We start from the raw sequence: 55,974 nt of genomic DNA on the forward strand, positions 1-55,974 counted from the left end.
GCCATGAACACCCACGGCAGTGTCATCCTGGTCACGGGCGCCACCGGCTACATCGGTGGACGGCTCGTCTCGCGCCTCCTGAACGAAGGCCACACCGTCCGGGTGGTGGTGCGCACGCCCGAGAAGCTTAAGGACGTCCCCTGGGCCGAGCGCGTCGAGATCGTCCAGGGCGACCTGCAGGACCCGGAGACCATGAAGGCCGCCTGCGGAGGCGTCGACGCCCTCTACTACCTGGTTCACTCAATGGGCTCGGGCCGCGGTTTTGAGCGCCGCGAATCGTCGATCGCCGCCACGGTGGCGTCCGCTGCGACGGCCGCCGGGGTGGGGCGCATGATTTACCTCGGGGGGCTCCACCCCGACGGTGTCGCACTGTCGACGCACATGCGCTCACGCACCGAGGTGGGGCGCATCCTGCTCGAGTCCGGCACCCCGACCATCGCCTTCCAGGCCGGCGTCGTCATCGGTTCCGGATCCGCGTCCTTCGAGATGATCCGCCACCTCGCCGACGTCCTGCCCGTGATGCCCGCACCCAAGTGGGTGCTGAACCGGATCGAACCCATCGCTGTCCGTGACGTCATCCGGTACCTCATCGGGGCCCTGGGCCTCCCCGCGGGCCTGAACCGGACGTTCGATATCGGCTCACGGGAGGTGTTGACGTACGCCGAGATGATGAACCAGTACGCCGAGGCGGCGGGCCTGCCACGCCGGACGATCCTGGCCCTGCCCGTGCTGACCCCGCGGCTGGCCGGGCACTGGGTAAACCTCGTCACTCCTATTCCGCGGGTCATGGCCATGCCGCTCATCGAGTCCCTCCAGCACGATGCCATCACCGCCGAACATGACATCGACGAGTTCATCCCCGTGCCCGAGAGCGGGCTGACGGGCTACCGGACGGCGGTTGACCTGGCGCTCGGCAAGATGCGCGGCGGCGAGGTCGAAACCAGCTGGGCGGGAGCCTCGAGTTCCGATGCCGTGGCGGACCCGCTGCCGTCGGACCCGCAGTGGGCCGGCCACACCGTCTTCACCGACCTGCAGACCTACCGCTCCTCGGCCCCGGCCTCAGCGCTGTGGAACGTGGTCGAAGGCATTGGCGGCGAGAACGGCTGGTACTCCTGGCCCGTCGCCTGGGCCGCGCGCGGGTGGATGGACAAGCTGGTCGGCGGCGTCGGCCTGCGCCGCGGCCGACGGGACGCCGACGAGCTCCTCACCGGCGAAGCGCTCGACTTCTGGCGCGTCGAGGAACTGGTCAGGGGGGAGCGGCTCCGCCTGCGGGCGGAGATGAAGGTTCCCGGCCGGGCCTGGCTCGAACTGAGCGTCGAACCGGATGGCACCGGGAGCACCTACCGCCAGCGCGCCGTGTTCTTCCCCCGTGGCCTTTCAGGACGCCTCTACTGGCTCGCGGTGCTGCCCTTCCACAACTTCATCTTCAAGCCGATGGCGCGCAATATCGCCCGGGCCGCCGAGGCCCAGGCCGCCCAAACGGCGGGCTGAGGATACCCGGACGGATCCCCCGGGTCCGCCGGCCGCCGTCGTATCGGGGAATCCGGCCCGGGCGGCTAGGCCAGCGCTGGCACGCTCCGCGGCCGCACGACCGTCCAGAGGGCCACGATGGCCAGGGCGATGCAGGCGGCCATCACCACCGCCATGGGAGTGGCGCTGTCGATGCCCAGCACGCCCACGACCGGCGAAACGGCGCCGGCCAGGCCGAAGGTCACGGCCCCTAGGATCGAGGCGGCGGTGCCGGCCTGCGCGCCGTGGTTGAACAGGGCAAGCACCTGCACGCAGGGGAAGACGAAGCCGGCGGCCATGATGTAGAACCACAGGGGGACGGCGGTGCCCCACAGGCCCAGCCCCAGCTGGTCAAACGCCAGGATCAGCAGCGACATCACCAGCATGACGACGGTGGCGGCGGCAATCACCCACTGCGGCCCGTATCTCCGCAGCACCCGGGAGCTGATCTGCACGCCGGCGACGATGCCGAGGGAGTTGATCCCGAACAGCAGGCCGTACTGCTGCTCACTGAGCCCGTAGAGGTTCTGGAAGAGGAACGGCGATGCCGACAGGTAGGAGAACAGGCCCGAGAAGTTCATCCCGCCGACCAGAAGCACCCCGAGGAAGATCCGGTCCGTGAGCACGGCGCGGTAGCGCTGGAGCGCGGTCGAGCCCGAGCTCTTCCGGCGTTCCCGCGGAAGCGTCTCGATGATGAAGACCGAAACGGCGATGATGACCAGGATGCCGTACGCGGCGAGGAACCAGAAGATTCCGGGCCAGTCCACCACCACCAGCAGCTGCGACCCGATCACCGGGGCAAAGATCGGGGCCATGCCGTTGACGAGCGCCAGGTAGGAGAACATCCGCACCAGCGCATAACCGCTGAACAGGTCGCGCACCGTGGCCAGGGCCACGACGCCGCCGCCCGCGGCACCCACGCCCTGCAGGACGCGGAAAAACATGAGCATGCTGATGTCCATGGAAAGGGCTACGCCGATCGAGGCTCCGACATGGAGCGAGGTGGCAAGGATCAGCGGCACCCGCCGGCCGACCTTGTCGCTGAGCGGGCCCACGATGAGCTGGCCCACGGCGAGGCCGATAATCGTGCCGGTGAGGGTCAGCTGGACCGCGGCTTCCGTGACGTTGAAGTCACGCTGCAGCGCGGGGAAGGCCGGGAGGTAAAGGTCGATCGTGAAGGGGCCCAGCGCCGTCAGGGCACCGAGAATGCCAACGTAAATCAGTTTCTCCCTGCGGGAGAGGCTGTCGCCGGGGGAGATCGGGGAGGTCAAGGGCTACCTATCGGGACGTGGTGGTTCGGGGTGGCTCGGGCGGCCCCGGTCGTCAGCAACGCTATTCCACCGGGGGATTGAAACGGTAGGGAGGCGCCGCGCTGCGCCGTTTCATGACGTGGGCCGAAGGGTCGAGGCCGGGCCAGGCCCGCCTATTAGTTGCTATGGCGAACCAGTGTCTTGGACATCTTAGAACGTCTCCCGGGGAAATGGGTGCTAAGCAGGCTTCCCGCTGACGTAGTGTGTTGGGAATGCGGGCCGCGGGCAGGTCCAGCAGAGCTGGACCCGTCCGCAAGTACGCAGAGGAAACAATTTACGGCTGCCCGTCCTCCGACCGGTGGTAATTTTAGGGTCAGTATCTCTCAGGCAGCAGGATCACGAATGGAGGCAGGGCGTATGAGCAGCTCGGCTAGTACACGCGGCAAGCGGTCAACCGGCTCGCTTTCCCTCTTTGGCATACTTCGGCTCTTCGCGCGGCTCACCCCGCGCCAGCTCAGCGACGAATACTCGCTGGCCCTGGAGCAGATGAAGCAAAAGGGAATCAAGGCCGGGGTCGCGGCTGCGTTCCTCGCCGTCGCTGTTGTCTTCCTCGTCGCCTTCGCGATCTCCCTGCTCGTCGCGGGCATCATGGGCCTCGCCACGATCATGCCGGCCTGGCTCGCCGCCCTGCTGGTTGCCGCCCTGTTCCTCGTCCTCGCGGCAATCATCGGCCTGATCGGTGTCTCGCGCTTCAAGAAGGCCCTGCCGCTGCTGCCGGAGGATGCGATCCGCGGCGTGCGGTACGACATCGGCGTCCTGCGCGAGGGCCGGAGCTTCGACCCGGCGACCCTCGACGTCAAGAAGCCGAAGGACGAGCAGGAGGAGGCCGAGAAGGCCAAGGAGCGCAAGCCCAAGGAGCCCACGCCCTCGTACGAGGAACTGCGCGGTCGCTCCGGGGAGCGCCGGATCCACATCGCCGAGGCCCGCGATTCGCTGGGGAGCCGCCTCGACGTCAAGAGCCGCTTCGCCGAGAACCGCGAGAAGGCCAAGGCGCGCGCCGCGCGGACCCGTGCGGAGCGGGCCGGACGGCAGGGTGTCCCCGCAGCCGCAAGCTCTGCGACCGCCGTCGAGAAGCCCGTCCCGCACACGATCGAGCTCAAGGACCGCTGGCAGCCGCTGAGCGTTCTTGGTGCATCCCTCGTGGCCCTGGCCGTGATGGTCCGCCGTCTGGCCGCCAAATAGCGGATCGCCCCGGATCTGCCTGCATAATGGCAGTGGAGGCACTCAGTGATTCGACTTATCGGCGCCGGCACGCGTCCCGGCGGAGAAGGCCCTGTGCTGGCGACCGCATGGACCCTGCCCAATGCCGTCACCCTGGTCCGCTTCCTTGGGGTGCCGTTGTTCGTCTGGTTCATCGTCACCAACCAGTACGGCCCGGCTGTGGTCACCCTGGTGCTCGTCGGGTCAACCGACTGGATTGACGGCTACCTCGCCCGGCGCTTCAACCAGGTTTCCTCGGTGGGCCAGTGGCTCGACCCGGTCGCAGACCGCACGGCCCTGATCATCGTTGCCATCACCTTCGTCGTCGACGGGGTGGCACCGGCCTGGCTGGTGTGGTCGATCGTCATCCCCGACGCCATCCTCATCACCAACGCCCTGATCCTCTTCGGCAGCCGGCTGCGCCTGCGCGTCAGCGTCGTGGGGAAGATCCGCACGGCCCTGCTGCTGCTCGGTTCGCCGCTGCTGCTCCTTCACCGGGTGCCCGGGTATGACTCTCCATGGCTCCTGGCGGTCGCCCACGCGCTCCTGATCGCCGGTTGCGTGGGTCACCTGATCGCCTTCTACGGGTACTTCACCGCGGCCCACCGCCTCCACCGTGCCGAGCGCGCGGCGGGCCGACCGCTGACCCAGCCGGCGGCAGAGACGGCACGTGAGGGCTGAGCCGCCGCGGCGGACCTCACGGGGACGGGGGCCAGGCGGAGGGTATGGACAGCGGCGGCAGCCGGTGCGCCCATGACGCTTCTCGCGATCCTCCTCGCGCTGCTGGGCGCTGCCTGCCTTGCCCTGGGCGCCCAGCGGCAGGGCAGCGCCGTGCGCGCGAACACCGGAGGCCTGGCACTCGGCTCCACCGCCGTCCTGCGCCTGCTGCGCAACCCCCGCTGGGTCCTCGGGCTCGCCCTGCTGGTGGCCGGGATGGGGATGAACGTCGTCGCCCTGGCCATGGCGACCCTCACCGTCGTCCAGCCCATCGGCGCCATCGCCCTGGTGATCACCACCGTCATCAACTCCAAGGACCAGGGGATCCGGCTCAACCGACCCACCGTGGCCGCCATCACCGCCTGCGTCACCGGCAGCGCCCTGTTCGTCCTGCTCGCGGTGAACGTCACCCGGGCGGAGCACCGCGTGGGCGTGAACCAGGAACTGTCGGCGGTGCTGCTGCTCACCCTCGCCGTCGTCGTCTTTGGCTTCCTTGGCCTGACGGCGCGCCGGCGGCTCAACGCCTTCGCTTACATCCTGGGCGCCGGAGTGCTCTTCGGGTTCGTGGCGGTGCTGACGAAGATCGTCGCGACGCACCTGCTCGACCCCAACGGGCGGTTCCTGCTGAACGTCCCCTGGTACAGCGTCGTCGCGCTGGTTGGGGCCGCCCTGCTCGGGTCGTGGTTCGTGCAGAGCGCCTACGCCACGGGTCCGCCGGACCTTGTGATCGCCGGGCTGACGGTGATCGATCCGATCGTGGGAATCGCCGTCGGGATTACCATTCTGGGGGAACTGAAGCCAGAGGTTCCCACCGTCACGGCGATAGGAATGGCCGGGGCCGCATTGATTGCTATCGTTGGAGTGGTTGCGTTGTCGCGCCATCATCCTGATGTCGTAAGGCGGCGGCGCTGACGACGACGGCGCTCTGCCGCTTCCGATACACCTACGTGGGGGATCCAAAGTGAGTTATCCGGCTGCTACCAAGCCACTGACCGTCCTGATCGCCGCAGATACCTATCCGCCCAATATCAACGGCGCCGCCCAGTTCGGGTACCGCCTGGCCAAGGGGATGGCCGCGCGCGGCCACAACGTGCACGTGCTGGCGCCGAACCCGGCCAACGGCCGGAGCTACACCGAGGAGCCGGCCGGGGCGTGGACCGTCCACCGGCTCCGTTCGCACAGCGTGCCCACCCACGATTACTGGCGCATCTGCCTGCCGTGGGAGATCAGGCGCGATATCAGCATGCTCTTCGACCGCGTCCAGCCCGACGTCGTGCACATCCAGTGCCACTACATGGTGGGGGAGTACACCCTCTACGAAGCGGTGAAGCGCGGCATCCGGGTGATCGCCACGAACCACTTCATGCCGGAGAACCTCAACCCGTTCCTGCCTTTCCCCGAGTGGTTCAAGCGCATTGTCGCCAAGAACTCCTGGCGCGACATGGGCCGGGTCATGGGCAAGGCCGACGCCGTCACCACGCCCACCCCGCTGGCGGCCAAGGCGATGCACGACCATGCATTCCTGCGGCAGGTGCTGCCGATTTCCAACGGCATCGACGCCGCGGCGTACGAGCCGCGCCCCGGTGAGCAGTTGCCCCAGCGCGAGCACCCGACGGTGCTCTTCGTGGGGCGCCTGGCCGAAGAGAAGCACGTCGACGTGCTGATCGACGCCGTGGCGAAGACCTCCGCCGAGCTGGACGTCCACCTCGAGGTGATTGGCGGCGGTGAGGTCAAGCGGGCCCTGCAGGCGCAGGCCGAACGCCTCGGAATCGGGGACCGCGTGAAGTTCCTCGGGTTGGTCAGCGACGAGGAACTCCGCCTCGCCTACCTCCGGGCCGACATCTTCTGCCAGCCCGGGACCGCTGAACTGCAGTCGTTGGTGACGCTCGAGGCGATGTCGGCGTCGACCCCGGTGCTGCTGGCCAATGCGATGGCCCTGCCGCACCTTGTGGCCGACGGCGAGAACGGCTACCTCTTCACGCCTCACGACAGCGACGAGCTGGGCCGCCGCATCACCGAACTTGTCACCCTGCCCGACGCCGACCGGGAACGGATGGGCAAGGCGAGCCGGTCGATGGTCGAACGGCACAGTATCGAAGCGACACTTGCAACCTTCGAACGGCTCTACCACGGCCTGCCCGTCGATCAGGTGGCCATCTAGCCAGGCCGCAGATGCTGCCCGTCCGGTAGATCCTGCGCAGCGTGCGGGTGCCGGGTGGCGCTGGCGGGGCGCTGCCCGGCACCCGGATCTGTTCTTAAGTGCCCCGGTGCCACTTCGCTGCGGTACTACTGCCCTGAGGTACCGGTCGGCGCAGTAGTACCGGTCGGCGCATGTGTACCGGTTGCCGAGCCGGATTGTTGACGGCCCAGCCGTTCTCCCGGCCGCGTCGGTCATGCCCGGCCGTCCGGAGAACGGGAGCTGTGAGTCCGCGCGTGGCGGGCCCTGACTCCGGTCCGCCCGTACACCTGCAGCCGGACTCAGGGATGGGGAATCAGGAATCCGCCTGTTCCCGGCGCCGCAGCACCGCGGCCCGGCCGGCCAGTGCGCCGCCTGCCAGCATCAGGGCGCCGAGGGCAGCCACAGAAACCGCGCTGTTCTCCGGTGACAGAGATCCTGCGATCTCTGCCCCCGTGTCCGCCGCTCCGTTCGGAACGCTGCCCACCTGGGCGGCGACGAGCTGACCGCAGGCTGCGGGAAGGTCCGTCGCCAGGGGGAGCGAAGGCACCATCGGGTTCACCTTTGCCTGGGCGGCGGCTGGAACGAGGGCAGGATCCACGCCGTGCACCTCCATGACGGCGTTGCCCGCTTGCAGCGCGCTGACGGTTGCGGCATCGAGCGTGAGGGTGCGGGAGTACTGGTAGGAACTCCCTGCGGGGAAGCGGTCCAATGCCGCCGCCGAAGCGGCGCTTGCATCCCCGGAAACCGTCAGCGAGGTACTGATGAATCCCTCGATGGGCTGGCCCTCCATCGAGTTGACGACGCCGTCGGCGTCGGCGTCCGCCGCCGGACCTGCACAGGCACCCTGGCCGCCGATGTGGATATGCTGGCCGTGCGCATAGGGTGCGCCCATCAGTGTGGGCGCTGCCCCGGCGACATTCAAGGTGACTGTCGCCTCGTTTCCGTGGAGCTGGATCAGGGCCTGACCTGTGGTGCCGCTGTTGTTCTGCGAATTGAGGGTGGCTTGGTAGGATGCGTGCTCGCCCTGAGCGGCGGCGGGGCCGCCCGTCAGTGTGAGGGCGGTCAGCGCCAGGACCGGCGCTGCGAGAAGAGCTGATGTGCGCATGACGTGAGCCTTTCGAGAACTAAGGAACCTTGCGTGCTCGTCAAGCCTAGGGTGGCCCGCACAGATGGTCAGCGGAAGAGGTGAAGTGGCCGCTGAAGGGGCACCCGCGTAAAATACCTGCTCTGTCCGCCAGGGCATGCGGGCCCCGCTGCTTTCGGGGCGGAGACGTCCGGGCGCCCGTGCCTGCCCGGCCCCGCTGCTCAAGGCGGGTCGGTGGATGGAGGCCCGCCGACGCTTGATGGATCGTCTGTGGTGACAGTTGTAGGGCTGCTCGGACTTGAACCGAGGACCTTAGGATTATGAGTCCCGCGCTCTAACCAGCTGAGCTACAGCCCCGTGATGCAGAACCAGCCTAGAGCAGGCGCGTCCGCCCACCAAAACGTACGGCGGCGTCAACAGGTGCTCGAAGTGACGATGCTCCAGCCGTTTTCCGCCGGACGCTGGTCAACGATGTTACCCGCGGGTAACATTAGATTCCGCAGCCTGTCACATGTGCTGCTGGAAGTGGTCAATGAGGATCTGGGTAAGGGAGCAACAATGGGCAAGCCGGGTATCGACGTCAACAACCTCCCCTATGCCGACGGCGATTTCCTCGCGTTCGAATCCCTGCTGAGCGACAAGGAGCGCTCGCGCCTGGCCGAGATCCGGACGTGGCTGGACGCCGAAGTCCGCCCGAACGCCATCGGCTGGTGGAACGAGGGGGTGTTCCCCAAGGGCATCATTCCGAAGCTTGCCGAACTCGACGTCGTCAGCCCCATCCGCCGCCAAGGGTACTCAAACCTCTTCGCAGGCATCGTTCACTCGGAGTTCACCCGCGCCGACACCTCTATCGCGACGTTCATGGGCGTTCACGACGGGCTGTTCACCGGCTCCATCGAAGCACTGGCCTCCAAGGAGCAGCAGGAGGAGTGGCTGCCGGACATCTACTCCTTCCGCAGGATCGGGGCGTTCGGGCTGACCGAACCCCTGGGCGGCTCCGACGTCGCCGGAGGGACCCGGACCACGGCCCGGCGGGACGGTGGAAACTGGATCCTCAACGGCGCCAAGCGCTGGATCGGCAACGCGACCTTCTCCGACTGGGTCGTCATCTACGCCCGCGACGTCGAGGACAACCAGGTCAAGGGCTTTATGGTCGACACGACCCTCCCGGGTTACTCCGCCACGAGGATTGAGAACAAGATCGCGCTGCGGTCGGTGGAGAACGCCGACATCGTCCTGGACAACGTTGTGGTTTCGGATGACTTCCACCTCAAGGGGGCCAACAGCTTCCGCGACACGAACAAGGTGCTCAAGGTGACGCGGCTGTCGGTCGGCTGGCAGGCCGTGGGCCAGCAGATGGCCGCATTCGACGTGGCTCGCCGGTACGCGGTGGAACGCCAGCAGTTCGGCCGTCCACTCGCGTCCTTCCAGCTGGTGCAGCAGCAGCTGGTGCAGATCCTGGGCAACGCCATGAGCTCGATGGGCATGATGGTCCGGCTCTCCCAGCTCGAGGACCTCGGCCAGGCCAAGGACGAGCACTCCGCGCTGGCCAAGGCGTTCACGACGGCGCGCATGCGCGAGAGCGTCGCGGCAGGGCGGAACATCCTCGGCGGCAACGGCATCGTTACCGACTACGAAATGGCGAAGATCTTCTCGGACGCCGAGGCGATCTACTCCTACGAAGGAACGCAGGAAATCAACACCCTGGTGGCGGGCCGCGCCATCACCGGGATTGCCGCGTTCGTGTAGCAGCCGGCAGTCCGCGCAAGACCCCTGGGACCAGATGGGGTCCGGGGGTCTTCCGCGTTTCCGGGTCAGCGCAGTCCCCCCGGGAGGGGAAGCAGGACCGACGGGCGGCGGTCGGTGACGTAGTCGAGTGGGTTCACATACTTTCCGTTCCGGCGGACGCCCCAGTGGATGCAGGCGAAGGGACAGTGCGGCGGCCCCGCCGGAGTGCCGATGCGTTGGCCCCGCTCCACCCTGGCACCCTTGGCGAGCGGGCTCTTCACCGGCTCGAAGCTGCTCACGAGGCCGCCGTCGTGGCCGATGCTGAGCACCGGCCGCCCGGCGACCATCCCGACGAAGGTCACAACACCATCGGCCGGGCTGAGCACGTCGTTCCCCGGGCCGACCATAAGATCCACCCCCCGGTGGCCCGCGTGCCACGGCTCGGGCGGCGGGATGAAGTGGCGGGTGACGGCCGGCACGGCCGGCAGGGGCCAGGACCACGGAGGCAGGTGGTCACCGGTCGGTACGCCCCGCAGGGAGTCCGTGCGGGAAGAGCCGCTCGGGCTGGACGCCTGCACCAGTCCGGCAGAACCTCCCGGCCCGGACGATCTCGTCGGTCCGGTCGGTCCGGTCGGTCCAGTCGGTGCTCCCGGCGCCACCGTCGTCGTCATCTCCGGTCCTGCCGGCCCGGCCGACACCGCCAGCACCACTGCGATCAGCGCATTCGTGAATCGCCGCTGCAGCCACCGCTCTGCGATTCCGCAGGTGCCCCGCCGGAGGTCCTTCCGGGATAACCCTGCAGTTCCGCCCGGGGGCCGGTGCGTCGGCCGGACCGGGGGAGCGGGGTCCTCCTGTCGCATGGCATCCGTCCGGTGAGAGTGACGCCACGGCCAGCGGACCGTAGATGCAGGGGTCATGCCCTCACAATGCACGCCGTCACCGCGCGTGCGGCCGTGTCGGGTCCCTATGTGGAAAGCCGGGTGCACACTGTCCAGGAATGCCGCCGCGGTTCCGGCCCGGTCGGGGCACCCGAAAGCGACCGGCGCCCCCGAAAACGACGAAAGGGGCCGATATTGCCGGTCCGCCTGTCGCTTTCGGGCCCGCTCGCCGCTTGAGGGTTCGTCCGGTACGGGAGGCGCCAGGGCCGTCCGGAGGCATAACACCGCTGTAGTACACTTGACGGAGCAGTCTGCCGTTTTCCCTGCGTCCTGGAACACCACCAAACCGCGCAGGAAATGTGCCGGCTGACTACGCGTGCCTGCGACCCGCCTTCGTCTCGACGACGTGCGGGGCACTGTCCCAGCGGTCCGGAGCGATCCGGTTGGGGGAGTGGGTTGTCCAACGGACAGGCGCCAGGAGTGCCGCCCATCCCGGGCGGAACGCTAACAACCGTCAACAAAGCAGCGGAAGCGCCGTCTTGCGCGCACGCCCTGCTGAAACGAAAGGCATCCCATGCCAGTAGTAACCATGCGCCAGCTGCTCGACAGCGGCGTCCACTTCGGCCACCAGACCCGTCGCTGGAACCCGAAGATGAAGCGCTTCATCTTCACCGAGCGCAACGGCATCTACATCATCGACCTGCAGCAGTCGCTGTCCTACATCGACCGCGCCTACGAGTTCGTCAAGGCCACTGTGGCCCACGGCGGAACCGTCCTGTTCGTCGGTACCAAGAAGCAGGCACAGGAAGCGATCGCCGACCAGGCCACCCGCGTCGGCCAGCCCTACGTCAACCAGCGCTGGCTCGGCGGCATGCTGACCAACTTCCAGACGGTTTCCAAGCGCATCGAGCGCATGAAGGAACTCGAAGAGATCGACTTCGACGACGTCGCCGGCTCGGGCCACACCAAGAAGGAACTCCTCCTTCTGAAGCGTGAGCTCACCAAGCTGCAGAGCAACCTCGGCGGTATCCGCAACCTGACCAAGGCCCCCTCGGTCATCTGGGTTGTCGACACCAAGAAGGAGCACCTCGCCATCGACGAGGCCAAGAAGCTCAACATCCCCGTCGTCGCGATCCTCGACACGAACTGCGACCCGGACGAGGTCGACTTCCCGATTCCGGGCAACGACGACGCCATCCGCGCCGTGAACCTGCTGACCCGTGTTGTCGCCGACGCCGTTGCCGAGGGGCTCATCGCCCGCAACAACCGCGCCAACGGCACGGACGCCGCCGCAGCCGAAGAGCCCCTCGCCGAGTGGGAGCGTGAACTGCTGGGCGCCGCCGAGGCCAACGCCGAGGCTCCCGCCGCCGAAGCAGCTCCTGTTGCCGAAGCAGCTCCTGTTGCCGAGGCCCCCGCCGCCGAAGCTCCTGCCGCTGAGGAAGCTCCCGCCGAGGACGCCGCAGCCGATACCAAGTAGTTCTCTTGCGTAAGGGGTGTGGGTGATTCCGCGCCCCTTACGCATGTTCCACCGGCTGAGCGCCGGCAGGGATCCTCTTCGTAGATCAACCAGAATTTAGGAGTTTTCCATGGCGAATTACACCGTCGCTGATATCAAGGCCCTCCGTGAGCGCACCGGCGCAGGCATGATGGACGTCAAGAAGGCCCTCGACGAGGCCAACGGCGATCCGGACAAGGCCCTCGAGGTCATCCGCATCAAGGGCCTCAAGGGCGCCACCAAGCGTGAAGGCCGCTCGACCGCCGAGGGCCTCGTCGCCGCCCGCGTCGACGGCAGCGTCGGCGTCATGGTCGAGGTCAACTGCGAGACCGACTTCGTCGCCAAGGCCGGACCCTTCATCGACTTCTCCAACAAGGTCCTCGACGCCGCCATCGCTTCGGGCGCCACCGACGTCGACGCCCTGCTGGCCTTCGAGGTCGACGGCCGTCCCATGTCGGAGCACGTCATCGAGGCCGGCGCCCTGCTGGGCGAGAAGGTCGACATCCGCCGTGTGGCCCGCGTTGAGGGTGCCGTCGTCGACGCGTACCTGCACCGCACCTCGAAGGACCTCCCGGCCCAGGTCGGCGTGCTGTTCGCCGTCGAGGGCGAGGGTGCCGCTGCCGTCGAGGCCGCCCACGACGTCGCGCTCCACATCGCCGCGTACACCCCGACCTACCTGACCCGCGACGAGGTCCCCGCGGACCTCGTGGAGTCGGAGCGCCGCATCGCCGAGGAGACCGCCCGCGCCGAGGGCAAGCCCGAGGCAGCGCTCACCAAGATCGTAGAAGGCCGCCTGACCGGCTTCTTCAAGGACGCCGTCCTGGTCGACCAGCCCTTCTCGAAGGACACCAAGAAGTCGATCGCCCAGGTCCTGGGCGACGCCGGCGTGAAGGCCACCGCCTTCGCCCGCTTCCGCGTCGGCGCGTAGGTCAACACGCCGGATCGGTTGTAACAATGGAAAGGGTGGCCGCCCCTGGTGGCCACCCTTTTTCGCGCCCGCACGGCGCACCGTATTCTTTTATCGATTGTGCAGAACGCACCGCTTTACGCCCTGGGAGGCATCATGGACAACCTTGAACCGGCAATCACGGGTGGCAAGAACGGACGACGGCGGGTACTCCTTAAGCTTTCCGGCGAAGTGTTCGGTGGCGGCAAGCTCGGGGTCGATCCGGAAACGGTGAGGGCCGTAGCCAAGCAGATCGCGGCCACGGTGGGCGAGGTTGAGGTGGCGATCGTCGTCGGCGGTGGAAACTTCTTCCGCGGTGCCGAACTCTCCCAGAGCGGGATGGACCGCTCCCGCGCCGACTACATGGGCATGCTCGGCACGGTGATGAACTGCCTCGCGCTCCAGGACTTTCTGGAGCAGGCGGGCGTCGAGACCCGCGTCCAGAGCGCGATCACGATGGGCCAGGTCGCCGAGGCCTACATTCCGCGGCGCGCCATCCGCCACCTCGAGAAGGGCCGCGTGGTCATCTTCGGTGCCGGCGCGGGACTTCCGTACTTCTCCACCGACACCGTGGCGGCCCAGCGCGCGCTCGAGGTGCACGCCGACGAGGTGCTGATGGCCAAGAGCGGGGTTGACGGCGTCTACACGGCCGACCCGCACAAGGATCCCTCGGCCGAGAAGCTCATCACCCTGTCCTACGATGAGGCCCTGCGCCGGGATATCCGGGTGATGGACCAGACCGCCATGACCATGTGCAAGGACAACGACCTGGAGATGGTGGTGTTCGGGATGGAGGGCGAGGGCAACGTCACCCGTGCCATCCGCGGCGAGAAGCTCGGGACCCGGGTCACCAACTAGCCCGCGGGCTCCGAATCCGGGCCCCGGGGTCCGGTCGGTGAACTAGGATTGAACACTGGACCGGTTGCCGGGCAACTGAACGCAGAGCTAAGGAGACATCGTGATCGAAGAGATCTTGCTAGAGGCCACCGAGAAGATGGACAAGGCCGTCGAAGCGGCGAAGGTCGATTTCGCGACGGTGCGGACCGGGCGGGCCAACCCTGCGATGTTCTCCAAGGTCATGGTCAGCTACTACGGCGCGCCGACGCCGCTGCAGCAGCTCGCCTCCTTCCAGAACCCCGAGGCGCGCACCCTGCTGATCACCCCGTTCGACCGGGCCGCCCTCAATGACATCGAGCGCGCCCTCCGCGACTCCGACCTGGGCGCCAACCCCTCCAACGACGGCAACGTCATCCGGGTGGTGCTTCCGGAGCTCACCCAGGAACGCCGCAAGGAATACGTCAAGCTCGTGCGCACCAAGGCCGAGGACGCGAAGATCTCAATGCGGAACATCCGCCGCAAGGCCAAGGACGGTCTCGACAAGGCCGTCAAGGACGGCGACGCCGGCGAGGACGAGGGTTCGCGCGGCGAAAAGGAACTGGACGCCCTGACGAAGTCACACACCGACACTATCGACGACATGCTCAAGCGTAAGGAAGCCGAGCTCCTCGAAGTCTGATGCATGTTCCTCAGCCTTCAGCGGGCGGCAACGTCCACCCGGGTGACGGCGCCGCCCGGGACATACCCGGTGGAAGCGCATCCCGTCCGTCCAGTGCCCGAAGCGCACTCCCGCAGGTGACCGGCTCCGTGCCGACCGTGACCGGTTCCGTGCCGGCGGCCGGTACGGGCGCCGGCACCGCCGGCGGGGTCGAGGTGGGAGCCACCGCCTCCGTCCCCGCGGATCCGGCACCGGGCGTCCCGCCGACCCCCGGGCCCGTACCTGCCGCCGCGGCGCTTCCCGCCACGTCCGCGGCGCCGGCTCCCGCGGCCGCTGTGCCGGCCGGACCGGTGACCCGGCGCGAACTGCGTGAGGCACGCAAGCGCCGTCCGCGCCTGTTCCGCCGGTCACGCCGGCCGCCGCGCGAGCCGGGAGCTCCCTCACGGGCCGGCCGGAACCTGCCGGCGGCCATCGGGGTCGGTGTGGGCCTGATGATCCTGGTCCTTGGCGGCCTCCTCTTCTTCCCGCTTGCCTTCGTCGCCCTGGTGACCGTCCTCGGCGTCCTCGGCGTCCTCGAGGTCTCGCGCGCCCTGGCTGTGCGCCGTATCGGCATGCCCCTGGTTCCGGCGGTGGCCGCAAGCGTGGCGCTGCCCTTCGCCGCCTACTACGGCGGCGCGGAGAGCCTCGCCTTTGCCTCGGTCTTCTCGTTCCTGGCCCTGCTGCTGTGGCGGTCGCTCGACCCCGCACCGGGGGCACCGCGGGCCGTGATGGCCGGTGCCTTCACCCTCCTGTGGGTGCCCTTCATGCTCAGTTTTGCGATGCTCCTGCTTCAGCTTCCCGGCGGGTACCTGCTGATCGCGACGCTCCTGCTGCTGGTTGTCGCCAACGACACGTTCGGCTACCTGATCGGCGTGCTGTTCGGGAAACATCCCATGGCCCCGAAAATCAGCCCCAAAAAGTCCTGGGAGGGCTTCGCCGGTTCGGTGGGCGGCGCCATGGTGATCGGCGTGCTGTGCGCGGTCTTCCTGCTCAACCAGCCGTTCTGGGTGGGCCTGGTCCTTGCCGTGGCCATCGTCGCGGCGGCGACCGCCGGCGACCTGGCCGAATCGATGATCAAGCGTGAACTCGGCGTCAAGGACATGGGCACCATGCTGCCCGGCCACGGGGGAGTCATGGACCGGCTCGACTCGGTGGTCTTCGCCTCGCCGATGGCGTTCCTGCTGTCCGCTACATTGGTACCAGGGCTGATCTAGCGGACGGGGATTCCGCCAGCCTTTTTGGTCTCAGCAGAAAGACACAGGCACCATGGACGATGCTCGCCAGGGCAGCTCACCGTTTGCGCGCGTCGGCCGGCGCAGCTATGGCTACAACACCCGGCAGGTGGACCGTTTCCTGGTCCGGGCCCGCAACTTCTACAACGATGGGGAGTCCGGCGACGGGCCGATCACCAGCGCCCAGGTCCGCGCCATCGTGTTCGAACCGGCGAAGGGCGGCTACGAGCCGCAGGACGTCGACGCCGCACTCGACCGGCTCGAGGACGCCTTTGCCCAGCGGGAGCGCGACCAGCTGATCGAGGCCAAGGGTGAAGACGCCTGGCTGATGCAGATCGGCCGCGCCTCGGCCGTCCTGCGGGGCCGGCTCCACCGGGCCCCCGGCGAGCGTTTCCGCAGGCCGACCAAGAAGAAGGCATTGAGCTACAACACCGAGGACGTCGATGCCCTGTGCGACCAGCTCCTGCGGTACTTCGAGAACGATCTGCCGCTCAGCGTCGACGTGGTGCGCCGGGCCGTCTTCCGGGAGGCCGTGGGTGCCGCCGGCTACGAGGAGAACCAGGTCGACGCGTTCCTTGACCGGGTCGTCGAGCTGATGGCCTCAATCGACTGACGGCTCGGTCCTCGGGCCGGCAAGCCGGGGCCCGGGAGCCTCTGGTGTGTGAAGCCGCGCCAGCACGCGGGAGGTGCCCGCCGGCCGCCTGCCCCGGGTCGCCCGGGACACGACGATCATCACGAGGAACGCGGCCGGTACCGTCCAGAGCGCGGGCTGCCGGAGCCAGTCAGGGGACGCCGACGCCTCCGGGCCGAGGAGCGCGGCCGTGAGGATCGACCCCCCGCAGAGGACCGCCCCGGCGAGCATGCCCGCCACCGCCCCGGCGTCGGTGAGCCCCCGCCACCAGATGCCCAGCAGCAGCAGCGGGCACAGCGTTGAAGCGGTGAAGGCGAAGACCGAACCCACGCTGCCGGCCAGCGCCAGCGAGTCGGTCAGCAGCGCCAGGACCAGGGGCACCAGGGTCGAGAGGACCGCGGCCCGGCGGAACCCCCGGACGCTGCCGTTGAAGAACTCCTGGCTGACGACGCCGGCCAGTGAGACCACGAGGCCGCTCGAGGTGGAGAGGAAGGCGGCGAACGCTCCTGCCGTGACGAACGCCGTCAGTGCGTCCCCGGCGGCGCCGTCGAAGATCCTTCCGGGCAGCATCAGCACCGTGGCGTCGGACGCCCCAGGCACCGCGAGGTCGGGGGTGTAGATCCTCCCGAGGATGCCGAAGAGGGTGGGGAAGAGGTAGAACACCGAGAGCAGGGCCAGCACGATCAGGGTGGTGCGCCGTGCCGAGGCGCCGTCGGGGTTGGTGTAGAAGCGCACCAGCACGTGGGGCAGCCCGAGGGTGCCGAAGAGCAGGGCGATCACCAGGGAACTGGTGCTGTACAGGGAGGCGCCGGCGGTGGTGTTCAGCCCCGCGGTGAAGGCGGCGCCGCCGCCGGTCACGGGCAGACCCTCGACGCCGAGGCGCAGCAGGATGAACACGGCGGGCACGGCCAGCGCCGTGAGCTTGAGCCAGTACTGGAAGGCCTGGACGAAGGTGATCGACCGCATTCCGCCGCCCATCACGCCGGCGCACACGACGACGACGACGGCGAGCGGGCCCACCCAGGCCGGCAGCCCCGTCGTGATGCTCACAGTGAGTGCGGCCCCGTGGAGCTGCGGCACGATGTACAGCCAGCCCACGACGATCACGAGGAGGCTGGTGATGCGCCGGGCCGGAAGGGATTCGAGCCGTGCCTGCGCGAAGTCGGGGATCGTGTAGGCCCCCGAGCGGCGCAGCGGCGCGGCCACGAACAGCAGCAGCATGAGGTACCCGGCGGTGTAGCCGATGGGGAACCACAGGGCGTCGGCCCCGGAGATGAGGATCAGCCCGGCGACGCCGAGGAAACTGGCGGCCGAGAGGTACTCCCCGCCGATGGCCGAGGCGTTCCACCAGGGCCGCACGGTGCGGGAGGCCACGTAGAAGTCGCCGGTGGTCCGCGAGATGCGCAGCCCGTAGATCCCGATCAGGAGCGTTGTCAGGGCCACGAGCAGCAGCGCGGCATACCCGACCGCGGGGTTGAGCCCGAAGGCGTCACCCACCTCGTCAGCCCTCATCGATAAGCTCCTGGAACCGCTTTTCGTTGCGGGAGGCACTGCGGACGTACAGGGCCGCGCAGGCGATGGACAGCGGATAGACCCCGAGCCCGAGCAGCAGCCAGGGCACGGGCACGGTGAGGACGGTGACCTCCCGGATCGAGGGAAACAGCCCGAGCAGCACCGGTATGCCGGTCAGGATGATGAGGAACCCGCCGGCCACGACGAGCGCCAGGCGCAGCTGGGACCGGATGAGGGAGCCGACGAAGACCTCGCCGACCGCCGAGTGTTCGGCCATCTCGCGGGTCACCGGGAAGGCCCCGGCACTGGGCCGGGCGCTGGTGCGCGGCGCGGTGACCCTCACCCGGACGGGCGGCCCGGCGGAGTCCGGGGCAGGGTGCAGCCGGTGCGGCTCGGGCACGGTCATGGCGGGCGGTCTACTGGCCGGGCCGCAGGCGCGTCGCCTCGAGCTGTTCGCGGACCCCGGGCAGGTGCCTGCGGCTCACCGGCAGCTCCGCGTCGCCGACGGTGACGCTGGGGCGTCCGGCGCCAAGGCGCACCAGGCGCACCTGGTCCATGGCCACGAGGTAGGACCTGTGGATGCGCAGGAATCCGGCATCGGCCCACTGCCGTTCGAGGTCGTTCAGCGGAATGCGGATGAGGTAGCTCGCCCCGGCGGTGTGGAGCCGGGCATAGTCGCCCTGAGCCTGGACATACCGGACCTCGTCGCGGCGGATCCGCCGGCTGATCCCGCCCTGGTCGACGGTGATGACCTCCGGCGCCGCGGCGCTTCCCTCGGCCAGTTCGCAGATCCGCCGGACCGATTCGGACAGCCGCTCCCGCCGCACCGGCTTCAGCAGGTAGTCGACGGCCCGGAGGTCGAACGCCTCAAGCGCCCGGTCCTCGTCGGCGGTGACGAAGACGACGGCGGGCGGCCGCTCCCGGGCGGCAATGGAGCGTGCGATGTCGAGTCCGGACACGGCCGGCATGTGGATATCGAGGAACAGCGCGTCGACGTCGGCCTGCTCGAGGGTGGCCAGCACCTCGGCACCGCTTGAGGCCCGGTGGATGGTCCGGATCCTGCTGTCCTGGGACAGCAGGTAGGCGAGCTCCTCCACTGCCGGAAGCTCATCGTCGGCGATGACCACGTTGACCATGGTCCCTAGCGTACGCTCAGGTGCGGTTCCCGGGCTGGAATTTGGGGACCCGCAGCGTGATCAGGGTCCCGGCGCCGGGGGCGGTGTCGATGATCAGGCCGTGGTCGTCGCCGTACACCTGGCGCAGGCGCGAGTCGACGTTGCGCAGGCCCACGTGGACCCCGTCGGCATGGCCGGCGAGGACGGAGCGCAGGTGATCCGGTTCGATGCCGACGCCGTCGTCCTCGACGGTGACCTCCGCGAAGGTCCCGGCATCGCGGGCGGTGATGGTGATGTGTCCGGTGCCTTCCTTCGACTCGAGGCCGTGCCGCACCGCGTTCTCCACGAGCGGCTGAAGGCTCAGGAACGGGATGACGGTGCCCAGCACCTCCGGACCGATCTCAAGGCGAACCTTCAGCCGGTCACCGAAGCGGGCGCGCTCAAGGAGCAGGTAGCGGTCGATGCTCCGGAGTTCCTCGGCCACGGTGGTGAAGTCGCCGTGACGCCGGAAGGAGTAGCGGGTGAAGTCGGCGAACTCGACGACGAGGTCGCGGGCGCGCTGCGGGTCGGTGTTGATGAACGAGGCGATGGCGTTGAGCGAGTTGTAGATGAAGTGGGGGCTGATCTGGGCGCGCAGCGCCCGGACCTCGGCCTCGATCAGGAGCCGGCGGGAGGAGTCGAGTTCGGCGAGTTCGACCTGCGTCGAGACCCAGCCCGCCAGTTCGTTCGTTGCGCGCACCAGGCCGGCGTTGGCCTCGGCGGCGAAGGCGCCGACGGTCCCCACCACCCGCTGGTCCACCCGGATGGGTGCGACGACCAGCTCGCCCAGGCCGGTGATGCCGGCCTGCTCCAGTTGGGGCCGGCGCACGATCTGCGTGCGTCCGTTCGCCAGCGACCCGCCGATCGCGTCCATCACCCCGGCCGGAAGGGTGCGCGCCCCGTCCCAGCCGAGCACGGCCGCCTCATCGGTGATCATCAGGGTGTCGCACCGCAGCAGGCCGCGGAGGTGGCGGCTGGCCTTGGAGGCCCCCGCCGGGGTGAGCCCCTCCCGCAGGTGCTCGGAGGCGAGCGCCGCTGTGTGGAGGGTGGTGTAGGTGGCCCGGTCGGCATCGGAACCGAGGTCCCGGAAGGAGCGGGACAACCGGAACCCGACCGAACCGACGACCGCCAGGGTGATGGCGGCGACGGCGAACACCAGGGCGGTGTCGACGGCGGGGCTGACCATGGCTCTACAGTAATGGCTCGGTCCCCGGCAGCGACGTCAGGGCCCGGAGGGCGGGCCCGCAGCCGAGGGACGGGCACTTGACCGTTCGGCGCAGGGCGCCGCCCGTTGGGCGCGGGGCGGTTGCGCAATGCTGGAAATGCGCGCCGGCAGGAGTGAGAGTGAGTGAAGTCACACCGCAGGTCGACCCTGCCCGGCACTGCCGCCGGCACCGCAGGGAAAAGTCCAAGCAGAGGAGGAACAATGGGTTCGCACCCAATCGAACCGGACGGGGGATCGCCGGGCCCCGACGGCGGAGCCCCGGGAACCGGCCGGACCGACGGCGTCCCGGCGGACCACGCAGCCCCGGCGGCCGGTGCGCACACCGCCGGCGCGGCCAATCAGCCGGCGGTCGACTTCACCGAGGTCCAGGCGGCCGAGCAGTTCCGCGAACTGCGCAAGCGGCACCGCAGCTTTGTCTTCCCCATGGCAGTTGCGTTCCTGCTGTGGTACTTCGCCTACGTGCTGCTGGCCGACTATGCCCACGACTTCATGGCCACCCCGGTGTTCGGCAACGTCAATATCGGCATCCTCCTCGGGCTGGCGCAGTTCGTCAGCACGTTCGCCATCACCATGTGGTATGTGAGCTACGCCAACCGGCGGCTCGACCCCATCGCGGCCAACCTTCGGCACGAGCTTGAAAGCGCTGCCCCCGAAGCATTCAGCGATCCGACAGGCGGGAAGAAATGATCAGTCCCCTCACCGCAGGTCCGTTCCTGCCCCTGCAGACCACCGAGTCGACCCGCGTCGGCGAGCCGTGGCTTAACATCACGATTTTCGGCCTCTTCGTCGCGATCACGCTGGTGATCGTGCTGCGGGCCAGCCGCAACAACAAGACAGCGGCCGACTACTACGCCGCAGGCCGCTCCTTCACCGGCCCGCAGAACGGGACGGCGATCGCGGGGGACTACCTCTCCGCAGCCTCCTTCCTGGGCATCGTCGGCGCCATCGCCATCAACGGCTATGACGGGTTCCTCTACTCCATCGGCTTCCTCGTCGCCTGGCTCGTGGCCCTGCTGCTCGTTGCGGAACTGCTGCGCAACACCGGCAAGTTCACCATGGCCGACGTCCTCTCGTTCCGCCTCCAGCAGCGTCCGGTCCGCATTGCGGCGGCCATCACCACGCTGGCTGTGTGCTTCTTCTACCTGCTGGCCCAGATGGCGGGCGCCGGCGGCCTCGTCTCCCTGCTGCTGGGCATCGACGACCGCGTCGGCCAGTCCCTTGTGATCGCCGTCGTCGGCATCCTCATGATCATCTACGTCCTGATCGGTGGCATGAAGGGCACCACCTGGGTGCAGATCATCAAGGCCTTCCTCCTGATCACGGGCGCGTTCATCATGACCGTGTGGGTCCTGGCGATCCACGACTTCAACTTCTCCACCCTGCTCGGTGCCGCAATCGAAACCTCGGGCAACGCGGCGATCACCAGCCCGGGCCTGCAGTACGGCCTGACCGGCACCACTCGACTCGACTTCATCTCCCTGGCGCTCGCCCTCGTCTTCGGCACGGCGGCACTGCCTCACGTCCTGATGCGTTTCTACACGGTGCCTACCGCCAAGGAGGCCCGCCGCTCGGTGGTGTGGGCCATCTGGCTCATCGGAGCGTTCTACCTGTTCACCCTCGTGCTGGGCTACGGCGCCAGCGCCCTCATCGGGGCCGAGCGCATTCTTGCGGCGCCGGGTGCGGTCAACTCGGCGGCACCGCTGCTCGCCTTCGAGCTCGGCGGCCCGCTGCTGCTCGGCCTGATTTCAGCCGTCGCCTTCGCCACGATCCTCGCCGTGGTGGCAGGCCTGACCATCACGGCGGCGGCGTCGTTCGCCCACGACATCTATGCGAACGTCATCCGCCGGGGCAAGGTCGATCCGGACGGCGAGGTCAAGGTCGCACGGCGCACCGTCGTCGTCATCGGCCTGCTCTCCATCCTCGGCGGCATCGGTGCCTCGGGCCAGAACGTCGCCTTCCTGGTCGCACTCGCCTTCGCGGTGGCCGCGAGTGCGAACCTGCCGACCATCCTCTATTCGCTGTTCTGGCGGAAGTTCAACACCCAGGGCGCCATGTGGAGCATGTACGGCGGCCTCGGCTCGGCGATCCTGCTGATCGCGCTGTCGCCGGTCGTCTCCGGTGGCGAGACGTCGATGATCAAGGGAGCGGATTTCTCGATCTTCCCGCTCAACAACCCCGGCATCGTGTCGATCCCGCTGGCCTTCTTCCTCGGCTGGCTGGGGACCACACTGTCCAAGCGGACCGAGGATCCCCTCGTCCAGGCCGAAATGGAGGTCCGCTCGCTGACCGGAGTGGGCGCCGAGAAGGCGGTCGACCACTAGGACGGGAAGCCCGCTACCCGGCACGCACAGGCGAAGGGCCGCAGCACCGTTGTCGGTGCTGCGGCCCTTCGGCATCCGGGCGGGAAAGCCTTGCCGTGCCGTGCTGTGCCCGGCCTAGTCGCTGGGACTGATATCGGTGGTCAGTTCCCGCTCGTCGGTTTCCTCGCGGTCCTCCTCCTCTGCGGGGCCGGCCGCGACGTTGAGCCCGGGAGCCTCCTCGGGTTGCTCCGACTCGTCGGCGCCGCTGAAGTCGAAGTCAAGGTTGGCGGAGCCATCAGCGTCGTCGGCAGGGGCCGTCTGCTCGGTCCGTTCGCGGGGCAGGGGAGTGGTCGGTTGAGTGAGTCCGTCACGGACCGGACTTGAGGGCTCTTCTGATTCGGGGGCCATGGTCTACTCCTTCGCAGGCGTGGTTGAACCTGTGCAGTGCGCGGGGCCGCCGGGGCACCCGGCGGTGTTTCGACCCTAGTCCCGGCCGGGAGCAACCAGAAGGGAAAAGAGAAGCGTGCCCATCGGTGCCGGCAGCGGTAGGGGCCCGCCGCAGCGTTTGGGTGCCGCTCCCTCTGTCGGGGGCGTCGGTCAGGACGGCGGGCGCGGTCCGCGGTGCAGCAGGGGTTCGACTCGGAAAGGCACGAGTTCGCCCATCGCCAGGGACGTGTCGCAGCGTTCGACGCCGTCGCAGGCGAGGATCTTCCCGTTCACCCGGAACAGGTCCTCGGCGTCCGCCGAGACGACGCGCACGAGGATGTCGGCCTGGCCGCTGAGACCGTATGCCTCGATCACCTCGGGGATTTCGCTGATCCGCGCCGTGATTTCCGCGAGCTTCTGCTGCTGGACGTGCACATGGATGAACGCCATCAGGGGATAGCCCAGCGCGGCGGGATTGATGCGCCGCTCGAAGGAGAGGAAAACGGATTTCTGCTCAAGCCGGGTCATGCGCGCCTGCACCGTATTGCGCGAAAGTCCAAGTTTTTCCGCGAGGGCGACAACGGTCCGCCGGGGGTCCTTGGCCATGGCGAGGAGGAGGCGGAGATCGGTGCCATCAAGAGGTTGCATACTGCGCAACGCTAACACGCCCGGACCGCCCGGAATAGAGCATTATGCTCAGTAAATAACATTCCGGTTGTGCCATCTGTGGTGTGTGAGTAGTGTCACAGGTACTTCGGGTAATGGCGCCCGAGGTGTCCCGGAGGCGCTGCTGCGCCGCGGACGGACCGGCGTGACAGTGAAGGCGAAGTGCAATTGTGGCCCTGAAAAACATCGAATCCGTTCCCGGCGGCCCGGACGGGCCACCTCCCGGACTCATCCAGCTGATCACCGCCGACGGCATCCGCGTTCCGGACCCGGCCTACGACCCCCTGGTGGCCGACGTCGACGGCGCCGCACTGCAGGGCCTCTACGAGGACATGGTCGTCGTCCGCCGGATCGACGCCGAAGCCACGGCCCTCCAGCGCCAGGGCGAACTGGCCCTGTGGCCGCCGCTGCTCGGCCAGGAGGCGGCGCAGATCGGCTCGGGCCGCGCGCTGCGCCGTGACGACTTCGTCTTCTCCAGCTACCGCGAAAACGCCGTTGCCTACTGCCGCGGGGTTGACCTCACCGACATCCTGCGCGTCTGGCGCGGCAATGCCTCCTCCGGCTGGGACCCCTACGCCATCAATATGGCCACCCCCCAGGTCATCATCGGAGCGCAGACCCTCCATGCCACCGGCTACGCGATGGGTATCCTCAACGACGGCGACGACGCCGTGGCGGTCACCTACTTCGGCGACGGCGCCACCAGCCAGGGCGACGTCAACGAGGCGATGGTCTTCGCCGCCAGCTTCCAGGCCCCGGTCATCTTCTTCTGCCAGAACAACCACTGGGCCATCTCGGAGCCGGTGGGCCTCCAGGCCCACGTGCCGATCGCGAACCGCGCCCCCGGCTTCGGCATCCCCTCGGTGCGGGTCGACGGGAACGACGTGCTCGCCTGCCTCGCCGTCACCCGCCAGGCCCTCGCCCGGGCACGCTCCGGTGGCGGCCCGACCTTCATCGAGGCGGTCACCTACCGGATGGGACCGCACACGACGGCGGACGACCCCACCCGCTACCGCGACGCCAATGAACTCGAGGACTGGGCGGCGAAGGACCCGCTGAAGCGACTCGAGGCGCACCTCGACTCCCGAGGCCTGTTCGACGAGGCCTTCACGGCCGCAGTGAAGGCCAAGGCCGACGCCGTCGCCGCCGAGCTGCGCGCCGGCTGCCTGGACATGCCCGAACCGGCACCGTCGGACGTGTTCAAGCACGTCTACAGCACGCCGAATTCCTGGCTTGACCGCCAGCAGGACCACTACGAGCGGTACCTTTCATCCTTTGCCGACAGCGCATCCTCCGACGGGAGCTCCTGATGTCCACTCTTACCTTCGGCCGCGCGATCAACGCTGGCCTGCGCCGGGCCATGGACAACGATCCCAAGGTGATCCTCATGGGCGAGGATATCGGCAAACTGGGCGGCGTCTTCCGCATCACCGACGGGCTGCAGAAGGATTTCGGCGCCCACCGGGTCCTTGACACTCCGCTCGCCGAGGCCGGCATCATGGGCACCGCTGTCGGGATGGCCTACCGGGGCTACCGGCCCGTCGTGGAAATCCAGTTCGACGGCTTCATCTACCCGGCGTTCGACCAGATCGTGTGCCAGGTAGCGAAGATCCACTACCGCACCCAGGGTGCGGTGAAGATGCCGATCACCATCCGGGTTCCCTTCGGCGGCGGCATCGGGTCGCCGGAGCACCATTCGGAATCGCCCGAGGCGTACTTCACCCACACCTCCGGCCTGCGCGTGATCAGCCCGTCGAACCCGCAGGACGCCTACACGATGATCCAGCAGGCCATCAGCTCCGATGACCCCGTGCTGTATTTCGAGCCCAAGCGCCGCTACCACGTCAAGGGCGAAGTGGACGAGGGCTCCGACCCGGCGGCCTCGAGCATGGAGAAGGCGTGCGTCGTCACCGAGGGCTCCGACGTCACCCTGGTGACCTACGGCCCGCTGGTTCCCACGGCGCGCGACGCCGCGGTGGCCGCCGGTGACGACGGCGTCTCCGTGGAGGTCATCGACCTGCGCTCGCTGGCGCCCATCGACTTCGAGACCGTCGAAGCCTCCGTGCGGAAGACCGGGCGCCTCGTCATCACCCACGAGGCCGCGCAGTCCGGCGGGCTCGGGGCGGAGATCGCCGCGAGCATCACCGAGAGGTGCTTCTACCACCTTGAGCACGCGCCGGTCCGGGTCACGGGGTTCGACATCCCGTATCCCTACTCCAAGCTCGAATTCCACCATCTGCCGGACCTCGACCGCATCCTCGACGGCGTCGACCGCGTGCTCGGCCGGCCCAATTCACTGAGCGGACTCGAAAGGTAGTGGCGGGCGTGATCAAGGAGTTCCGGCTTCCGGACCTGGGCGAAGGCCTCACGGAATCTGAAATCGTCAACTGGCATGTGGCGGTGGGGGACACCGTCGAGCTGAACCAGATCATCGCCGATGTGGAGACCGCGAAGGCCGTCGTCGAACTGCCCTCGCCCTACGCCGGCGTCATCGCCGAGCTTCACGAACAGCCCGGCACCGTCGTCGAGGTCGGCGCGCCGCTGGTGTCCTTCGAGGTGGCCGGGCCCGCTGGAGCGCCCCCGACCACCGGCGGCGCCGCGTCCGCCGGGGACACCGGTGCCCCCGCCAAGCGGGAGCCGAACCTTGTGGGATACGGTGCCGCTGTCGAGAAGGGTGGGCGACCGGAACGGCGCGCCAGGCGCTTCGCATCCCAGCTTTTGGGTGGGGCGAATCCGGCCGGAGGATCCGCCCTTCCTGGGTTGGCCGGAATTCCCGGGTCCGTGCCGATGATCGCTGCCGTTCCTGCCGTTCCGGCCCGCCCTGCCGTCGAGGCCGCTCCCGTCGCTCCCGCCCTCGAATCCGCCGGCCCGCGTCCGGCCGCCCCGGGCCTTCCGACAGTCAGCGGCGAGCGTCCGCGCTCGACTCCTCCGGTGCGGAAGCTGGCACGTGATCTCGGAATCCGTCTCGAGGAGGTTCCCGGAACCGGACCAGGCGGGCTGATTACCCGCGACGACGTCCTGGCGGCTTCGTCGGCCGGGGCGGGCGGCAGCATCGCGCCTGCACCGGCCACCTCCTCACCGGCCACCTCCTCACCGGCCGGAGTGCAGGACACGGGCCGGGAGACGCGCGCACCGATCAAGGGGATGCGCAAGCACACGGCGGCGGCCATGGTGGCCAGCGCCTTCACCGCGCCGCATGTGACCGAGTTCCTGACCGTGGACGTCACGCCTACGATGGAACTCATCGGCCGGGTCAAGGAATCGAAGGCGTTCGCGGGCGTGCGGATCACGCCGCTGACGATCGTCGCGAAGGCCCTGTGCATCGCCCTTCGGCGCAACCCGACTCTGAACTCCCGCTGGGACGAAGCAGCCGGGGACATCGTGCAGTTCAACTATGTGAACCTCGGCATAGCCGCTGCAACGCCGCGGGGACTCCTCGTGCCCAATATCAAGGACGCCCAGGAGCTCAGCCTGATGGATTTGGCCGGAGAGCTGACGGGCCTCACCGAGCGGGCCCGCGCAGGCAAGACGGGCCCCGCGGACCTCTCGGGCGGCACCATCTCCATTACGAACATCGGAGTCTTCGGGATCGACGCCGGAACGCCCATCCTCAACCCCGGGGAAGCGGCGATCCTCGCCATGGGTGCCGTCCGCCGCATGCCCTGGGAATACGAGGGTCAGGTTGCGCTGCGGTCCGTAATGACCCTCAGCCTCTCCTTCGACCACCGGCTGGTCGACGGCGAGCAGGGTTCGCGGTTCCTCGCCGACATCGGCGCCATCCTGGCCGATCCCGGGATGGTCCTCGCGATGGTGTGACGGCTGTCGCCGCACCCGGCCTGGCCGCCCCGACGCCGGAACGGTTCTGCTGAAGCGGCCCCTGCAGGGTTTAGCGTGGGACCAGCGGGCGCAGGCTCCTGCTGATGCCTGAAATACACGGAAAAACAGTGGCGTTCGAGGCGGCTGGCTTGACGGCGGGGAGTAGAGTCGGAGAACCACCCCAAGGGCATCGGTTGGACACCGGCCCCTCCTGCGCGGAGGTGTGGTGTCCACTCGGAACGGGGCAGGGGCGGCGCACCGGGTGGCAACAGTCCACCCCGATCCCAAGTCCACCGTCGCAGCAACCATTGCGCAGCGGATCGTCCTACAATCGACTGCGCAACGGGTGGGGGACGTGGGGACCGGTCGGCGACAGCGGATCACCAGAACGGGAGCAGTGACGTGAGGGCGGACGGTGATTGAGAGGAATTCCCAGGCGGGGGACCAGCCGCGCGGCATGGCGGATCTCGCTGATCAGCTGGGCCTGCTTGCGCGTGAGCTGCAGAAGGAGCAGGACACAGAAGCGGTCCTCGAAGACATTGTGCGGGCGGCAATCCGGTTGATCCCGCAGGTGGCGCACGCGTCGATCAGTCTGGTGAGGGCGCGTCGGACGGTAGAGTCCCGGGCCGCGTCCGGCGACCTGCCGCGCAGGGTCGACGCAGTCCAAAGTGAAACAGGTCAGGGCCCGTGTCTTGATGCCGCCTATGAAGAGCAGCTGGTCCGGGTTTCCGACCTGAGTAGCGAAACCCGCTGGCCCAGGTTCGCCAGGCGGGCGTGGGACCTGGGTGCCCGGAGCATGCTGTCGTTCCAGTTGTTCGTTGAGGGCGACAGCCTCGGGGCACTCAATCTCTACGGTGCCGAGGTGGGCGCTTTCGATGAGGAGAGCGAGCAGGTCGGCCAGCTGGTCGCAGCCCATGCCGCGGTCGCGTTCGCCGATGCCCAGGAGATCAGCCAACTCAATCAGGCTCTGGTGAACCGGGATGTGATCGGCCAGGCCAAGGGAATCCTGATGGAACGCTTCAAGATCAGTGCACCGCAGGCCTTTGTGCTGCTCTCGGCGGTGAGTTCCACTACGAATACGAAGCTTCAGGTGGTCGCCGAGCAGCTGGCCAGCACCGGCGATATTCGGCTGAACGGCAACGGCAGGGGTCACGCGCAGGCTGCAGCCGGAGGATAAGCGACCGGCGGAGCGCCGGTGGTGAGCTGCCTGTGGTCGGTTGTCGGCGGTCGGTTGTCGGCGGTCAGCTGTCGACGCGGGTGGCCCGCGCCCGCAGCCGGGACCTCAACCTGGCAGGTGGGGCCGGCGGTGACTGCCGGCTCAGGTTGGAACGGTGTTCGGGACTGTAGGGGGCGCGGCAGCAGTGGTAGCTCCCGCCGGAGAACATGTCGTCGATGAGTTCGTTGACGGCCTGCGAGATGCAGTCGCGCTCCTGTGCGGGCAGCGGGATCAGGCCATGCAGGTAGGCATCGACCTCAAGCTCGTCCATTGACCCGCCCATGTTGAGGTAATGCTGGACGACTTCACCGAGGGACAGGCCGGAACATTCGAGGGCCTCGAAGGTGCGCTGGTGCTGCATGGGTCTGTCCCTTGGGTGAGTCGGCGGCGAAAGCGGCCGGCGCCCCTGTTTCAGACTCCCCCGACCCGTTGATTGGGACTCCTGCTTTCCGTACTCTCCCATTGTCATCCCCGCACCTCAAGGAGCCCCGGTGGAAACCTAGAATTTCCCTCAAGAATGCTTGCCCGGCGCCCTGCTCAGCCGCCGGCAGCGGCGAGGAACCGGTCGCGCTGATGGGGGAGGAGCAGGCGCAGGAACTGCGGGTTCTCCCTCAGGAATTCCCGGGATTCGGCGCAGTATGGTGCGATATCGAGGCGCCGGCGGTGTGCGTTCATCAGGACCGACTGCATCAGCACGGGCTCAAGTCCCATGGAGCGGAACCGGCGGTCAATGACTGCCTGGATCAGCAGGACTTCCCCGCCGCGCAGCTCGTATTTGACGTACCCGGCCATCAGGCCGTCCCGGTACAGCTCGAACCGCGAGTACAACACGTTGTCCCGGAATGTCCCCCGCTGGCCCGTCGACTCCACCGGTACTGGAGCCTGCGCCGTCTGCTCCCGGTGTTCCAGCTCCTCGACCAGCGCCTCGTAACGCTCCCACACCTCAAGCGGTGGGTACGCGGTGTCCATGAGCTGGTAGGTCTGGTTGCACATGGTGCGAAGCTGCCGGGTGGACAGCGCGGAAAGGTCAGTGGGGAATGGAGCCTCGCCCGCCGACGGGCCGGACACGGTCGCCGACCGGGGGGAGTGCCCCCACAGTGCAGCAGGGGCGTCTAGGTCGGACGTCGGGAAATGAACATGCAGAGCGTTGTTCATGAGAACTCCATGGTCGAGGGGCCACAGGCCTCCTGCTCGACCGGTCTCCTCAGTGTAGGTCGGAAGTCCGGAAAGGGAAAGGTCAGGAGGCTTATTAGTTGGCCCAGTGCGCCAAAGCCGCCCCGCTAGGGCCCCTGCCGGGCCCTGAACCGCTCCTCGTAAATGCGCTCGGCCTCCTCCAGGAGGGCTGGGTCGAGCCGCCCTAAGGGGCGGATGTCGGTCAGGAGCGGCTCGCAGTCGGGTCCGCGGCCGGCGCAGGTTCCCGTCAGGACCCAGGCATGGCGGTCCCGGCGCTCGCTGAGATGCTTGTACTGGCAGATCTGGCGGGCCAGCCAGTCCTTCAGCGGCCGGGTCCACCATGCTTCCGGTGTCAGGGGATTCACCGAGAGGCCGGGGAGTGCCAGTCCGCTTTCGGTGTCGGTGCTCTGTGAACCGGCGTCGGCCTCGAACCCTTTCGAGTAGCGCAGGCAAACGCCGTCCACCGCCGTGACCAGCCGCTCGAGTTCGGCCAGATCCCTCACGAGGCTGCCTTCCGTTGTGGTTGTCATTGCCGCCTTTCGCGTCCGCCCATTGAAAGGAACTCCGGTCGGTCTGCGTCAGACCCCCGGACCGAGCCCTGGCGCCGGGATGGCCCACTGCCTTGCATCGGGTGCCGACGCCCGTCACGACGCTGTTCCCGGCTCCTCGGATGGATTCCTAAGCATGCTTAGCAGATTTAAGAATGCTCGACGGCGCCAGCCCGGTCAAGAATTATCCCCACGGCCGGATTCGAGTTGCGCGGGACCTTGTCAGGTGGCGGACGGCTCCGGTTCCTGTCCGCATGCTCCGCGCAGTTCGGACAGGGCGTCGTCGGGCACTGCGTCGCCGGACTCGGCCAGCCGATCCGCCGGCGCCAGAATTGCCTCGGGTACCCCGGCGGTCCTGGCGGGTGCGATCAGGCCGCCGAGGAGTTCCTTGTCCTGCGCGCTGACCAGGCCATCCTCGGTCACTTTGCAGATCTGCTCCTTCACCTCACCCGCCGCGGCGGTCGCGGCCGAGGAGACGGCGTCCCGGGCGGTGTCCTCGACCTGGGCGCATGCTCCCAGCAGCGCGGCGATGGGAAGGGCGAGCAGGGCCAGGCGCCACTGGTGCGGGCCGCGGGTGGTCTTGGTCATCATTGGTGATTCTCCTTGATTCTGCGGGAGGCCGGCGTGGCAGTCAGGGCGACGCGCAACGGATTCAGGTCGGAGTTCTCGATGTCGGTCCTCGGTGCAATTCTCCTCCGGCTGGAGAGGCTTAAGTGGCCGGAACTGCTGTGATTTTTCCCTCCCGGAAGGCATCGACGAACAATGAATGGTCCCGGCGGACCTCCGCCGCGTAGGCCGTGGCGAAGTCGATGATGTCTTCGATGAACCCCTCTTCGCGGCCCTCAAGCAATTCAATAATCGCAGTTTCGATGCGGAATGGAACAAGGTCATGGTCGCTGTCCTCGTCGCTTGAACAGTGGATCTTGGCGGTGGCCTGACCCAGGCTGGCCAGGACCGGTTCCATCTGGGACGGCTCGGTCAGGTCTTCCCAGTCAAGGTCCCGTTTGTAGGGTGAGAGTTCGGCGACGACGAAGGACACCCCGTCAATGGTGGTGTAACCGAGGAATGGATCAGTGTGGGTTTGGAGTGAGCGCTGGCTGATGACCGCGCGGTGGCCGTCGTCGAGAAAGTAGGAGCGGACCCGCTCGTCAGAGACGATCCGGCTGGGCGCGGCGACGTTCGACTGCTTCATGGTGAGGATGATGTCGTTCTCCTGTGCCTCGTCGAAGCCCTCGATGAGCACGTTGTAGGCGGGCAGGCCCGCACTGCCGATGCCGAAGCCCTTCTTGCCGACGATGCCCTTGACCCGGTAGAAGACCCTCCGTCGGGATCGTTCGCTGTCGGGGATGGTGCTCAGGTATTGCTCGAACGCGGCGTCCACCTTCCGGTACTCGGCCTCCCCGAGCGTGCGGATCGAACCGTCCTCGCGGAAGTGCCGTTCGTAATCCTCGATCCGGGTCAGCGAGTCGAGCAGCACGGTCCGCTTGGAGGCCCGGGCCTCCTGGAGGACGGCGCGGACCGCCCCGTCGGTGTTGGAGAGGCCGAAGGCGAAATCTGCGTCTTCGTCATTGACATAGTCGCGCACGCGGTCCAGGTAGGCCCGCAGGTAAACCCGGGCGAGGTCGTGCACAGTACGGGTGGGAAGTGCCTTCTGCCAGCAGAGCAGGGCAAGGGAAGCGGCGAAGCGACGGAGATCCCAGGAGAAATGGCCAACGTAGGCCTCATCGAAATCGTTGACGTCGAAGGTCAGGCGTCCTTCGTTGCTCATGTAGGTGCCGAAGTTCGCGGCGTGCAGGTCACCGTGGATCCATACGCGGCTGGTGCGCTCGTCGGCCCAGCGGTCGTCAAGGTCCGCCATATCGGCATAGAAGAGGGCGGCGCTGCCCCGGTAGAACGCGTAGGGGTCGGCGGCCATCTTTCGGAACCGGGCACGGAAAGCGTGCGGATCGGCCTCCATCAGGGCCTCATGGGCTTCGACCAGAGTGTCGATGATGAGCTGCTGGCGGCGCGTCGAGTCGACCATGGAGTCAGACTACCCGCGCTCCGGTGGCCGGGCACGGTGGCGGAGGCGACGGGCGCGGCGGGTGCAGTGGAGGCGGCGGCCCGGCCCGCTGGGGACGAGACGGGCGCGCTGGGCGAAGTGCGGGGGAGGGGGAAGCGACGGGCGCGCCGTGCGGGAAGGGCAGGTGCTGGATTGGTGGAGCCGGGTGGGGAGCCCGGGGTACGCTTCGTCGACAATTCGACGGTGACGGGATCGTTTGATGCGAACTGGTTAGCGGACTTGTTAACCGACCCGGACTGTGGGCCGGCGGAACCGGCCGGTGCGTTCCGGTCCGTGCGGGGGCCATTGCGTGCACGACCGCCCGCAGACCGCCCTGCGTACCCGAAGGAGAAGCATGGCAAAGCTGATCTACTCAATGATCACCTCACTCGACGGCTACGCCGAGGCGGCGGAGGGCAACCTCGGGGCCGGGGCCGAGGTCGAGGAGGTGCACGCCTTCATCGGTGATGTTTTCCGGCCCGTCCGAACCTTCCTCTACGGCCGGCGGATGTACGAGACGATGGTTTTCTGGGAGACCGCGCATACCCTGCCCGACGTGCCTCCGCACATCCTGCAGTATGCCCGCGACTGGCAGGCCGCGGAGAAGATCGTGTACTCCACGACCCTGGAGTCAGTGTCCAGCGCCAAGACCCGGATCGAGCGGACCTTCAACCCGGATGCGGTGCGCAGGCTCAAGGCCGAGTCCGACTCCGACCTCAGCATCGACGGCCCGAACCTCGCGGGTCAGGCTATCTCGGCCGGCCTGGTGGACGAGTACCACCTGTTTATCACCACAAGTGTGGTCGGCGGCGGCAAGCGCTTCTTCCCCGACGGCGTGCGGCTGGATCTCGAGTTGGTCGAGGAGCGCTCCTTCGACAGCGGACTGATCTACGCGCGCTACCGCACCCGCTGAACCGCACCTGTTGAACGGCACCCGCTGAGCCGCACCGGGTGGCGACGCCGCCGGCGGTCTGTCAGCGCATGCCGTTCCGCGGAGTGCAGCACCGGATCGCCCCCGTGCCGTGCCCAGGTGATGCCTGGAGTCGTCACGGTCAGGGCAAGACACGAGGGTCCGAAGTGACGACCCTCGGCCGGCTGCCTGGTGCGGCGCGCCGGACGCGGTGCGTCCTCGAATAGCGCTTTACTTGGACCTGGGGCAGCGGATGCCATTCTGGACGGGCCGGAGATGACGGCCGAAGAGGCCGGTCGAGGAGCGCAGCCGCAGGTTCCAACCGAGGACAGCAGCCGGACAGAACGTCCGGATCGAACGAAGACCGTGCCGCCGGGCTCTGCCGACAGGCCGGGCCGACAGCCTGCACCGGCAGAGACAGGATGGGGAAATTTCGTGGCGGAGGATCAAGCGGGCCCCGGGGATCCGGCGCCCGAGAGCGAACGGCAGCCCCTCGGGCCCCCGTTCTGGACGCTGTGGACCGCTTCAGGCTTCTCGAACCTCGCCGACGGCGTCCTCAAGGTGGCCCTGCCGTTGATCGCCCTGCGCTTCACCGATTCCCCGACGCTGATCGCCGGGCTCGCCATCGCCCTGTCGCTGCCTTGGCTGATCTTCGCGCTGCCGGCCGGAGCGCTCGCCGACCGCGGCGACCGCCGACGGATCATGCTCATGGCCAACACCGCTCGAGCCGCTCTTCTCCTCGCCCTCGTGGCCGCCCTGCTGTCCGTGGCGGAGCCGATCTGGGCCCTCTACCTCGTGGCGTTCGCCATCGGCTGCTCCGAAACCGCCTACGACACCTCGGCCCAGTCGATCCTGCCGCAGGTGGTGCCCCGGCCGGTACTCTCGCGGGCCAACGGCCGGCTCTTCGCGGTGGAACTGACGGCGAACCAGTTCATCGGGCCGCCGCTTGGAGGAGCGCTCGTCGTCGCGGGGGCCACGCTTGCCCTCACCGTCCCGGCGGCCCTGTGGGTCTGCGCGGTGGGGGCGCTGCTGTTCGTGCGCGGCAGTTTCCGGGTGGAGCGGACCTCATCGACCTCCATGCGCGCCGACATCGCGGAGGGGCTGCGCTTCCTGTGGAGCCGGCCGCTGCTGCGGACGCTTGGGGCAATGGTCGGGGGCTTCAACTTCGCCACGAGCGCGGCGTTCACCGTTTTCGTGCTCTTCGCCGTCGGACCCGGATCGGCCATGAAGCTTTCGGAGCCCGGTTTCGGGCTGCTGCTGACCTCAATCGCCGTCGGAAGCCTGCTCGGTTCGCTCGTCGCCGAGGGGATCGAGAAGCGGCTGGGACGCTCCCGGTCCCTGGCCGTGGCGATCCTCGCGAGCGTCCCCCTCGTCGGCATCCCGGCCGTGACCGCAGACCCGGTGCTCGTGGGCCTGGCCTTCTTCCTGGGCGGGATGGCCATCGCCGTCTGGAACGTTGTCTCAGTCTCGCTGCGGCAGCGGATCACCCCGGACCGGCTGCTCGGGCGGGTCAACAGCGCCTACCGCCTGCTGGCGTGGGGCACGATGCCGGCAGGCGCGGCCGCAGGTGGGGTGCTGGCCCAGTACTTCGGTTTGACCACGGTGTTCGCAGCGATGGGCATCCTGTCCCTGGCGCTCCTGCTGGGCATGCGGGTGGTGACCGAACCGGCCATTGAGGCCGCGGAGCGCGACGTAGAAGGCGCCTGAGACGCGGAGCGCGAGGACAGCGCCTGAGCGGGCGGCGCAGTGCCGGACTGCGGCCCGACAGGCCGGCTGGCTCTCGCGCACCGCGCCCTCGGCCGACTGCCCCTAACGCGCCGCGCCTCGCAGGCTCAGCGCAGTTCGAGGATCAGTTCCTTGACCACTGCTCCGCGGGCGTTGGCAAAGCCCTGCGCCTCGCCCACCCGCTGGAAGCCCCACCGCTCAAGGATGCGGATCGAGCTGACATTGTCGACCACGGCCCGGGCGCGCAGCGGGCGTTCGGTCACCTCGGCGAGGAACTGGCCCACCGCCTCCGTCGTGATGCCCTGCCCCCAACGGGCCTTATCCACCCAGTAGCTGATTTCGGGGGTCTCCTCGTCCTTGTAGGCGAGGATGCTGCCGACGACTTCGCCGTCCGCGAGGATGGTGCGGACCGTGATTTTGGGGTTGTTGAGGATGTCCTGCCAGTGGTGGTCGAACACCCCGCGGTCGGATGGATTCTTCGCAGCGAAGCCCGCCATGTGGTTGGCACTCGGGTCCAGCTGGTGGGTGAAGAACTTATCCAGGTCGGCGGCTTCAACGGGGCGGAGTTCAATCACGGCGGAACTTTCGGTTAGGAGGCACTGTCGGTATCGGTAGGGGATGGTGTCGGTAAGGAACCAGCGTACCCGTGGGTTCGGCGGATGCCGGGGTCAGGCGTTCAGTGCGGCCCAGGCCATGTTCTCCAACAGGAGCCGCAGGCCGCCGAGATCCCTGCTGCTCCTGCTGCCCTGGGTGGTGTGAGGGGTCGAGTTGATAAGTCCGAACACCGCGTGGGCCTTGCGGCGCAGCTGCACGAGGTCCGCGCCCGGGGTGCGGTTCGCCATCGCCTCGACCCATACCTCGAGGTAGCGGCGCTGCAGCGATCTCACCGTCTGGGCGTCTTCCCGGGACAGGCTGCTGAGGTCCCGGTCCTGGACGCGGATGACGTTGGCGTTGCTGAGGGCGAAATCGACCTGGAACTCGATGAGCCCGCGCAGCGCGCTGTCGGCGTCGGAGGAGTTCGCGAGGACGGCCCGGCCGCCGTCGAGGAGATCCTCGCTGACCCCGGTCAGCAGCGCCGAGAGCACCGCCGGCTTGCCGCTGAAGTGCCGGTAGACGGCCGGCCCGCTGACGCCCGCGGCGGCCCCGAGGTCCTCGATGGAGACACCGTTGTACCCGCGCTCGGCGAAGAGCTGGGCCGCCGCGCCCAGAAGGGCGGCGCGCCGCGAGGCCTTGGCCAGGCTGCGGCCCGTAACCCGGTCGACGGTCGGCGGTGATTCCATGAAAATATCCTTCGCGGCGGTGGTGTGTGCTCTTATTGTGGTGGACAGGCCGGTTAATAGCCACTAACCTAAATTCGGTTAGCGCTTACTAACTTAAGTCGTTTTGAGGGAAGAGTCGATGGAGACGCTCACGTCGAAGGTGGACACCACCTCGCTGGAATTCTTGGAGAACGACGAGGCGCAGCGCCGCCTGGCCGCAGAACTCCGGAACCGCCTCGCGGAGACCGCCCTGGGCGGACCGCCGCGGTCCCGGGAGCGGCACGTGGCCCGCGGCAAGCTCCTGCCGCGCGAGCGCATCGACTTCCTGCTCGACGACGGCAGCCCATTCCTCGAGATCGCACCGCTGGCGGCCAACGGCATGTACGACGACGAGTCGCCGGGCGCCGGCGTCATCGCGGGCATCGGCCTGGTCCACAGCCGGCACGTGCTGGTCATCTCCAATGACGCGACGGTCAAGGGCGGCACCTACTACCCGCTCACGGTGAAGAAGCACCTGCGGGCCCAGGAGATCGCGCTCGAGAACAACCTGCCCTGCGTCTACCTCGTCGACTCCGGCGGAGCGTACCTGCCGAAGCAGGACGAGGTGTTCCCCGACCGCGACCACTTCGGCCGCATCTTCTACAACCAAGCCACTATGTCGGCGCGGAAGATCCCCCAGATCGCCGCGGTGATGGGCTCCTGCACCGCAGGCGGCGCATATGTCCCCGCCATGAGCGATGAGACGGTGATCGTCCGCAACCAGGGCACCATCTTCCTGGGCGGGCCGCCGTTGGTGAAGGCCGCCATCGGCGAGGTCGTCACGGCGGAGGAACTCGGCGGAGGCGAGCTCCACTCCCGGGTCTCCGGAGTCACCGACCACCTCGCGGAGAACGACCACCACGCCCTTGAGATCGTGCGCGACATCATCTCGACGCTTCCGGCCCACCGGCCGGCGGAGGGGACAGTGCCGGTGCAGCGGCCCGCCGTCGACCCCGACGAGCTTTACGGCGCCGTGCCGGTGGACGTGAACGCCTCCTACGACGTCCGTGAGGTCATCGCCCGCCTCGTCGACGGAAGCCTGTTCCACGAGTTCAAGCGCGACTACGGCACCACCCTGGTCACCGGCTTCGCCACCCTGCACGGCCACAAGGTCGGGATCGTCGCCAACAATGGAGTGCTCTTCAGCGAGTCGGCGCTCAAGGGTGCCCACTTCATCGAACTGTGCGACCAGCGCGGCATCCCGCTGATCTTCCTGCAGAACATCTCCGGCTTCATGGTCGGCAGGGACTCCGAGGCCGGCGGCATCGCCAAGAACGGGGCGAAGATGGTCACCGCGGTGGCTACCTGCCGGGTTCCCAAGCTCACCGTGGTGATCGGGGGCTCCTTCGGGGCGGGCAACTATTCGATGTGCGGCCGGGCCTACTCCCCGCGCTTCCTCTGGATGTGGCCGGCGAGCCGCATCTCCGTCATGGGCGGCAACCAGGCTTCCTCGGTGCTCAGCACCGTCAAGCGGGACCAGCTCGAGGCGCGCGGGGAAGCGTGGAGCGCCGAGGAGGAGGCCGCCTTCACCGCCCCGATCCGGGAGCAGTACGAGGCCCAGGGAAGCCCCTACTATTCGACCGCCCGACTGTGGGACGACGGCATCATCGACCCCGCCGACACCCGCACCGTGCTCGGACTGGCCCTTGACGTGTGCGCCAACACCCCGCTGCCGGAGACCTCCTTCGGCCTGTTCCGGATGTGAGAGAACTGCCCATGACTGCTCCCCACCGGCCGCCGTTTTCGACAGTCCTTGTCGCAAACCGCGGCGAGATCGCCTGCCGGGTCATCCGCACCCTGCGCTCCCTGGGCATCCGCTCCGTCGCCGTCTACAGCGACGCCGACGCCGGGGCCCGCCACGTCCGGGAGGCCGACACCGCCGTGCGCATCGGCCCCGCCTCCGCCGCCGAGAGCTACCTCAACGCCGAGGCGCTCCTCGCCGCCTGCCTGCGGACCGGAGCCGAAGCGGTCCACCCGGGCTACGGGTTCCTCAGCGAGAACGCCGGGTTCGCCCGGGCCCTCGCCGAGGCGGGCATCGTCTTCATCGGCCCCGACGTGCACGCCCTGAACGTCATGGGCGACAAGATTCGTTCGAAGAACCATGTGGCAGGCCATGGCGTGCCCGTCGTGCCAGGGCTCGCCGAGCCGGGCCTGACCGACGAGCAGCTCATCGAGGCCGCCGGAAGCATCGGATACCCGCTGCTTATCAAGCCTTCGGCCGGTGGCGGCGGAAAAGGCATGCACGCCGTGTACGAGCCGGAGGAGTTGCCTGCGGTCCTGCTGACCGCCCGGCGCGTTGCCGCCTCCGCGTTCGGCGACGACACTCTGTTCCTCGAACGGCTCATCCCCACGCCGCGCCACATCGAGGTGCAGGTGCTCGCTGATCGGCACGGGAACGTCGTCCACCTGGGGGAGCGCGAGTGCTCCCTGCAACGCCGACACCAGAAGGTCATCGAGGAGGCGCCGTCGGCCCTGCTTACCGAGGCGACCCGTGCCCGCATCGGCGAGGCCGCCTGCAACGCCGCGCGCAGCGTGAACTACACCGGGGCGGGAACGGTCGAGTTCCTCGTTTCGGATGCGTCGCCGGACGAGTTCTTCTTCATGGAGATGAACACCCGCCTGCAGGTGGAACACCCGGTGACCGAACTCGTCACCGGCGTCGACCTGGTGGAGTGGCAGGTGCGCGTCGCCGGCGGGGAGGCGCTCGCCTTTGGGCAGGACGACGTCGTCCTCAGCGGCCATGCCGTCGAGGCGCGGGTCTACGCGGAGAACCCGGAGGCAGGCTTCCTTCCCTCCTCGGGCACGGTGCTGCGCCTCGAGGAGCCGGCGGGCGAGGGGATCCGGGTGGACAGCTCGCTCCTGCCCGGGCTCGCCATTCCGGCCGCCTACGACCCGATGCTCTCCAAGGTCATCGCGTGGGGTGACGACCGGGCCGAGGCCCTCGACCGGCTCGATACCGCGCTCGCATCCTCAGTGGTGCTGGGCATCGACACCAACACCGAGTACCTGCGCCTGCTCATCGGCGACGAGGACGTCCGGGCCGCGCGGCTCGACACCACGCTGATCGAGCGGAAGCTGCCGGGGCTTGCCTTCCGGACCGTCACCGACGCCGAACTCGCCGTCCTCGCCGTCGGGATGCTCACGTCCGATGCGCAGGGCGGCGGTGGCACTCCCGCCGCAGCGGCGGAGCTGCCGCCCTGGCAGCGCCGCGACGGCTTCCGGCTGGGCCTGCCCCGGCCGCGCCGGCTGAGCCTCGAGGTGGGCCCCGACGACGTCCGTGAAGTCTCGATTCTGCCTGCCGGGTCCGCGGGGCCGGACGGGACGTTCGCGGTCGCCGTCGATGGCGGGCCGACCCGGACCGTCCGGCTCGATCCGGCAGGCGGCGCCGTGGTGGACGGCGTGCGCACCGGTGCGGCGATGGTGCACGCCGACGGAGTGTCCTGGCTGGGGGAGGGCGGCTGGTCGGTCTCGGTGCGCCGGCTCAGCCGCAGCGCCCGCCTGCAGGCCCAGCTCGCGCTGGTGGCCCGTGCTGCCGGAACCGCCGATCCGCTGGTGCGCAGCCCCATGCCGGGCACCGTCGTCTCGGTGTCTGTTCAGGACGGTGAGGTCGTCGAGGAGGGCCAGGTGCTCCTGGCCGTGGAGGCGATGAAGATGGAGCACCAGCTCCGGGCCGCCGTCGCCGGAACCGTCCACCTCACCCTGAAACCGGGGGACCTGGTGCGGGCAGATCAGGTGGTCGCGAGCATCCACGTCGAGGAGGCCGGCCCGGCGGGGGAAGCCACCGGGCAGGAAGCGGCCGATCAGGAAACTGCAGATCAGCAAACATCAGCGCAGGAACCAGCAGCGCAGGAACCAACAGCGAAGGAAGTATCAGCACGATGAACTTTGAACTGTCTGAGGAATACCAGGACCTCGTCGACACAGTGCGCGAATTCGCCGACGAGGTTGTCGCGCCGGTTTCCGCCAAGCACGACGAGGAGCACAGCTTCCCCTACGACGTGGTGAAGCAGATGGCGGACATGGGCCTGTTCGGCCTGCCGTTCCCGGAGGAATACGGCGGAATGGGCGGCGACTACTTCGCGCTCTGCCTCGCGCTCGAACAGCTCGCCCGGGTCGACCAGTCGGTGGCCATCACCCTCGAGGCCGGTGTCTCCCTCGGCGCCATGCCGATTTACCGGTTCGGCACCGAGGAACAAAAGCAGACCTGGCTGCCGTCCCTGGCCTCCGGCAAGGCCCTCGGCGGCTTTGGCCTGACCGAATCCGAGGCCGGTTCCGACGCCTCGGGCACCCGCACCACCGCCCGGCTCGAGGACGGCCCGAACGGCCGCGAGTGGGTCATCAACGGCACCAAGGAGTTCATCACCAACTCCGGCACCGACATCACGAGCCTCGTCACGGTCACCGCGGTGACCGGCACCTCCGAGGGCCCCAACGGGACGGTGAAGAAGGAGATCTCGACGATCCTCGTTCCCTCGGACACCCCCGGTTTCACCGCCGAGAAGGCCTACAACAAGGTCGGCTGGAACGCCTCCGACACCCACCCGCTGACCCTGCGCGATGTCCGCGTGCCCGAGGCGAACCTGCTGGGTACCCGCGGCCGCGGGTACGCGAACTTCCTGCAGATCCTCGACGAGGGCCGGATCGCCATCGCCGCGCTCGCCACCGGGGCGGCGCAGGGCTGTGTCGAGCAGTCGCTGCGGTACGCCAAGGAACGCCAGGCCTTCGGCACCAATATCGGCTCCTACCAGTCGATCCAGTTCAAGATCGCCCGCATGCAGGCCCGGGCGCACACTGCGCGCCTCGCCTACTACGACGCCGCGTCGCGCATGCTCGCCGGGAAGCCGTTCAAGACGCAGGCCTCCATCGCCAAGCTGGTCGCCGGCGAGGCCGCAATGGATAACGCAAGGGACGCAACCCAGATCTTCGGCGGGTACGGTTTCATCAACGAGTTCACCGTCTCCCGGCACTACCGGGATTCGAAGATCCTCGAAATCGGCGAGGGCACGACCGAGGTGCAGCTCATGCTGATCGCGCGCGAGTTGGGCCTGTAACCTGCCAGCAATGGAGTTGAAGGAGAAGCAGTGATCGACAAAGTTGTGGCAAGCGCGGCGGAGGCCGTCGCCGACATCCAGGACGGGGCGAGCCTCGCCGTGGGCGGGTTCGGCCTGTGCGGGATTCCCTCCGTCCTGATCGACGCCCTGCACGCGCAGGGCACCGGGAACCTTGAAACCATCAGCAACAACTGCGGGGTGGACGAGTGGGGGCTCGGCGTCCTGTTGATGGACCACCGGATCCGCCGCACCATCAGCTCCTACGTGGGTGAGAACAAGGAGTTCGCCCGCCAGTACCTTTCGGGCGAACTGGAGGTCGAGCTGACCCCGCAGGGCACCCTCGCCGAGAAGCTGCGGGCCGGCGGCGCGGGAATCCCGGCGTTCTACACCACCGCCGGAGTGGGCACCCTTGTGAGCGAGGGCGGGCTGCCGCAGAAGTACGACGCCGACGGGAACGTTCTCGTCTCCTCCAAACCCAAGGAGGTCCGGACCTTCGACGGCGTCGATTACGTGCTCGAGGAATCGGTGCGCCCCGACTTCGCCCTGGTCCACGCCTGGAAGGGCGACCGCCACGGCAACCTGGTCTTCCACGCGACGGCCGCGAACTTCAATCCACTGGCCGCCCAGGCCGGGCGGATCACCATCGCGGAGGTTGAGGAACTTGTGGAGCCGGGGGAGCTCGATCCCGAACACATCCATCTCCCCGGAATCTTCGTGCAGCGGGTAGTGCATGCGCCCGACGTCGAAAAGCGGATCGAGAAGCGAACCGTCTCGCTGTCGGCCACCGAACCATCACCAGCCAAGGAGGCCTGAGACGTGGCATTGACTCGGAATGAACTCGCGGCCCGGGTGGCTCGAGAGCTCGAAAACGGCCAGTACGTCAACCTCGGCATCGGGATGCCGACCCTGATACCGAACTACATCCCGGAGTCCGTCGAGGTGGTGCTCCACTCCGAGAACGGCATCCTCGGGGTGGGACCGTATCCGACGGAAGAGCAGCTGGACCCCGACCTGATCAACGCCGGCAAGGAGACCGTGACTGTCAATGCCGGTGCGTCGTTCTTCGATTCGGCCGCGTCCTTCGGCATGGTCCGCGGCGGCCACGTCGACCTCGCCGTGCTTGGTGCGATGGAGGTCGCGGCCAACGGCGACCTGGCGAACTGGGTCATCCCGGGCAAGATGGTCAAGGGGATGGGCGGAGCCATGGACCTCGTGTTCGGCGCCAAGCGGCTGATCGTGATGATGGAGCATGTCGACCGTGCCGGGAACCCCAAGATCGTTGAGCGGTGCTCGCTGCCGCTGACGGGCAAGGGCTGCGTCGACCGCATCATCACCGACCTCGCGGTGATTGACGTCGATGCCACGCGCGGGGGCGGAACGCTCGTACTGCGCGAAACTGCACCGGGTGTGAGCGTCGAGGAAGTACTCGCTCGAACCGGCGCTCCGCTTGAGGTCCGCATCGATGGGTGAGACGCAGGAGCCGGCGCCGGGCGGGGTGATCGTGCAGCGCGGGCTGTACTTCGATGAGCTGAAGATTGGGGTGAGGTACGCCCACCGTCCGGGCCGTACCCTGACCGAGGCCGACAATGTGCTCTTCACGACCCTCACCATGAACACGCAGGGCCTTCACCTCGATGCGGCCTGGTCCCATAGCCAGCCCTTCGGTCAGCGGCTCGTCAACTCGATGCTCACGCTGGCGACGCTCGTGGGCCAGTCGGTCACCCAGCTGACCCAGGGCACCATCGTGGCGCAGCTCGGTCTGACGGACATCCGGTTTCCCCATCCGCTCTTCCATGGCGACACCCTGTACACCGAGACGGAGATCACCGGGGTGCGGGAGTCGTCCTCCCGTCCCGGACAGGGCATCGTCACCATGGTGCACACCGGCCGGAACCAGGACGGCGTCGTCGTCGCTTCCGCGGAGCGTTCAGTGCTGATGTGGTCGAAGGCGGGGCATGAGGCGGCAGGATCTGAGCCGGCAGGATCTGAGCCGGCGGGGTCTAAGCCGGCAGGATCTGAGCCGGCAGGATCTGAGCCGGCAGGATCTGAGCCGGCGGGGTCTAAGCCGGCAGGACGCGGGGCGGCGGGCTCGTGAGCGGCTTCACGATGGGTCCGTCGCTGCTGTTCTGTCCGGCGGACCGGCCGGAGCGGTACCGGAAGGCCGCCGAACGGGCCGACGCCGTCATCCTCGACCTTGAGGACGCCGTCGCACCGGAGAACAAGGAGGCGGCACGGGAGGCGCTCGTGGACAGCGCACTGGATCCGGAGCGCACCATCGTGCGGATCAATCCGGTGCCTACCGGCGACTTCCTGCGCGACTGCGCGGCGCTGCGCCGGACCTCCTACCGCACCGTGATGCTGGCCAAGGCTGGATCAGGTGGTGACCTCCGCGACGTCGGCCTGCACCTGCCGTCCTACGACGTGATCGCCCTGTGCGAGACGGCCGCGGGGATCCTCAAGGCACCGCACATCGCAATCCAGCCCAATGTCACCGCGTTGATGTGGGGCGCCGAGGATCTTGTCGCCTCGCTCGGGGGCACCTCGAGCCGCGGAAAGGACGGTGCCTATCGCGGGGTGGCCGCCCACGCCCGCTCGCAGGTCCTCCTCGCCGCAGGGGCTGCGGGCATTCCCGCCATCGACTCCGTCTACTTGGACATCCCCGATCTTGACGGGCTCGCGGCCGAGGCAGAGGATGCGGCGGCATCCGGGTTCTTCGCGAAGGCCTGCATTCATCCCAGCCAGGCCGAGCCGGTGCGCAGGGCCTACGCGCCGAGTGATGAGGAAGTCGAACGCGCCCGTGACCTGCTGCGTGAGGCCGCCGGCCGGGGCGGAGTGTTCCAGTACCAGGGGCGCATGATCGACGGTCCTATCCTGAGGCACGCCGAGCAGATACTCTCCCGGGTCCGCGACTGACGAAAAGGCAGAAGGGTCCACGCCGTTCGCGCGTATGGAGATGGGCGCCATGCGGGGATCCCGCTGCTCAGGGCATGAGCGCTTCCCCGTCTGATCTGCGTGCTTCCGGGGCCTTCCGGGGCCTTTCGGCGGGGGAGCGGCTCGGGTCAGAGCGGGGATCACACCGTTGAGGGCATGCGCGCTTCCCCGTCTGATCTGCGTGCTTCCGCATCCTTCCGGGGCCTTCCGGTCCTTCCAGCCGGGGAGCGGCCATGTCAGAACGGCGGCGGCTCGGCCAGTTGTCCCGGCGGCGCTGTCGTGTAGTGGCGGCCCGTGGGCGACTTCCACGTCAGGATGCCCGCGTCGTTCTCCAGGAGGTTCCAGCAGGTCTCTGACTTGTACAGGTGATGCTTCCGGCAGAGATGGGCGAGGTTTCCATGGTCCGTCCGCCCGCCCCGCGACCATGGAACGCTGTGGTCGATGTCGGAGTTCGCCGCCGAGCGGCCGCACCCGGGGAAACGGCAGGTCACGTCGCGGTACCGGAGCCACCTCCGCAGCGTCGTGGATGGCAACCTGGCCTTCCGGCCCAGGGCCAGCACGTTCCGGCCCTCGGCGGTCAGCAGCGGAAGGAAGCTGCCGGACAGGGCCGCGAGCTCCCTCGCTGTTTCCGGGCTGAGTGGTCCGTATCCTTCGAGCTCGGCGGGGTGGTCGGCGACTCCGAGGAGAGTCTGGACATCCATGGTGACCAGAACGTCGGCCGGCGCTGATGGGTCGCTTCCGCCCGTCGGGAGGGCGGTTTTCGTCAGTAGATCGGCGAGGACGTCCGCACGCAGCTGGGTGAGTGTCCTTGGCTCGTCCGGGCCCTGCACCGCTCTGGCCAGCGTGGTGAGACGGTTGTAGGCGGCCGCCGCCGTGTCCGCGGGAAGGTAGGCGGAGAACCAGCACATTCCATCGAGGTCCGGCGTCAGGGACACCCTGCGGTCGGCTGCTGCCTTCCTTGTACGCTGCTGGATCGTCTCGGGGTGATGTTTTTCCCGCTCGCGCCGGCTGCTGCGCGCCAGTTCGGACGTCGTCTGGGTAGGAGCACCGGCGAGCAGGTGCTCTTCGAAGCCGGCCCGGGCCTCGGGTGGCAGCAGGAGTGCTTCGTCGACGATCGTCTCCGCCTGGCGGTAGTTAAGCTGGCCGTTGCGCAGGGCCAGGAGGGTTGCCGGGAAGTCCTCGCTCAGCAGGCGGGCGGTCCGCAGCTTCCCGAGTGCCGTGCGCTCTGGAATACGCAGCGCACAGGCGGCCTCGGTGGCGGCGAGACTTGTTGCGAGGTCTTCGTCCAGCCGGCGTAGCGCTGCCTTGGCGCTCCCGTTGGTCGCGGCAGGCTGCGGGAGGGATTCCCCGGCTGCGGCGTCGAGGAAGTTCTGTTCAAGCAGGTGCAGAATCCGTGCCTGGCCCGCGTGTGCCCAGTTGATCAGGGACTCGATTTTCCCGAGGGCGTCCACAAGACCTGGCCCGTCGAGCAGTTCGGGGGAGAACAACTGGAGTGCACCGCTGAGCCCCGCCGGGACGGGAATTTCCCGTGTGGTGGATGGCTGCTTCGGTGCTTCCATGGCCCCACTCTGCCACCCGCCACTGACATTTCGCGCGGCGGCTGGGCTGCGGCCGGCCCTGCGGTCCCAACGTTTCTATGACGCTCCTCCGGCTCCCATAGCCACTGATCGCGGCTGCACCTGACGGCCGAGGGTCGGCGGGAAAGGTTACCCATGTATGCGTTTCGCATATAGTTGTGCCATGCATTCAACACTGGAATCAGCAATCAAAGAGTGGCATGCGAGCGTCAACGAGGGCTCCCTGGCCCGGTCGGCGAAGGCGGTGGGTGACCCGATCGTCGTCCTCGGCCCGAAGGGTGCGGGGTCGATCACCCCGGACCAGTTCGCGGAGTGGGTGCAGCGGTCGCAGATCAAGCTGACCCCGCGGTCGTGGCATCCGGTCGGCGAACACCTCATGGTTGTCGAGGAGGATGCCACCTGGCCTGAAAGTGCATCCCCGACCCGGGTGGCTACGGTATTCCGGGTAGCCGGTGGGAAGGTAACTGCCGCCCTGCGCTTGCCCGATCTAAAGTCAGCGCTGGAGTTGGCCTCCATCTGCCGCGAAATGGACGCCACCGCATGAAGGATCAAGGGCCGGGACAGGTTCTGTTCGAGTTCGTCCGGCACTGGTCCCGACGGTCGTCGCCGGGCGACCACGCGATCGCCGAGCAGGGCCGGAACGTGCTGGTCACCGAAGTTGTGCACTCCCTGGTCCAGCGGGGATTCACGGCAACGGTCAATGCCATCGCCCGCGAAATCGGTATCGATCAGAGCGGAGCATCACGACTGGTCAAGAAGGCTGCAGAGGCCGGCTATCTGGCCATACAGGCACCAGAAGCAGACGGGCGCCAACGCCAGGTAACGGTCACCTCGACCGGGCGGACACTTCTCGAACAGGCCCATGAGTGGCAGGAGCACATTTTCGACGAGCTTACTGAGGACTGGAGCGAGCGGAGGCGCCAAGATTTCCAACAGGCGATGACGGACTTGATCCACCGGTCCTTCGCTCTGGAAGAAGAACCTTAAACGGGCAGGGATGACGGGCGGGAATGTGCCCGGGGCCACAACCGTTGTCCCCATATGAGAATTGGAATTGCAGGAGCCCACGGAAAGATCGCCCGCGAACTGACCCGCCGGCTGGTGGCGCAGGGCCACTACGTCACCGGACTGATCCGCAACCCCGACCATGCGGCAGACCTTCGACAGGACGGGGCCGACCCGGTGGTTCTCGACCTCGAGTCGGCCACCGCCCAGGAAGTGGCCGATGTCCTCACAGGGGCAGACGCCGTCGTCTTCGCCGCCGGAGCAGGGCCCGGCAGTGGCGTTGAACGCAAGGACAGCGTCGACCGCGCAGCCTCGGTGCTGCTCGCCGACGCCGCGGAAATCGCCGGAGTGGGACGCTTCCTCCAGATCTCCTCGATGGGCGCCGACTCCGTCGACGGCGGCGCCCGGCCCGAGGGCATGGACGACGTGTTCTACGCCTACCTGCTGGCCAAGCTTGCCGCCGAACAGGACCTGCAGGCCCGAAAGCAGCTGAACTGGACGATCATCCGCCCCGGAGGCCTCACCGACGAACCGGGCACCGGCCGGGTGAAGCTCGCCGCCAAGACCGGCTTCGGCTCCATCCCGCGCGCCGACGTCGCCTCCGTCCTCGCCGCACTCCTGGTGGGCAACATCGGCCGTTCTACGGTCCTGGAACTCACGTCGGGGGAGCAGACGGTGCGTGACGCCGTCAGCGCGCTCGCCTAGCGCCGGACGCCCGGCCTGTTTCTGCCGACGGCGTGCCGTGCGGGATACTTGGGCCATGGACTTCACCAAGCTTCCGCGCGGCCACCGCCGGGTCGTCATCCTGGGATCCACCGGTTCCATCGGCACCCAGGCGCTTGAGGTGATCGCCCAGGCCCCGGACCGGTTCAGCGTGGCGGCGCTCGCCGCCGGCGGGCGCAACCCCGCCATGCTGGCCCAGCAGGCCGTGGCAACCCGCGCCCCGGCGGTCGGGGCCGCCCTGTGCACTGAAAGCGAACTCGAACAGGCCGTCGGCAAGGCCGCTGACGCCGCGGGAGTGCGCGGCTACCACCCGGAGATCGTCGCCGGACCCGACGCGGCCCAGCACCTGGCCGCCTGGCCCGAGGCAGAAGTAGTCCTCAACGGCATCACCGGGTCGATCGGCCTCGCGCCCACCCTCGCCGCCCTGCGGGTAGGGCACCTGCTCGCGCTGGCCAACAAGGAATCCCTGATCGTCGGGGGGCAGCTCGTGAAGGACGCCGCGGCCCCCGGGCAGCTGGTGCCGGTCGACTCCGAGCATTCGGCCCTCGCGCAGGCCCTCCGCTCGGGCCTCCCGGACGAGGTCGACCGGCTGGTGCTCACCGCTTCGGGCGGCCCCTTCCGCGGCATGTCCCGATCAGATCTGACGGCCGTCACTCCCGCCCAGGCGCTCTCCCACCCCACCTGGACCATGGGCAGGGTGGTCACGACCAACTCCGCCACCATGGTGAACAAGGCTCTCGAGGTCATCGAGGCGCACCTGCTCTTCGACATTCCGCTTGAGCGGATCGACGTCGTGGTGCATCCCCAGTCGGTCATCCACTCGATGGTCCAGTTCATCGACGGCTCAACCATCGCCCAGGCCTCGCCGCCGGACATGCGCCTTCCGATCGCGCTCGGGATCGGCTGGCCCTACCGCGTGCCGGGTTCCGCCGCCGCATGTGACTGGAGCACCCCCGCTGGCTGGACCTTCGAGCCGCTCGACGAGGAAGCGTTTCCCGCGGTGCGCCTTGCAAAGACCGCGGCCGCGGCAGGCGGTACGTCAATGGCGGTGTTCAATGCCGCCAACGAGGAGGCCGTCGAGGCCTTCCACGCGGGCATCATCGGCTTCACCGACATCGTCGACACGGTCGCCGCGGTGGTGGCAGAGCTCAGTGAATCCGGTGACACCGGGGTTGCGCCCGGCGGCGCCGACCCTGGGGGCATCACCCTTGAGGCGGTGCTCGACGCCGAATGCCGGGCACGAGCTTCCGCCCGCGCCCGTTGTGGAATGAAGGAAACCTCCGCCGGATAGGGACACGCCTGCCGGACGCACCAGCATCCGATGCGCCCCCGACGGAACACGAAATCGAAGGAAACGCCTTGTCTATTCTGCTCTTCATCCTCGGAGTGCTTTTCGTTGTGGTGGGCATCGGTGCGTCCATCGCGCTCCACGAGGTAGGGCACCTGGTGCCGGCCAAGCTGTTCAAGGTCCGCGTCACGCAGTACATGGTTGGCTTCGGCCCCACCCTCTGGTCCCGCCGCAAGGGCGAGACGGAGTACGGCATCAAGGCGATCCCCGCCGGCGGCTACATCTCGATGATCGGAATGTTTCCCCCGGGGCCCACTGACGACGAAGGCAGGGCCCGCCAGTCCGGCACCGGCGTGTTCCAGCAGCTGACCAATGACGCGCGCCAGGCCGCCGCCGTGCAGCTCCAGCCCGGCGACGAAAAGCGCGTCTTCTACAAGCTCCCGATTTACAAGCGCATCATCATCATGCTCGGCGGACCGCTGATGAACCTGCTGATCGGCATTGTCCTGTTCGCCGTCCTCATCATGGGATTCGGAACCGCCCAGGCGACGACGACCGTCGCCGAGGTCTACAAGTGCGTGGTTTCGGCCGACCGGCAGGCCGAGACCGGCCAGACGGACTGCGCCGACGGCGACCCGGCCGCCCCCGCGTTCGAGGCGGGGCTGCAGCCCGGTGACCGCATCCTCACCTTTGATGGCCGCGACGTCGAAAGCTGGGACCAGTTCTCCGAGTGGATCCGTGAGGCCGCGGGCCGCAGCGTTCCGATCAGCTACGTCCGCGACGGGGAGACGCGCAGCTCGTCCATCACCCCGCTGCTCACCGAGCGGCCCGTGGCAGGGCCGGACGGCCAGGCCCAGGTCGACGCCGACGGCAGTCCGATCACCAAAGAGGTCGGCTTCATCGGCATCGGCTCCCAGCAGGAGCTGGTGCCGCAGCCGGCCAGCGAGGTCCTGCCCGCGGTGGGTGACTCGCTGGCCCGGGTGACCGGCGTCGTGCTGAACCTGCCCCAGCGGGTGGTCGATGTCGGAGAGGCCGCGTTCTCGGACGCACCCCGGGACCCGGAGGGCCCGATCAGCGTGGTGGGTGTCGGCAGGATCGCCGGCGAGGTCTCCGCCATGGAGGAAATCCCCCTCAAGGCACGGGCAGCGACCCTCGTCGGGCTGGTGGGCGGAGTCAATCTCGCACTCTTCGTCTTCAACCTCATCCCCCTGCTCCCGCTCGACGGCGGGCACGTTGCCGGCGCCCTGTGGGAGGGGCTGCGGCGCACCGTCGCCCGGATCTTCCGGCGCCCCGACCCGGGACCGTTCGACATGGCCAAGCTGCTGCCCCTGACCTACGCGGTCGCCGTCCTCCTGATGGGCATGGGCATCCTGCTCATCTACGCGGACATCGTGAAGCCGGTCGATCTTTTCGGATAGGGTGTAAATTCATTTGAACCCCAATACGGTTGAAAAAGGGATTTCAGCCTTATAGGCTCAGGTGCGTGTTCGTACTCACCATCGATCAGGCCGGCAGTCAGCACGACGTCGACCGCGTCCCCGACCTGCTGGAGCTGCTCCACGGGGTCGACATGGTCACGCCCTTCGAGCGCTCGGTAGGCGACGAGGCGCAGGGCATTCCCGCCTCCGCCGAAGCCGCCGTCGAGGCCGCGCTGCTGTGCCTGCGCCAGGGGGGCTGGTACGTGGGCCTCGGGATCGGCGACATCGAGCGTCCCCTGCCCGCCAGCCCACGGGAGGGACGCGGCAGCGCCTTCGTGGCGGCGCGTGCCGCCGTCGAGCGGGCCAAGAAGACCGGCGACCGTGCCCCGCTGGCCGTTGAGGGCCCGCCCGGAGCCGCCGAGGCCGAGGGAGTGCTGACCCTGATCGGACGCCACGTGATGCACCGGAGCCGGGCCGAGTGGCGCATCCTTGACCGGCTCGAACCGGGCAAGTGGGGGAGCCAGACGGCCGCCGCACGGGAGCTGGGCATCGCACCGCAGTCGGTCAGCAAAGCGGTGGCGCGCTCGGCCTGGACCGAGGAATGGGCCGCCCGTCCGGCGGCGGCGCTCCTGCTCCGCTGGGCCGACACAGGTCAGATAGCAGACCCGGGCGGCACGGCAGCTAAAGCCTGTCCGGCCGACACAGCCGATGCCGCCGGCGCGGCCTGTACGGTGCGTGGGCCCGGGGAGGCCACCCGTGACGGCGGCCGGCCGGAGCCTGCCGGGAGTGCAGGGCGCGGCCCGGCCGCCGGCGCGTCCAGGGGGGATCGCTGATGGAACTGATTTGGATCGTCCTGACCCTGCTTGCCGCGGGAGGGCTCGGCTGGCCCGTCACCACCCTGGTGCTGCGCCTGGCCCGGACCGTCGACGCCCAGGAGCGCGCCAGTGAATCCGGACCGGAGCCGGCCGACCAGCCCCAGCTCGCCTTCCCGGCCCCGCCGCGGCCCAACCCCTGGGAGCAGGGGGCCCCTCCCGCGCCTGCGCCGCCGCCGGAGCTGCCCGCGGGGGTCCTGCGCGGCGGACTCGTCATCGGCGTGCTCGAACGGCTCGCCGTCGCCACCGCCATCCTCACCGGGGAACCGGTCGCCATCGCCTACGTCGTGGCGATCAAGGGCCTGGGCCGGTACGCCGAACTCAAGGAAACCCCGGCGGCCGCCGAACGCTTCATCATCGGCACTCTGACCTCAATGCTCTGGGCCGCCGGGGTGGCCTCCCTCGCGGCGAACTACCTGCTCTGATCACGTAGGGTGGGTTTATGAGTGTTTTCGCCGTCGAGTACGTCTACAGCCCCGACCAGTCCGACCTTCGGGCCGAGCACCGCCCGGCCCACCGGGAGTGGCTGGCCCGTCTCGTCGAGCAGGGCCGGCTCCTGGCCTCCGGGCCGTTCGCCGACGGGACCGGAGCCCTGCTGGTCTTCACCGCAGACTCCGAGGATGACCTGCACCAGCTGGTGAGCGAGGACCCCTTCACCCGGGCCCAGGCGATCTCCGCAGTGAAGACCACGGAGTGGAACCCGGTCGTCGGTGCTTTCGCCAAGTACGTGTGAGCTTCGTCCTTCAACTAGGAGAACCGTCTGCCCCGGGGTGGATAATGGGATCAGGAAAATCGGACTGCCACGCGGCTAATGCCGCCACATGGAGGATGTTTTGACTTCGGTCAGCCTAGGAATGCCAGCAGCGCCCCCGCCCGTACTCGCCCCGCGGCGCAAAACCCGCCAGATCAAGGTCGGCTCAGTCGGGGTGGGCTCGGATTCCCCGATCAGCATCCAGTCGATGACGACGACGCCGACCACCGACATCAACGCGACCCTGCAGCAGATCGCCGAACTGACGGCGACCGGCTGCGACATCGTGCGCGTCGCCTGCCCCTCTGCCGACGACGCCGCCGCGCTGCCGATCATCGCCAAGAAGTCCCAGATCCCGGTGATCGCCGACATCCACTTCCAGCCGAAGTACGTCTTCGCCGCGATCGACGCCGGCTGCGCCGCGGTCCGCGTCAACCCGGGCAACATCCGCAAGTTCGACGACCAGGTCAAGGAGATCGCCGCCGCAGCGAAGGCCGCCGGCACCTCGATCCGCATCGGAGTCAACGCCGGATCGCTCGATCCGCGCCTGATGGAGAAGTACGGCAAGGCGACCCCGGAGGCCCTCGTCGAGTCCGCCGTGTGGGAAGCCTCACTGTTCGAGGAGCACGACTTCCACGACTTCAAGATCTCGGTCAAGCACAATGACCCGGTGATCATGGTGCGCGCCTACGAACTGCTCGCCGAACGCGGCGACTGGCCGCTCCACCTCGGCGTGACGGAAGCCGGACCGGCCTTTCAGGGCACGATCAAGTCGGCCACCGCCTTCGGCGCACTCCTTTCCAAGGGGATCGGCGACACCATCCGGGTGTCCCTGTCGGCTCCGCCCGTGGAGGAGGTCAAGGTCGGCAACCAGATCCTGCAGTCGCTGAACCTGCGGCCACGCAAGCTTGAGATCGTCTCCTGCCCCTCCTGCGGCCGCGCCCAGGTCGACGTCTACACCCTGGCCGACCAGGTCACGGCAGGGCTCGAGGGCATGGAGGTCCCGCTGCGCGTCGCCGTCATGGGCTGCGTGGTGAACGGCCCGGGCGAGGCCCGCGAAGCCGACCTCGGGGTGGCCTCCGGCAACGGCAAGGGACAGATCTTCGTCCGCGGTGAAGTGATCAAGACCGTGCCCGAGGACCAGATCGTCGAAACACTCATCGAAGAGGCAATGAGGATCGCGGAGGAGATGGGGGAGACCGATGGCGAAAATGCTGTCCCGGGTGGCCCCGTGGTTACCGTTAGCTAAGGCGCCGGCCGACCCTGTCGGGCCGTGGTCCTTCCGTGTCCTCGAACAGCAGGACACCGCGGCCCTGTGGACCCTCGTAAACCGCGACCCGGTGGCGAACGTCTTCCTCGCCGCGCACCTCGAAGGCACCGGAAGCGCTGCGGGCTCGGCGGTGGGCGGCCACATTGTGGGCATGTACCGGAACGGGGAGCTCGAGTGCGCCTGCTGGGCCGGGGTGAACCTCATCCCTGTCGGCGTGACCGGAGAGACCGGCGCCGAGTTCGGCGAGCATCTGGGCCGCTCGGGCCGCAGCTTCTCCTCGATCTTCGGACCGGCCGCCGGCGTGCTGGGGCTGTGGTCAACCCTTCAGGACTATTCCTCCGAGCCGTTCGATCTGCGCCCGGTCCAGCCGCTGCTCACGCTGGACACCGACCCCGCGGTTGAGCCGGCGGAAGGAATACGCTTCACCCGGCCCGACGAGCTGGATGTCCTGCTGCCTGCGTGCGCCGCGATGTTCGAGGAGGAGGTCGGCTACTCGCCCTACATCGGCGGTACCGAACACTACCGCCGCCGCGTCGCCTCGCTCATCCGCAGGAAACACTCCCTGGCCGCGTTCGCGGACGACGGAGCGGTGATCTTCAAGGCGGAACTCGGCACTGTCTCATCACAGGCCGTCCAGGTCCAGGGCGTATGGATGAATCCGGACTACCGCGGCAGGGGCCTGAGCGCCGGATACATGGCGGCCGTGGCCGTTGCGGCCCGAGCCCTCGCGCCGACGGTCAGCCTCTACGTCAACTCCTACAACGCCCGCGCCATCGCCTCCTACCGCCGGGTGGGATTCACCGAGGCCGGAACCTTCGCCACCGTCCTGCTCTGACACCTGCTCTCCTGCGCACCGGCCACTCCACTGTCGGGGAGGCAGGGCTGCGGCTGCGGCGGCTGTCGTTGCCGGAGCGCCGGAGCCGATAGATTGGTACCTGTTGTTCCCCGCCCGGTCGGGGCCTGTCTCGAAGAAACGGATTCCCCAGCGTGGTCCTACGACTTTCAACCCTTTTCCTGCGCACCCTGCGTGAAGACCCTGCCGAAGCCGAAGTGGCAAGCCACCGGCTGCTGGTGCGCGCCGGCTACATCCGGCGGGCCGCGCCGGGGATCTACAGCTGGCTGCCGCTGGGCCTGAAAGTCCTGGGCCGGGTTGAAGCGATCATCCGTGAGGAGATGGCGGCCATCGGCGCGCAGGAGGTCCACTTTCCGGCCCTGCTGCCGAAGGAACCCTACGAGGTGACGAACCGGTGGACCGAGTACGGCGACGGCATCTTCCGCCTGCAGGACCGCAAGGGCGCCGACTACCTCCTGGCCCCCACCCACGAGGAAATGTTCACGCTGCTGGTGAAGGACCTCTACAACTCCTACAAGGACCTCCCGGTCAGCCTCTACCAGATCCAGAACAAGTACCGCGACGAGGCCCGGCCCCGCGCCGGTCTGCTGCGCGGCCGCGAATTCATCATGAAGGACTCCTACTCCTTCGACATCGACGACGCCGGCCTTGACCGCAGCTACCAGCTGCACCGGCAGGCCTACCTGCGCATCTTCGAACGCCTCGGGCTCGAGGTCATCCCGGTGACGGCGACCTCCGGCGCCATGGGCGGCTCCAAGAGCGAGGAATTCCTCCACCCCACCGACATCGGCGAGGACACCTTCGTGCGCTCCGCCGGAGGCTACACCGCGAACGTCGAGGCCGTCACAACCGTCGTGCCCCCCGCCATCGACTACTCCGGCGCCCCGGCGGCCGAGGTGCTCGACACCCCCGACACCCCCACCATCGAGACGCTGGTGAACTCCGCCAATGCGGTTGCGCCGCGGGACGGGGGGCCCTGGACGGCTGCTGACACCCTCAAGAACGTCGTCCTTGCCGCCATGCTGCCCACCGGCGGCCGCGAGATCTTCGTGGTCGGTGTGCCCGGGGACCGCACCGTCGACCTCAAGCGCATGGAGGCCACCATCGGCACCCACCTCGAGGTGGGCGGCGAGGTCGCCGTCGAAGCCGCAACCGATGAGGACCTCAAGAAGCACCCCGGCCTGGTGAAGGGCTACATCGGCCCGGGTGAAAGCCTCGACGGAGCCGTCCTCGGGCTGAAGGGCAGCACCGGGCTGCGCTACCTCGTCGACCCGCGCGTTGTCTCCGGCACCACCTGGATCACCGGCGCGAACCAGCCCGGAAGGCACGTCTTCGGGCTCGTCGCGGGCCGCGACTTCGCCTGGGACGGCGTCATCGAGGCCGTCGAGGTCCGCGAAGGCGATGAGGCCCCGGACGGCTCCGGGCCGCTGGAGGCCGCCCGCGGCATCGAAATGGGCCACATCTTCCAGCTCGGCCGCAAGTACACCGAGGCCCTCGGCCTGAAGGTCCTCGACGCCAACGGCAAGCTGGCCACCGTCACCATGGGCTCCTACGGCGTGGGCGTCACCCGGGCCGTTGCCGCGCTGGCCGAGTCCAACCACGACGACAAGGGCCTGATCTGGCCCCGCAACGTCGCCCCCGCCGATGTGCACATCGTTGCCACCGGCAAGGGCGAGGAAATCTTCGCCGCCGCCGCACAGCTCGCGGGCGACCTCGAGGCCGCCGGCTTCGACGTGATGTACGACGACCGGCCCAAGGTCTCACCGGGCGTGAAGTTCGGCG

55 protein-coding genes and 1 tRNA gene (1 of these 56 only partly in view) are annotated in these 55,974 nt (G+C 68.2%); 38 read left to right on the top strand and 18 right to left on the bottom strand.

What is annotated here, in order from left to right; all coding sequences use genetic code 11:
- Positions 1–3: 3 nt before the first annotated feature.
- On the top strand, positions 4–1,491 hold the full coding sequence (locus E2F48_RS07015; protein WP_133403254.1) for an SDR family oxidoreductase: 1,488 nt from the start codon (positions 4–6) through the stop codon (positions 1,489–1,491).
- A gap of 65 nt (positions 1,492–1,556) precedes the next feature.
- Here the strand turns inward: E2F48_RS07015 and E2F48_RS07020 are convergent, their stop codons facing one another.
- Complete coding sequence (locus E2F48_RS07020) at positions 1,557–2,780, bottom strand: multidrug effflux MFS transporter (protein ID WP_133403255.1); 1,224 nt, start codon at positions 2,778–2,780, stop codon at positions 1,557–1,559.
- 396 nt (positions 2,781–3,176) lie between these two features.
- Here E2F48_RS07020 and E2F48_RS07025 point away from each other — a divergent pair, with 396 nt between their 5' ends.
- From E2F48_RS07025 to E2F48_RS07040, 4 genes are all read left to right on the top strand, one after another.
- A complete protein-coding gene (locus E2F48_RS07025) occupies positions 3,177–4,001 on the top strand; it encodes a phage holin family protein (protein ID WP_133403256.1) in 825 nt (274 codons plus the stop codon).
- A gap of 93 nt (positions 4,002–4,094) precedes the next feature.
- Positions 4,095–4,700 (top strand): CDP-alcohol phosphatidyltransferase family protein, encoded by a 606-nt coding sequence (locus E2F48_RS07030; RefSeq protein ID WP_246018557.1) that lies wholly within the window; start codon positions 4,095–4,097, stop codon positions 4,698–4,700.
- A 72-nt stretch (positions 4,701–4,772) separates the two neighbouring features.
- On the top strand, positions 4,773–5,648 hold the full coding sequence (locus E2F48_RS07035) for a DMT family transporter (RefSeq protein ID WP_133403258.1): 876 nt from the start codon (positions 4,773–4,775) through the stop codon (positions 5,646–5,648).
- A 49-nt stretch (positions 5,649–5,697) separates the two neighbouring features.
- Positions 5,698–6,897 (top strand): glycosyltransferase, encoded by a 1,200-nt coding sequence (locus E2F48_RS07040; RefSeq protein WP_133403259.1) that lies wholly within the window; start codon positions 5,698–5,700, stop codon positions 6,895–6,897.
- Between the two features lie 331 nt (positions 6,898–7,228).
- Here the strand turns inward: E2F48_RS07040 and E2F48_RS07045 are convergent, their stop codons facing one another.
- A complete protein-coding gene (locus E2F48_RS07045) occupies positions 7,229–8,020 on the bottom strand; it encodes a hypothetical protein (RefSeq protein ID WP_133403260.1) in 792 nt (263 codons plus the stop codon).
- Between the two features lie 262 nt (positions 8,021–8,282).
- Positions 8,283–8,356, bottom strand: a tRNA-Ile gene (locus tag E2F48_RS07050).
- Between the two features lie 201 nt (positions 8,357–8,557).
- On the opposite strand from E2F48_RS07050, the gene E2F48_RS07055 reads away from it, so the two are divergent.
- Positions 8,558–9,748: an acyl-CoA dehydrogenase family protein gene (locus E2F48_RS07055; protein WP_133403261.1), complete on the top strand. Its 1,191-nt coding sequence runs from the start codon at positions 8,558–8,560 to the stop codon at positions 9,746–9,748.
- A 65-nt stretch (positions 9,749–9,813) separates the two neighbouring features.
- Here E2F48_RS07055 and E2F48_RS07060 read toward each other — a convergent pair whose 3' ends face one another.
- Positions 9,814–10,305, bottom strand: a complete 492-nt coding sequence (locus tag E2F48_RS07060; protein ID WP_246018558.1) for a M23 family metallopeptidase — start codon at positions 10,303–10,305, stop codon at positions 9,814–9,816.
- An 874-nt stretch (positions 10,306–11,179) separates the two neighbouring features.
- On the opposite strand from E2F48_RS07060, the gene rpsB reads away from it, so the two are divergent.
- The 6 genes from rpsB (at position 11,180) to E2F48_RS07090 (ending at position 16,425) form a co-directional block, all read left to right on the top strand.
- Positions 11,180–12,082, top strand: a complete 903-nt coding sequence (gene rpsB / locus E2F48_RS07065) for a 30S ribosomal protein S2 (RefSeq protein WP_133403262.1) — start codon at positions 11,180–11,182, stop codon at positions 12,080–12,082.
- A 109-nt stretch (positions 12,083–12,191) separates the two neighbouring features.
- On the top strand, positions 12,192–13,028 hold the full coding sequence (gene tsf / locus E2F48_RS07070; RefSeq protein WP_133403263.1) for a translation elongation factor Ts: 837 nt from the start codon (positions 12,192–12,194) through the stop codon (positions 13,026–13,028).
- Positions 13,029–13,163: 135 nt separating this feature from the next.
- On the top strand, positions 13,164–13,904 hold the full coding sequence (pyrH, locus tag E2F48_RS07075) for a UMP kinase (RefSeq protein ID WP_133403264.1): 741 nt from the start codon (positions 13,164–13,166) through the stop codon (positions 13,902–13,904).
- Positions 13,905–14,004: 100 nt separating this feature from the next.
- Positions 14,005–14,562 carry a ribosome recycling factor gene (frr, locus tag E2F48_RS07080; RefSeq protein ID WP_120166711.1) on the top strand — a complete coding sequence of 186 codons (558 nt, stop codon included), beginning with the start codon at positions 14,005–14,007 and terminating at the stop codon, positions 14,560–14,562.
- A gap of 344 nt (positions 14,563–14,906) precedes the next feature.
- The gene (locus E2F48_RS07085; RefSeq protein ID WP_133403428.1) at positions 14,907–15,794 is read left to right on the top strand and encodes a phosphatidate cytidylyltransferase; all 888 of its coding nucleotides are present in this window, start codon (positions 14,907–14,909) and stop codon (positions 15,792–15,794) included.
- A gap of 52 nt (positions 15,795–15,846) precedes the next feature.
- The gene (locus E2F48_RS07090) at positions 15,847–16,425 is read left to right on the top strand and encodes a DivIVA domain-containing protein (protein ID WP_133403265.1); all 579 of its coding nucleotides are present in this window, start codon (positions 15,847–15,849) and stop codon (positions 16,423–16,425) included.
- Here E2F48_RS07090 and E2F48_RS07095 read toward each other — a convergent pair.
- The 4 genes from E2F48_RS07095 to E2F48_RS07110 are packed head-to-tail and all read right to left on the bottom strand — an operon-like array spanning position 16,414 to position 20,295.
- Positions 16,414–17,955, bottom strand: a complete 1,542-nt coding sequence (locus E2F48_RS07095) for a sodium/solute symporter (RefSeq protein WP_133403266.1) — start codon at positions 17,953–17,955, stop codon at positions 16,414–16,416. The two genes, E2F48_RS07090 and E2F48_RS07095, sit on opposite strands and share 12 nt — an antisense overlap.
- Positions 17,945–18,361 carry a DUF485 domain-containing protein gene (locus E2F48_RS07100; RefSeq protein ID WP_133403267.1) on the bottom strand — a complete coding sequence of 139 codons (417 nt, stop codon included), beginning with the start codon at positions 18,359–18,361 and terminating at the stop codon, positions 17,945–17,947. The genes E2F48_RS07095 and E2F48_RS07100 overlap by 11 nt, the downstream gene beginning before the upstream one ends.
- A 10-nt stretch (positions 18,362–18,371) precedes the next feature.
- Positions 18,372–19,091, bottom strand: coding sequence for a LytR/AlgR family response regulator transcription factor (locus tag E2F48_RS07105; protein ID WP_133403268.1), 720 nt, complete (start codon positions 19,089–19,091; stop codon positions 18,372–18,374).
- 16 nt (positions 19,092–19,107) lie between these two features.
- Positions 19,108–20,295: a sensor histidine kinase gene (locus E2F48_RS07110; RefSeq protein ID WP_133403269.1), complete on the bottom strand. Its 1,188-nt coding sequence runs from the start codon at positions 20,293–20,295 to the stop codon at positions 19,108–19,110.
- Between the two features lie 255 nt (positions 20,296–20,550).
- Between E2F48_RS07110 and E2F48_RS07115 the strand changes: the two genes are divergently transcribed.
- Both E2F48_RS07115 and E2F48_RS07120 read left to right on the top strand, forming a co-directional pair.
- Complete coding sequence (locus tag E2F48_RS07115; RefSeq protein WP_425455756.1) at positions 20,551–21,021, top strand: DUF485 domain-containing protein; 471 nt, start codon at positions 20,551–20,553, stop codon at positions 21,019–21,021.
- Positions 21,018–22,655 carry a solute symporter family protein gene (locus E2F48_RS07120; RefSeq protein WP_133403271.1) on the top strand — a complete coding sequence of 546 codons (1,638 nt, stop codon included), beginning with the start codon at positions 21,018–21,020 and terminating at the stop codon, positions 22,653–22,655. Before E2F48_RS07115 ends, E2F48_RS07120 begins: the two co-directional genes overlap by 4 nt.
- Before the next feature lie 114 nt (positions 22,656–22,769).
- On the opposite strand, the gene E2F48_RS07125 is transcribed toward E2F48_RS07120, so the two are convergent.
- Both E2F48_RS07125 and E2F48_RS07130 read right to left on the bottom strand, forming a co-directional pair.
- Entirely contained in the window at positions 22,770–23,042 is a 273-nt protein-coding gene (locus E2F48_RS07125; RefSeq protein ID WP_133403272.1) for a hypothetical protein, read from the bottom strand.
- A gap of 189 nt (positions 23,043–23,231) precedes the next feature.
- A complete protein-coding gene (locus tag E2F48_RS07130) occupies positions 23,232–23,708 on the bottom strand; it encodes an Lrp/AsnC family transcriptional regulator (protein ID WP_133403273.1) in 477 nt (158 codons plus the stop codon).
- A 188-nt stretch (positions 23,709–23,896) separates the two neighbouring features.
- Between E2F48_RS07130 and pdhA the strand changes: the two genes are divergently transcribed.
- The 4 genes from pdhA to E2F48_RS07150 all read left to right on the top strand — a co-directional run bounded on the left by pdhA (position 23,897) and on the right by E2F48_RS07150 (position 28,719).
- Complete coding sequence (gene pdhA, locus E2F48_RS07135; RefSeq protein WP_246018559.1) at positions 23,897–25,036, top strand: pyruvate dehydrogenase (acetyl-transferring) E1 component subunit alpha; 1,140 nt, start codon at positions 23,897–23,899, stop codon at positions 25,034–25,036.
- The gene (locus tag E2F48_RS07140; protein ID WP_133403275.1) at positions 25,036–26,043 is read left to right on the top strand and encodes an alpha-ketoacid dehydrogenase subunit beta; all 1,008 of its coding nucleotides are present in this window, start codon (positions 25,036–25,038) and stop codon (positions 26,041–26,043) included. The genes pdhA and E2F48_RS07140 overlap by 1 nt, the downstream gene beginning before the upstream one ends.
- A gap of 8 nt (positions 26,044–26,051) precedes the next feature.
- The gene (locus E2F48_RS07145; protein WP_133403276.1) at positions 26,052–27,542 is read left to right on the top strand and encodes a dihydrolipoamide acetyltransferase family protein; all 1,491 of its coding nucleotides are present in this window, start codon (positions 26,052–26,054) and stop codon (positions 27,540–27,542) included.
- A gap of 457 nt (positions 27,543–27,999) precedes the next feature.
- Positions 28,000–28,719 (top strand): GAF and ANTAR domain-containing protein, encoded by a 720-nt coding sequence (locus tag E2F48_RS07150; protein ID WP_133403277.1) that lies wholly within the window; start codon positions 28,000–28,002, stop codon positions 28,717–28,719.
- A 64-nt stretch (positions 28,720–28,783) separates the two neighbouring features.
- Here the strand turns inward: E2F48_RS07150 and E2F48_RS07155 are convergent, their stop codons facing one another.
- From E2F48_RS07155 to E2F48_RS07175, 5 genes are all read right to left on the bottom strand, one after another.
- Positions 28,784–29,119 carry a hypothetical protein gene (locus E2F48_RS07155; RefSeq protein ID WP_133403278.1) on the bottom strand — a complete coding sequence of 112 codons (336 nt, stop codon included), beginning with the start codon at positions 29,117–29,119 and terminating at the stop codon, positions 28,784–28,786.
- A 176-nt stretch (positions 29,120–29,295) separates the two neighbouring features.
- Positions 29,296–29,751 (bottom strand): N-acetyltransferase, encoded by a 456-nt coding sequence (locus tag E2F48_RS07160; RefSeq protein ID WP_133403279.1) that lies wholly within the window; start codon positions 29,749–29,751, stop codon positions 29,296–29,298.
- Between the two features lie 287 nt (positions 29,752–30,038).
- A complete protein-coding gene (locus tag E2F48_RS07165) occupies positions 30,039–30,461 on the bottom strand; it encodes a DUF6098 family protein (protein WP_133403280.1) in 423 nt (140 codons plus the stop codon).
- 240 nt (positions 30,462–30,701) lie between these two features.
- Positions 30,702–31,070 (bottom strand): hypothetical protein, encoded by a 369-nt coding sequence (locus tag E2F48_RS07170; RefSeq protein ID WP_246018560.1) that lies wholly within the window; start codon positions 31,068–31,070, stop codon positions 30,702–30,704.
- A 118-nt stretch (positions 31,071–31,188) separates the two neighbouring features.
- Positions 31,189–32,502, bottom strand: a complete 1,314-nt coding sequence (locus tag E2F48_RS07175) for a DUF2252 domain-containing protein (protein ID WP_133403281.1) — start codon at positions 32,500–32,502, stop codon at positions 31,189–31,191.
- A gap of 373 nt (positions 32,503–32,875) precedes the next feature.
- On the opposite strand from E2F48_RS07175, the gene E2F48_RS07180 reads away from it, so the two are divergent.
- Together E2F48_RS07180 and E2F48_RS07185 are read left to right on the top strand one after the other, a co-directional pair.
- Positions 32,876–33,433, top strand: a complete 558-nt coding sequence (locus tag E2F48_RS07180; RefSeq protein ID WP_133403282.1) for a dihydrofolate reductase family protein — start codon at positions 32,876–32,878, stop codon at positions 33,431–33,433.
- Between the two features lie 432 nt (positions 33,434–33,865).
- Positions 33,866–35,137, top strand: a complete 1,272-nt coding sequence (locus tag E2F48_RS07185; protein WP_246018561.1) for an MFS transporter — start codon at positions 33,866–33,868, stop codon at positions 35,135–35,137.
- Between the two features lie 125 nt (positions 35,138–35,262).
- Here E2F48_RS07185 and E2F48_RS07190 read toward each other — a convergent pair whose 3' ends face one another.
- Positions 35,263–35,730 carry a GNAT family N-acetyltransferase gene (locus E2F48_RS07190; RefSeq protein ID WP_133403284.1) on the bottom strand — a complete coding sequence of 156 codons (468 nt, stop codon included), beginning with the start codon at positions 35,728–35,730 and terminating at the stop codon, positions 35,263–35,265.
- 93 nt (positions 35,731–35,823) lie between these two features.
- Positions 35,824–36,435 carry a TetR/AcrR family transcriptional regulator gene (locus tag E2F48_RS07195; RefSeq protein WP_133403285.1) on the bottom strand — a complete coding sequence of 204 codons (612 nt, stop codon included), beginning with the start codon at positions 36,433–36,435 and terminating at the stop codon, positions 35,824–35,826.
- A 118-nt stretch (positions 36,436–36,553) separates the two neighbouring features.
- Here E2F48_RS07195 and E2F48_RS07200 point away from each other — a divergent pair, with 118 nt between their 5' ends.
- The 7 genes from E2F48_RS07200 to E2F48_RS07230 are packed head-to-tail and all read left to right on the top strand — an operon-like array spanning position 36,554 to position 44,417.
- Complete coding sequence (locus E2F48_RS07200; RefSeq protein ID WP_133403286.1) at positions 36,554–38,158, top strand: carboxyl transferase domain-containing protein; 1,605 nt, start codon at positions 36,554–36,556, stop codon at positions 38,156–38,158.
- 11 nt (positions 38,159–38,169) lie between these two features.
- Entirely contained in the window at positions 38,170–40,335 is a 2,166-nt protein-coding gene (locus E2F48_RS07205) for an acetyl/propionyl/methylcrotonyl-CoA carboxylase subunit alpha (RefSeq protein WP_133403287.1), read from the top strand.
- Positions 40,332–41,504 (top strand): acyl-CoA dehydrogenase family protein, encoded by a 1,173-nt coding sequence (locus E2F48_RS07210; RefSeq protein WP_133403288.1) that lies wholly within the window; start codon positions 40,332–40,334, stop codon positions 41,502–41,504. The genes E2F48_RS07205 and E2F48_RS07210 overlap by 4 nt, the downstream gene beginning before the upstream one ends.
- Before the next feature lie 30 nt (positions 41,505–41,534).
- Positions 41,535–42,317: a CoA transferase subunit A gene (locus E2F48_RS07215; RefSeq protein ID WP_120166667.1), complete on the top strand. Its 783-nt coding sequence runs from the start codon at positions 41,535–41,537 to the stop codon at positions 42,315–42,317.
- A 3-nt stretch (positions 42,318–42,320) separates the two neighbouring features.
- The gene (locus tag E2F48_RS07220) at positions 42,321–42,974 is read left to right on the top strand and encodes a CoA transferase subunit B (RefSeq protein WP_133403289.1); all 654 of its coding nucleotides are present in this window, start codon (positions 42,321–42,323) and stop codon (positions 42,972–42,974) included.
- Positions 42,967–43,599, top strand: coding sequence for a MaoC family dehydratase (locus E2F48_RS07225; protein WP_133403290.1), 633 nt, complete (start codon positions 42,967–42,969; stop codon positions 43,597–43,599). Before E2F48_RS07220 ends, E2F48_RS07225 begins: the two co-directional genes overlap by 8 nt.
- Positions 43,600–43,610: 11 nt before the next feature.
- Positions 43,611–44,417 carry an HpcH/HpaI aldolase/citrate lyase family protein gene (locus E2F48_RS07230; protein WP_133403430.1) on the top strand — a complete coding sequence of 269 codons (807 nt, stop codon included), beginning with the start codon at positions 43,611–43,613 and terminating at the stop codon, positions 44,415–44,417.
- A gap of 254 nt (positions 44,418–44,671) precedes the next feature.
- Here E2F48_RS07230 and E2F48_RS07235 read toward each other — a convergent pair whose 3' ends face one another.
- The gene (locus E2F48_RS07235) at positions 44,672–45,994 is read right to left on the bottom strand and encodes an HNH endonuclease (RefSeq protein ID WP_133403291.1); all 1,323 of its coding nucleotides are present in this window, start codon (positions 45,992–45,994) and stop codon (positions 44,672–44,674) included.
- Positions 45,995–46,175: 181 nt separating this feature from the next.
- Between E2F48_RS07235 and E2F48_RS07240 the strand changes: the two genes are divergently transcribed.
- The 11 genes from E2F48_RS07240 to E2F48_RS07290 form a co-directional block, all read left to right on the top strand.
- Positions 46,176–46,556: a hypothetical protein gene (locus E2F48_RS07240; RefSeq protein WP_133403292.1), complete on the top strand. Its 381-nt coding sequence runs from the start codon at positions 46,176–46,178 to the stop codon at positions 46,554–46,556.
- On the top strand, positions 46,553–46,999 hold the full coding sequence (locus E2F48_RS07245; protein ID WP_133403293.1) for a MarR family winged helix-turn-helix transcriptional regulator: 447 nt from the start codon (positions 46,553–46,555) through the stop codon (positions 46,997–46,999). Before E2F48_RS07240 ends, E2F48_RS07245 begins: the two co-directional genes overlap by 4 nt.
- A gap of 54 nt (positions 47,000–47,053) precedes the next feature.
- Positions 47,054–47,722 carry an SDR family oxidoreductase gene (locus tag E2F48_RS07250; protein WP_133403294.1) on the top strand — a complete coding sequence of 223 codons (669 nt, stop codon included), beginning with the start codon at positions 47,054–47,056 and terminating at the stop codon, positions 47,720–47,722.
- 55 nt (positions 47,723–47,777) lie between these two features.
- The gene (dxr, locus tag E2F48_RS07255; RefSeq protein ID WP_133403295.1) at positions 47,778–49,031 is read left to right on the top strand and encodes a 1-deoxy-D-xylulose-5-phosphate reductoisomerase; all 1,254 of its coding nucleotides are present in this window, start codon (positions 47,778–47,780) and stop codon (positions 49,029–49,031) included.
- Positions 49,032–49,099: 68 nt separating this feature from the next.
- Positions 49,100–50,446, top strand: coding sequence for a M50 family metallopeptidase (locus E2F48_RS07260; protein WP_246018562.1), 1,347 nt, complete (start codon positions 49,100–49,102; stop codon positions 50,444–50,446).
- A gap of 65 nt (positions 50,447–50,511) precedes the next feature.
- The gene (locus E2F48_RS07265; RefSeq protein WP_342772584.1) at positions 50,512–51,279 is read left to right on the top strand and encodes a MarR family transcriptional regulator; all 768 of its coding nucleotides are present in this window, start codon (positions 50,512–50,514) and stop codon (positions 51,277–51,279) included.
- Positions 51,279–51,743, top strand: a complete 465-nt coding sequence (locus E2F48_RS07270; RefSeq protein WP_133403297.1) for a hypothetical protein — start codon at positions 51,279–51,281, stop codon at positions 51,741–51,743. The genes E2F48_RS07265 and E2F48_RS07270 overlap by 1 nt, the downstream gene beginning before the upstream one ends.
- 17 nt (positions 51,744–51,760) lie before the next feature.
- Entirely contained in the window at positions 51,761–52,051 is a 291-nt protein-coding gene (locus E2F48_RS07275; RefSeq protein WP_120166643.1) for a YciI family protein, read from the top strand.
- A 100-nt stretch (positions 52,052–52,151) separates the two neighbouring features.
- The gene (ispG, locus tag E2F48_RS07280) at positions 52,152–53,318 is read left to right on the top strand and encodes a flavodoxin-dependent (E)-4-hydroxy-3-methylbut-2-enyl-diphosphate synthase (RefSeq protein ID WP_133403298.1); all 1,167 of its coding nucleotides are present in this window, start codon (positions 52,152–52,154) and stop codon (positions 53,316–53,318) included.
- Positions 53,272–54,174 carry a GNAT family N-acetyltransferase gene (locus E2F48_RS07285; RefSeq protein WP_246018563.1) on the top strand — a complete coding sequence of 301 codons (903 nt, stop codon included), beginning with the start codon at positions 53,272–53,274 and terminating at the stop codon, positions 54,172–54,174. The genes ispG and E2F48_RS07285 overlap by 47 nt, the downstream gene beginning before the upstream one ends.
- A 152-nt stretch (positions 54,175–54,326) precedes the next feature.
- On the top strand, positions 54,327–55,974 hold the 5' portion of the coding sequence (locus E2F48_RS07290; protein ID WP_133403299.1) for a proline--tRNA ligase. It continues 152 nt past the right edge of the window; the window shows 1,648 of its 1,800 coding nt (coding positions 1–1,648); the start codon lies at positions 54,327–54,329; its stop codon lies beyond the right edge, outside the window.

This window comes from Arthrobacter crusticola (genome assembly GCF_004357995.1).
GTDB lineage: Bacteria > Actinomycetota > Actinomycetes > Actinomycetales > Micrococcaceae > Arthrobacter_D > Arthrobacter_D crusticola.

Bases quoted from the DNA above. Each gene is read 5' to 3' on its own strand.
- E2F48_RS07015 (WP_133403254.1), top strand. From the start codon at position 4: ATGAACACCCACGGCAGTGTCATCCTGGTCACGGGCGCCACCGGCTAC.
- E2F48_RS07025 (WP_133403256.1), top strand. From the start codon at position 3,177: ATGAGCAGCTCGGCTAGTACACGCGGCAAGCGGTCAACCGGCTCGCTT.
- E2F48_RS07035 (WP_133403258.1), top strand. From the start codon at position 4,773: ATGACGCTTCTCGCGATCCTCCTCGCGCTGCTGGGCGCTGCCTGCCTT.
- E2F48_RS07045 (WP_133403260.1), bottom strand. From the start codon at position 8,020: ATGCGCACATCAGCTCTTCTCGCAGCGCCGGTCCTGGCGCTGACCGCC.
- E2F48_RS07055 (WP_133403261.1), top strand. From the start codon at position 8,558: ATGGGCAAGCCGGGTATCGACGTCAACAACCTCCCCTATGCCGACGGC.
- rpsB (WP_133403262.1), top strand. From the start codon at position 11,180: ATGCCAGTAGTAACCATGCGCCAGCTGCTCGACAGCGGCGTCCACTTC.
- tsf (WP_133403263.1), top strand. From the start codon at position 12,192: ATGGCGAATTACACCGTCGCTGATATCAAGGCCCTCCGTGAGCGCACC.
- pyrH (WP_133403264.1), top strand. From the start codon at position 13,164: ATGGACAACCTTGAACCGGCAATCACGGGTGGCAAGAACGGACGACGG.
- E2F48_RS07090 (WP_133403265.1), top strand. From the start codon at position 15,847: ATGGACGATGCTCGCCAGGGCAGCTCACCGTTTGCGCGCGTCGGCCGG.
- E2F48_RS07095 (WP_133403266.1), bottom strand. From the start codon at position 17,955: ATGAGGGCTGACGAGGTGGGTGACGCCTTCGGGCTCAACCCCGCGGTC.
- E2F48_RS07100 (WP_133403267.1), bottom strand. From the start codon at position 18,361: ATGACCGTGCCCGAGCCGCACCGGCTGCACCCTGCCCCGGACTCCGCC.
- E2F48_RS07105 (WP_133403268.1), bottom strand. From the start codon at position 19,091: ATGGTCAACGTGGTCATCGCCGACGATGAGCTTCCGGCAGTGGAGGAG.
- E2F48_RS07110 (WP_133403269.1), bottom strand. From the start codon at position 20,295: ATGGTCAGCCCCGCCGTCGACACCGCCCTGGTGTTCGCCGTCGCCGCC.
- E2F48_RS07120 (WP_133403271.1), top strand. From the start codon at position 21,018: ATGATCAGTCCCCTCACCGCAGGTCCGTTCCTGCCCCTGCAGACCACC.
- E2F48_RS07125 (WP_133403272.1), bottom strand. From the start codon at position 23,042: ATGGCCCCCGAATCAGAAGAGCCCTCAAGTCCGGTCCGTGACGGACTC.
- E2F48_RS07130 (WP_133403273.1), bottom strand. From the start codon at position 23,708: ATGCAACCTCTTGATGGCACCGATCTCCGCCTCCTCCTCGCCATGGCC.
- E2F48_RS07140 (WP_133403275.1), top strand. From the start codon at position 25,036: ATGTCCACTCTTACCTTCGGCCGCGCGATCAACGCTGGCCTGCGCCGG.
- E2F48_RS07150 (WP_133403277.1), top strand. From the start codon at position 28,000: ATGGCGGATCTCGCTGATCAGCTGGGCCTGCTTGCGCGTGAGCTGCAG.
- E2F48_RS07155 (WP_133403278.1), bottom strand. From the start codon at position 29,119: ATGCAGCACCAGCGCACCTTCGAGGCCCTCGAATGTTCCGGCCTGTCC.
- E2F48_RS07160 (WP_133403279.1), bottom strand. From the start codon at position 29,751: ATGTGCAACCAGACCTACCAGCTCATGGACACCGCGTACCCACCGCTT.
- E2F48_RS07165 (WP_133403280.1), bottom strand. From the start codon at position 30,461: ATGACAACCACAACGGAAGGCAGCCTCGTGAGGGATCTGGCCGAACTC.
- E2F48_RS07170 (WP_246018560.1), bottom strand. From the start codon at position 31,070: ATGATGACCAAGACCACCCGCGGCCCGCACCAGTGGCGCCTGGCCCTG.
- E2F48_RS07175 (WP_133403281.1), bottom strand. From the start codon at position 32,502: ATGGTCGACTCGACGCGCCGCCAGCAGCTCATCATCGACACTCTGGTC.
- E2F48_RS07180 (WP_133403282.1), top strand. From the start codon at position 32,876: ATGGCAAAGCTGATCTACTCAATGATCACCTCACTCGACGGCTACGCC.
- E2F48_RS07195 (WP_133403285.1), bottom strand. From the start codon at position 36,435: ATGGAATCACCGCCGACCGTCGACCGGGTTACGGGCCGCAGCCTGGCC.
- E2F48_RS07200 (WP_133403286.1), top strand. From the start codon at position 36,554: ATGGAGACGCTCACGTCGAAGGTGGACACCACCTCGCTGGAATTCTTG.
- E2F48_RS07205 (WP_133403287.1), top strand. From the start codon at position 38,170: ATGACTGCTCCCCACCGGCCGCCGTTTTCGACAGTCCTTGTCGCAAAC.
- E2F48_RS07210 (WP_133403288.1), top strand. From the start codon at position 40,332: ATGAACTTTGAACTGTCTGAGGAATACCAGGACCTCGTCGACACAGTG.
- E2F48_RS07225 (WP_133403290.1), top strand. From the start codon at position 42,967: ATGGGTGAGACGCAGGAGCCGGCGCCGGGCGGGGTGATCGTGCAGCGC.
- E2F48_RS07230 (WP_133403430.1), top strand. From the start codon at position 43,611: ATGGGTCCGTCGCTGCTGTTCTGTCCGGCGGACCGGCCGGAGCGGTAC.
- E2F48_RS07235 (WP_133403291.1), bottom strand. From the start codon at position 45,994: ATGGAAGCACCGAAGCAGCCATCCACCACACGGGAAATTCCCGTCCCG.
- E2F48_RS07240 (WP_133403292.1), top strand. From the start codon at position 46,176: ATGCATTCAACACTGGAATCAGCAATCAAAGAGTGGCATGCGAGCGTC.
- E2F48_RS07245 (WP_133403293.1), top strand. From the start codon at position 46,553: ATGAAGGATCAAGGGCCGGGACAGGTTCTGTTCGAGTTCGTCCGGCAC.
- E2F48_RS07250 (WP_133403294.1), top strand. From the start codon at position 47,054: ATGAGAATTGGAATTGCAGGAGCCCACGGAAAGATCGCCCGCGAACTG.
- dxr (WP_133403295.1), top strand. From the start codon at position 47,778: ATGGACTTCACCAAGCTTCCGCGCGGCCACCGCCGGGTCGTCATCCTG.
- E2F48_RS07270 (WP_133403297.1), top strand. From the start codon at position 51,279: ATGGAACTGATTTGGATCGTCCTGACCCTGCTTGCCGCGGGAGGGCTC.
- E2F48_RS07275 (WP_120166643.1), top strand. From the start codon at position 51,761: ATGAGTGTTTTCGCCGTCGAGTACGTCTACAGCCCCGACCAGTCCGAC.
- E2F48_RS07285 (WP_246018563.1), top strand. From the start codon at position 53,272: ATGGCGAAAATGCTGTCCCGGGTGGCCCCGTGGTTACCGTTAGCTAAG.